The sequence below is a fragment of the bacterium genome (genome assembly GCA_028820935.1).
GTDB lineage: Bacteria > Actinomycetota > Acidimicrobiia > Spongiisociales > Spongiisociaceae > Spongiisocius.
On the sequence record JAPPHZ010000029.1, the window covers coordinates 288,358 to 343,902 of the forward strand.

Sequence of the window (55,545 nt, forward strand, 5' to 3'; positions counted from 1 at the left end):
GCCTCGGTCACCCAGCCCTTCTGTGCAACGTGCACCAGGGCCCGGATCTCGGCAGAGGGAATGCTCTACACGTGCCTGTTCGCCGTCAAGGGCACCGACTTCCGCCGGGTCCTGCGATCCGGCGCGGATGAGGAGGAGATAGTCCGCACCATCCACCGGATCTGGGAGGCCCGGGACGATCGCTACTCGGAGATCCGCTCCGAAGCCACCGTGGACCTACCAAAGATAGAAATGAGCTACATAGGCGGCTAGGCATCTGATGGATCCATCTCGATGTCACCAGCCCAAGGGTGTGCGCTCGATGAAGACCTTCCGGGATCTCGGGGTCGCTCGGAAGACAGGGCGGTTTATGCACCAACGCATGCGAGAGCGGTTTGTGATCAGTTGGTTGGTGGCTCTCAGCTCGGTAGCGCTTGTGGCATGTGGTGACAGGGGTGTCCGCGATGAGGCGCCTGGAGAGGTGGCCGGATCTGCCGGGACCGTGGATGGGATCGCCCCGGACGCGCCTCCGTTCTTTGTGGCGGTGGGGTCTGGAGTCGTGACGAGTGGCGACGGCATTAAGTGGACGGAGCGGGAGAACACCCTGGTTCTCACCAGCGTGGCCTACGGAGGTGGTAGGGCTGTCGCATTGGGACCCGAAGGTCACGCCGTTGTTACCACCGACGGCGCCGAATGGATGGTGGTCAATCCTGGCGACGGACTCCTCAAGGGTGCATATGACGTGGCGTACGGTGATGGTGTGTTTGTGGCTGTGGGGGAGGTATTTGATCCCGTTTCCGGCTTGGGGGCGGTAGTGGCGACGAGCCGCGATGGTGTGAAATGGTCTCCCGTAGACCGTAGGCCTCCGGGAGGATTACGAGCGATTACCTATGGCGATGGACGGTTCGTCGTCGCGGGAACCAATCTGGTCGCCACGAGCCGGGACGGTATTGGCTGGGAGCGTGGCCCGTTTGAGGCACCAAGGCAGTTGTTCGGTATTGGCTACGGTGATGGCTTGTTTGTGATTACCGGAGGGATCAGCTCCATATTCTCTAGTTCCGATGGTATTGAATGGACGTCAGCAGTATCCAATGCTCCTCGGCCGACCTTCTTGAGGGGAGTAGCCCACGGCAGTGGAGTGTTTGTTGCCGTCGGTGATAGATACAGCGCTGCGGAGAAAAGGAATCAAAGTTCGATCATCACGAGCCCGGATGGTGTCAACTGGACCCTTGCATACTCGGGTGAGGCTCAATCTCTGTCGGATGTCACGTATGGCAACGGGACCTTCGTCGTGGTCGGCCAGAGCGAGACATACCATGAGTACGGGGTGGATTACACGACAGCAATAGCCCTCACCAGCCAGGACGGGAACGAGTGGGAAATCATCGAGGTTGCCGGCGAAGGGAAGTGGCTCAGCGGTGTGACGTTCTGGCCGGCGACGGAGTAGAGCCACTGGTGACCGCTGTTTTCGCGACCCCGGCACGAGGTGGCCGATGAGGCTACGGGAGTTCGATCAGTAATGACCCGAGGGGACCGTTGGGCGATCGCCGGGTTCGTCTGTTCGGTATCCGTCTTGCTGGTGGAACTCCTGTTGATCCTCATCATGACGGTGCCGGCTCTGCTCAACACCGCCGGTGACATCGTCGTCCTCCTCCTGGTGGTCGGGGCGATACTCTGGGTCACGGGCCTGCTCCTGTCCATTCGGGCCGGAAAGAACGCGCCGAGACACCACAAGTTGGCCAGGGTCGGCACCATCGTTTCGGTGATCACGGCAGTGTTGTTCGCCGTGGGAGTGGCCGTCTGGCTCGTATTGGTAATCGTATGGTTCGTGACCGATCCCTTCGCGGTCGGTATGGAGAGTTGGGGCGGGACTCCAGCTAATTGAGGTAGTCCCCTTCGGTCGGTTTGCGAGCACCGGATCCGCCTGCTGGGCCGGCCATCTGTCGAACAACTGAGGTCGGTGCGTGGGTCCCGTCCGATCCATCTATCCTTGCCGGTCGGAATACCCCCGCCGAACCACCGGAGACTCCGCATGCCCGGGCTGCTCGCCTTCCATGCCCATCCAGACGATGAGGCCACTTCGACGGGAGGCGTCCTGGCGCGGTATGCGGAGGCAGGCGAGCATGTCGTGGTGGTCACAGCCACCGACGGGGCCGAGGGCGAGGTCCACAACCACGACAACCCGGAAGAGATACGTCCCCGGCTGGCCGAGGTCCGGGCGGAGGAGATGGCGGACTCGGCTTCGATCCTCGGCATCTCGGAGCACCACTTCCTCGGCTACCGGGACTCGGGCATGATGGGATCCGATTGCAACGAGCACCCGGATTGTTTCTGGCAGGCGGACTTCTTCGAGGCGACCGCCCGCCTCCTGAGGCTCGTTCGCCGGCACCGGCCGGAGGTGATGACCATCTACGACCCGTTCGGCGGTTACGGGCATCCGGATCACCTCCAGGTCCACCGGATAGGGATGGCCGCCTACTTCGGGGCCGAGAACGTACGCTGGTTCCCGCTCCAGGACGGTGAGGAACTCTGGACTCCGGCCAAGCTCTACATCAGCACGTGGCCGCGCTCGCGGCTGCGGACGATGACCCAGGCACGGTACGAGGCTGGCCTGATCACCGAGGAGGAGGCCAAGGAGTCCGAGGGTTGGGGCACCCCTGACGAGGACATCACCACCGTGGTGGACGTCAGGCCCTGGGTCGGCAAGAAGCTCGCCTCCCTGCGCGCCCACCGCACCCAGATTCCCGAGGACTGGTTCATGCTCCAAGTTCCGGACGAGGAAATTCCCGGCGTGCTCGGCGTGGAGACCTTTCAACGGGTCTTCTCGAGGGTGGAAGCACCGTTCCGGGAGACAGACCTCTTCGAAGGTCTCCGCTAAGCGGAGGTCGGATGACGGCCGGTAGCCTGGCCTGGTATGGCTTACCGGGCTGCCATGGTGGCTGCATTCGCCACCATCCTGATCTGGTCGTTCTCGTACCCGGTCGCCAGGGTGGGTCTACGCCACTTCGACCCGCTCCATCTTTCGGGGCTCCGCTTGGTGGCCGCCGCCTTGGCCCTGTCGGTCATCGCCCTGCCCCGCCGGGTCGGCCTTCCCGAGCGACGGGACCGGCTGCGGGTCGTCACCGCCGGGTTGATCGGCATGACCTTCTATCTGGCCATCCTCTACACCGGCCTCCAGGTTGTGGAGGCGGCCTCCGCCGCCATCCTGATCGCCCTGACCCCGATATTAGTAGCGGTGCTGTCGGGCCCGATGATCGGGGAACGCGTGACCGTTTGGGGATGGTTGGGCCTCCTGCTGGCTTCGGCGGGGGCGGCGCTGGTGATCCTCGGTCAGGCCGGCGGGCTTCACCTCGGCATCTCCAGCCTCCTGCTGCTGGTCGCCGCCCTCGCCCACGCGCTGTACAACGTTCTCGCCAAATCCCTGGTCGCCCGGTACAGCCCGCTCCAGGTGGCCTCCTGGTCGATGTGGGTAGGCGCCGTCACCTCGCTCCCGCTGCTGCTCAGCGCTCCGGGCCAGGTTGCCGGCGCCCCATGGGATGCGTTGTTCTCCTTCATCTTCCTGGGGGTGTGCGGCTCCGCGCTGGGCTTCGTCCTGTGGGCGCGGGCGATGGTGGGCGCTCCCGCCGCCGTCGTGTCGTCGGCCCTTTACGCCACGCCGCCCCTCTCCGCGTTCATCGGCTGGCTCTTGCTGGACGAGCGACCCACCATCTGGGTCGTGATCGGCGGGATGGTCGTCCTGGGCGCTGTGACGTTGGTGATCCGGCGCGGCGTGGTGCCGACCTCAGAGGGGTCGTGAACAAATGGAGAGGCTCAGCCCGGCGCGCTCCAGCCTGCTGCGGTCAACGAGCCTTCAGTTCGGCGGCCACCGCCTCGACCAGCCGCTCGAGATCCTCGATCGAGTTGTACTGCTGGGTGGAGACGCGCAGCAGGCTGGCGGACGGATCGGGCCAGCTCATCACCATCACCTCGATGTCCCAGCGATCTCGTAGGGTCATCATCAGGGGGTTGAAGATGGTTCCGCCCTGCGGCAGGGTGCGAGGAAGCGGTAAAGAAGCGATCGCTCCGATCATTCCGTCGGGGGCGGGCGGCTCGATGCCCAGCAGGTCGGCCAGCATGTCCCGCGCCGTCAGGCAAAGGTCCCGGTTGGCGCTCCTCACTCCCTCCCAACCGTCCGGATGGAGCTCGGCCATCGCCTCCAGCGCCACCGGTGTGGCCAGCCAGGCGGTCGGATCGTCGGTGCCGGTCCAGTCGAACTGGGTGTGGAGATGCCCGCCCTCCGCGGGCCAGCCCCCGTTGTAACCGTGGCTGATCACCGCCGGATAGATGCGGTCCCGGAGGTCCTCCCGCACGTACAGAATGGCGGAGCCCTTGGGGGCGCACATCCACTTGTGGCAGTTGCCGGTGACGTAGGAGGCGCCCAGCGCGGACACGTCGAAGTCGATCATGCCGGGCGCGTGCGCCGCATCCACCAATACCTGGACGTCCGGTTCGAGCGCCGCCACTATCTCCTCCAGCGGGAACACCAGGGCGGTGGGAGAGGTCACCGCGTCGACCATCAGCAGGCGGGTCCGTTCGGTGACCATCGCGAGGATGCTGTCGGTCACCTCCCGGGCTGAACCGAGCGGGAAGGGGATGGCGGCGGGGACTACCCGGGACCCGGTGCGGGCCGCCGTCACCAGCGCTGCGTTACGGCAGGCGTTGTACTCGTGGTCGGTCACCACGATCTCGTCGCCGGGCTTCAGGTCGGCCTCGAGCGACCGGAGCACCGAGTTCACTCCTTCGGTCGCGTTGTTGACGAACGCCAGCCCGGCCGGATCCGCTCCGACGAACTCGGCCACCTTCGATCGGGCTTCGTCCAGAGCAGGCTGGTAATCCGCCAGGAACCACCTGGTGGGATTGGACTCCATGGCGTCCCGGAGGCGCTGTTGCTCCGCCAGGGCCGGCGCGGGGGTGGCCCCGAAGGACCCGTGATTGAGGTGGATCACATCGGGATCCAGACGCCAGAAACTCATGATCGGCACGCTACCCGCCCCCTTGGGACGCCTCCAAGACGGCCACGTCCCGCACCGGAGCCCGGATACCGGTCCATACATCGCTCCGACCCCGATAGAGTTGGAGGAGCCGTGGACGGTGAAGGGAGCGTGAACGTTTGAAGATCGACGGGTTCTTCCGACAGCTGCCCGACATAGATCCGGAGGAGACCCAGGAGTGGATCGACTCCCTGGAAGCGGTGGTCGACTTCCGGGGCGAGGCCCGGGCCCGCTTCCTGGTTCGTGCCCTGCTCAGCCGTGCTCGGGCGATGGGGGTCGCATACCCGCCAACCGTCTCCACGCCCTACGTCAACACCATCCCGGCCGAGGAGCAGGCCTGGTTCCCCGGCGACGAGTATCTCGAGAAACGGATCAGGCGCTTCATCCGCTGGAACGCGGCGGTGATGGTGGTCAAGGCCAACAAGGCTGTCGAGGGGATAGGTGGGCACCTGTCCACCTTTGCATCGTCGGCGGCGCAGTACGAGGTGGGCTTCAACCATTTCTTCCGGGGCAAGGCGGAAGGGCAGCCGGGTGACCACGTATACATCCAAGGCCATGCCGCACCCGGCATCTACGCCCGCGCCTTCCTGGAGCGGCGTCTCGACGAGGAGCATCTGGACAACTTCCGCCGCGAGCTCGCGCCGAAAGGCCTGTCGTCCTATCCGCACCCCAGGCTCATGCCCGACTTCTGGGAGTACCCGACCGTCTCCATGGGTCTCGGACCGATCGCCTCCATCTACCAGGCCCGTTTCAACCGCTACCTCCACAACCGGGATCTCGACGACACCTCCGAGTCAAGGGTGTGGTGCTTCCTCGGCGACGGGGAATGCGACGAGCCCGAGACCCTCGGTTCCATCTCGCTGGCGGCCCGGGAGCAGTTGGACAACCTGATCTGGGTGGTCAACTGCAACCTGCAACGTCTCGACGGTCCGGTGCGCGGTAACGGCAAGATCATCCAGGAACTCGAGGCGGTGTTCCGCGGCGCGGGCTGGAACGTGATCAAGGTGATCTGGGGGTGGGGCTGGGACGGGCTCGTGGCCAACGACGTGGACGGAGTGCTGGTCGCGAAGATGAACGAGACCGTGGACGGCGCCTACCAGCGGCTGAAGTCGCTACCCGGCGCCAGCATCAGGGAGGAGTTCTTCGGGCCTGATCCCCGGTTGCGGCGCATGGTGGAGCACCTGACCGATCGCCAGCTCGAGAAGCTTCCCCGAGGCGGCCACGACTACAAGAAGCTCTACGCCGCCTACAAGGCCGCCACCGAGCAGACCGGCGCCCCCACCGTGATCCTCGCCAAGACCATCAAGGGTTGGACGCTGGGCCCGGACATCGAGGGGCGCAACGCCACCCATCAGATCAAGAAGATGTCCAACGAGCAGTTCCGCCGGCTCCGGGAGCGCATCAACCTCGAGGAGGACATCCCGGCGGAGCTGCTGGAGGACGGGCGAGACCTCCCGTACTGCCGGTTCGCCAAGGATGCTCCCGAGTACCAGTACATGATGGACCGGCGGAAGGCGCTCAACGGGATGCTGCCCTTCCGCACTGTGCGCGCCAGGCGGAAGATCGAACTGCCCGACCATTCCATCTACGACGAGTTCCATGCGGGCACGGGCGCCCACGAGGCTTCCACCACCATGGCCTTCGTGCGGTTGCTCAGGGGTCTCGCCAGGGACGAGGACTTCGGGGAGCGGGTGGTGCCCATCGTCCCCGACGAGGCCCGCACCTTCGGCATGGACGGGCTGTTCCGGGAGTTGAAGATCTACGCCTCGGGAGGCCAGAAGTACGAGCCGATCGACGCCGCGTTGCTCCTGTCCTACAAGGAGTCCCAGGACGGCCAGATCCTTGAGGAAGGCATCACCGAGGCGGGTTCGATGTGCAGCTTCATTGCTTCGGGCACGTCATACGCCGACCGCGGGGTGATGACCGTTCCCTTCTTCACCTTCTACTCGATGTTCGGCTTCCAGCGGGTGGGGGACCTCATCTGGCAGGCCGCCGATGCCCGGGCTCGAGGCTTCCTGATGGGCGGGACCGCCGGCCGGACCACCCTGGCGGGGGAGGGCCTCCAGCACCAGGACGGGCACAGCCTGATCCTTGCGTCCACCAACCCGGCTGTGGTCACCTACGACCCGGCGTTTGCCTACGAGCTAGCGGTCATCGTGGAGCATGGCCTCCACCGGATGTGCATCGATCAGGACGACGTCATCTTCTACCTCACCATCTACAACGAGAACTATGCCCAGCCGCCCATGCCCGACGGCGTGAAGGAGGGCATCGTCAACGGGATGTACCGGTTTGCCGGAGTGCCCGAAGGCGTGGAGCACCGGGCGACGGTCCTGTTCTCCGGGCCGAGCCACAGCGCCGCACGGTGGGCCCGCAAGGAACTGGCGGAACGCTACGGGGTGGGGGCGGAGCTGTGGAGCGTGACCTCCTACGGCCGGCTACGGGACGACGCCATCGCGGTGGAGCGATGGAACCGTCTCCATCCCGACCGATCGCCCCGAACCCCGCTGGTGACCGAGCGTCTCGGCGCTGTCGACGGCCCGGTGGTGGCGGTGACGGACTACATGCGGGCGGTTCCCGATCAGGTCTCCCGCTGGATTCCCGGTCCGTACACATCGCTCGGCACGGACGGTTTCGGACGCTCGGATGCCCGCGAGGATCTCCGCCGGTTCTACGAGGTGAACGGCCCGAACGTGGTGGTAGCGGTCCTTTCGCAGCTGGCAGGGGAGGGCGGGGTCGATCCGGCGACGGTGGTGGAAGCGATCGAACGCTATGGCGTCGACCCGGATGCCGTCGAGCCCTGGCGCGCAGACCACTAGAGACCCGCGCCCGTGGATCGTAGAACGCTCGAGTGGCATGACGGCGCGGCCGATGGGCTACTCCTGCTGGCCCACGCCACCGGATTCTGCAAGGAGATCTGGCGACCGGTGGTGTCGAGCCTCCGGGATCTAGGCGTTCACGCTCCTGCGCTGGCATGGGATATCCGCGGCCACGGACGGGCGCCGGAGCTGGAGTTGCCGGCGTCCTGGTGGACGTTCGGGAGGGATCTGGTCGAGCTGGTCGGCGACCTCGACCGCGCCGGACGGCTGCCGGAATCCGTGGTCGGAGTGGGCCATTCGATGGGCGGGACCGCGCTGGTCCTGGCGGAGCTCCTACGCCCCGGCACCTTCGCCGGGCTGGTGCTGGTCGAACCGGTCCTCATCCCGCCGCCCTTCGTGCGCAGCCCGGAACTGTCGCTGGCGCAGGGAGCGGCCCGGAGGCGCTCGGTCTTCGGCTCCCGGGACGAACTGGTCGAGAGCTACCTGGCCAAGCCGTTGTTCCAGCGTTGGCACCCGGAGGCGTTCCGGGCCTACGTGGACCACGGCTTCCGTGAAGTACCGGAGGGGATGGCGCTGCGCTGCCGCCGAGAGGTCGAGGCGGACGTGTTCGCCGCCGGCGCCGAGTGCGGGGCGTTCGCCCGCCTCGGCGAGCTGACCACTCCGGTGCAGCTCGTCGTCACCGACCCGGCCGGCGAGTTGGGACCCGCCATGGCGCTGCTGCCCGAGGCGCTTCCCCACGTAACCACCACCTACATGGCGGGCCAGAACCACCTCGGCCCGATGGAACGCCCCGACCTGGTCGCCTCCGAGATAGCAGACGCGCTCAAGGCCTTTGGATAGCCTCCGGGATCCAGTGTCGGTTGCTGGTGTGCTGAGAAGTTCGCGATCTACGGGACGATCTCGAAGTGGCTCCCATCCAACGGGCGCACAACTCCGAAGTGCTTGCGGTCCAGGGTGAGGATCGTGCGCGTGCGATAGCGATCGGCAAGTACCACCAGAGAAGCATCGGTGATCCCGATACCCAGGTTGCGGTAACGCTCCACGACCTGGCATGCCAGGGCCAAATCATCGGGGTTCATCATCGGCAACTCGTAGGCGCCGCCGGCCAGTTCCCGGATGACGGCCAACTCGGCTTCCACGCCCTTTCGCGTCGCGACCAGGTAGTCGATCTCGGCTATCACGAACGGTGAAACCACTATGACCGGATCGTTTGTCTCCAACCAGTCGACCACAGCCTCGTGATACCGGCCCGACTCGCTGAAAAAGGCGAGGAGGCCGCTGGTGTCAGCGATGATCACCGTTCGCCGAAACCAACCAGGTAGTCGTCGACCCGTTCAGCCCATGAGTCATCGCCGGGGATTATCCCTGGCTTCGGCACAGGACGCCCGACTGCATCCCGAATTGCTTGCCGGATTACTTCGGCTTCAGAGCAGGAGCGCTGCCTGGCGCGGCGTTCCACCTCGCGCTTGAGCGAGTCCGGTAGGTAGACAGTCGTTTTCCTCATGGCAGGTCTCCGTAGTGCCCATACATGCTACCACCCACGATGCCATACATGGTACCTGTCTCGGTCCGGTGAGGTGCTCGGAGACGTTCAGTTGCTTGACGGACCGGCAGCCGAGAATCAGCCTTATGGTTGTCGACAAAGCGCCTCGGTCGGATGGTGTGGCCGTGTTGGTTACCATTCCGGGTCGGCTGGGGAGGTCGTCCTCATCGACATCGATTACATACTCGAGCGCAACCGCGCCTGGGCGGAACGGCGGATCCAGGCAGACCCGGAGCTGTTCCGCCGCCTTGCCCGGGGGCAGCAACCGGAGATGCTGTGGATCGGGTGTTCGGACAGCCGGGTGTCCCCCAACCTGATCATGGACCTCTCGCCGGGGGACATGCTCGTTCACCGCAATGTCGCCAACCTGGTCATCCCTGCAGACCAGAGCCTTCTGTCCGTGCTGCAGTTCGCGGTGGAGGTCCTCAGCGTGCGACGCGTGGTGGTCTGTGGACACTACGGTTGCGCCGGAGTGGACGCTTATTTGAACGGGCATCCCGGTGGCCCTGCCGGGGATTGGCTCGATAATCTCTACCCGGTGACGCGTGCATACCGATCAGACCTGGCTGGCCTGCAGGGTGAGCCACTGGCACAGCGGTTGTGCGAGTTGAGCGTGATCGATCAGGTGCGCAAGGTCGCCGGCATCGACATCGTGCGCGCCGCCTGGCGCGCCGGTGCGGACCTGGAGATCCATGGCTTGGTCTACCGCATCGACAATGGTCGGCTGAGGCCGCTATGCCACCAGACCGCCGGCGGCCCCTTGCGACTCGACAGCGGGCAATGACAGTGAAGTACGACCTCGATACCCTCCGGGGGGACTTCTTCGGCGGTCTCACCTCTATGGTGGTGGCCCTGCCGGTTTCGCTGGGTTTCGGCATCGCCTCGGGCATGGGCGCTGCCGCCGGGCTCTACGGCGCCATTGCGGTGGGCTTCTTCGCCGCGGTCTTCGGGGGGACACCGTCCCAGATCTCCGGCCCGACCGCGCCCATGGCGGTGGCGATGGCGGTGGTGCTCACCACCCATGCCGACACCCTGCCTGAAGCGCTGACGGTGGTCCTGATGGCGGGCCTTTTCCAGATACTGCTGGGCCTGTCGAGGATCGGCCGGTTCGTCGCCTACACGCCCCATGTGGTGGTGTCGGGCTTCATGTCGGGCATCGGCATCATCGTCATCATCCTGCAGTTGATGCCGTTTCTCGGGGCGGACTCGGCTTCGGGCGGCGCCATCGGGGCGGTCCGGGCCCTTCCGGATGCACTTAGCAACGTCAACCCCAGCGCGGTGGTCATCGCGGTCGTGACTCTCGCGGTCGGGTTCCTCTGGCCAGGACGGCTGTCCCGGTACGCTCCCGGCCCCCTCGTTGCGCTGATCGTCGGCACCCTCATCGGCGTCCTGTGGCTCTCGGACGCGCCCGTGATAGGGGAGATCCCCACCGGACTGCCGGGTCTGGCGTGGGAGATGCCGGCGGCCGCATTCCTGGTGACCGCCCTCCAGCCGGCGCTGATCCTGGCCCTGCTGGGCTCGGTGGACAGCCTGCTGACATCGCTGGTGGCGGATTCCCTCACCGGCCGGAAGCACAACCCCGACCGGGAGATGATCGGCCAGGGGATCGGCAACATGGTGGCGGGGCTGTTCGGAGCGCTGCCCGGCGCCGGGGCCACCATGGGCACGGTCATCAACATCCGCTCCGGCGGGTCGACCCGGGTGTCCGGCGCGCTGAGGGCACTGCTCGTGCTGGCCGTGGTTCTCGGGCTGGGGCGGTTCGCCGAGCCCATCCCGCTGGCCGCCCTCGCGGGCGTGCTGGCAAAGGTCGGCTGGGACATCATGGACCGGCGGCTGCTGCTCCGGGTCCATCGCCTCCGTTCCCAGCACCTGGTGGTAATGCTGGTGACCCTGGTCCTCACGGTCTCGGTGGATCTGATCACGGCGGTGGCGATCGGATTGATCGCCGGCGGCCTGGCGCACGCCCGCCAACTGGAACGCCTGGAACTGGACAGCGTCATCTCGGTTCCGCTGCTCGACCGGACCTTCTTCGGAGAGGACAGCGATGTGGCGCGAACCTCCGATCGGTTCGAGGCTCGGGTCGGGATGGTGGCCCTAAGGGGCAGCTTCACCGTCTCCTCTGCCAACAAGCTGGTGAGCGTGATCGGATCCGAGATCGGGGACCATGAGGTGGTGATCTTCGACTTCTCGGAGACGACCTACATCGACGACAGTGCCGCCATGATGATCGCGCAGCTCATCGATGTTGCCTCCAGGTCCGACACTTCGTGCGTGATCATGGCGCAGCCCGACTCGGTGGCCAAGACGTTGGAGGCGCTGGACGTGTTGCGGGAAGTACCTGCCGATCGGATAGTCGCAACCCTGGACGAGGCGCGTAGCGTGGCCCGGGAGTGCCTGCTCGCCTGAATCCGGGTGCGCCGGGTCGATCAGCCGATCGCGGCGCCGGCGGCTAGACCGACTCCCAAGAAGAGATGGAGCCGGGCGGTCCCTTCGAGTACCCGGATGAGGGCGGGGCCGTCAGAGGCGGACCGGATGGTGCGGATCAACGGCACGGCCAGGGGAGCGGCCAGCAGCGCCAGGGCGGTCCACCGGGGGGTGAGCCCGAGTAGGGCCCCGACGGCTGCCACGGCGAAGGCGCCGGCCACCAGCGCCACGTAGAACGCCCGGGCGCGGCGCCGGCCCAGGATCACTGCCATGGTCCGCTTGCCGACCATCGAGTCGGTCTCGATGTCCCGGATGTTGTTGGCCACCAGGATGGCGGAACATGTGAAGCCGACTGGGACGGCCAGCCACCACGCCTCGGCGGGCAAGGTAGCGTCGTGTGCGTAACGGCTTCCTACCGTGGCGACCAGCCCGAAGAACACGAATACGGACACCTCCCCCATGCCCCGGTATCCGTAGGGGGAGGGACCACCCGTGTAGGTCACGGTGGCAACGAGGGCGACGACGCCCACCACTATTACCCCCCAACTGGTGATGGCGGCGATGTAGAGGCCGCACAGCGCGGCGATACCGAACATGACCGCCACGCCGGCCCAGACCCTGCGGACCGGGAGCAGTCCCGCACTCACCACCCGGGTCGGCCCGATCCGCGTCTCCGGATCCGCGCCCCGGCGGGCGTCGGAGGCGTCGTTCGCGAAGTTGGCGGCGATCTGGAGGGCGAGAGCACAGACGATGGTGGCCGCCAGGGCATCCGGGCGGAAGACCCGGTCTCCTAGGGCCAGCCCGCTACCCACCATCACCGGGGCCACGGCGGCCCAGAGGGTGCGGGGCCGGGCGGCCATCACCCAAGGTTTGGCAGGTAGGGCGTCCATGCGGTTAGTTTCGTTCAGCATGGCGGCTGAATCCAAACGTGACCTCCGGCTCCGGCGCGGTCCGGTCGTGCCGGCGCGCGAGCTGCGATGGGACTTCGGGCCCGCTTCGGGTCCGGGCGGCCAGCACGCCAACCGCTCGAATACCAGGGTCGGTCTCACCCTGTCCGTTACCGGATCCCCCTCCTTCACCGATGCGGAGAAACGGCGGATCGAGGGTCGGCTGGGGGCGAGGATGGTGTCGGGAACGCTCCGGGTCGTGGCGGATGACCACCGCTCGCAGTGGCGGAACCGCCAGGAGGCGCTGCGCCGGATGGCTGCGTTGCTCGACAGCGCCCTGGCGCCCGAGCCACCCGTCCGGCGAGCTACGAAGCCCGGCCGTTCAGCCCAACGAAAGCGCCTCGAGGCCAAGCGGCGCCGGTCCGCGACCAAACGGCTCAGACGTCCTCCTCGCGACGAGTAGTTGCTAGTTGCTAGTTGCTAGTTTATGTTGGATTACACTGCCCACTGACCACTTCTGGAACCCCTTGGGCAAGACCATCCAGACGGCAGCAGTTCCGGCCTACCCGGTAATTGGCTAGGGGGCCGGCTCGGCGGGTGGGCCGGGAACGGAGCCGGCGTCGAGCAACCTCCGGCCCGACGAGGTGAGAAGAGCGGCCGCCACCCCGACCACGGTGACGCCGCCGCCGAGCAGGTGGCTCAGGGTCATCATCTCTGCCAGGAACACCCACGCGATCGCACCGGCGAAGAACGGGATCGGCAGGTGGATGAGGGGAGGGATGTTGGCGGGGAGCCAGCGGAGGGACCAGGTCAGGAGCAAGGCGCTCGTGGTGCTTGGCAGGGCCACCACGCCGAGCACGCAAAGGAAGTCGGTACGGGTCATCTCACCGAAGTCGTGACCGGTGACCAGACCGAACATGGTCACGAAGACCGCGCCGGAGAAGACCGTGGCAACGTGCAGGGGGACGGTGTCGAGCGTCCTCCGGCCCACCTTGGTCACCACGAACTGCGTGGAGAGAAGCAGCACGGAGAGTACAGCCAGTGCCACGCCCACCGGGTGTCCGCTCGGTCCTGACGAGCCGCCCAGAACGACCACGGAGGCTCCGATCACGGCCACCAGCGTCCAGAGGCGGAACCGGATCCCGGGCCGCTCACCGAACAGGGGGATCGCCCAGAGCGCGATGAGCACCGGATTGAGCAGGAGGATGAGCGATGTGCCGGCCACCGATGTCAACTTGACGGCCTGGATGAAGGCCATCGTCGATGCGCCGTTCAGGCAGCCCGCCACCACGGGTGGCCACCACTCCCGCCCCTTGGGCCAGCGGAAGCTGAAACGCCGCAGCGCAGCCGACCCGGCCACGATGGCCAGGATCGTGAGCCAGCCCCGCCAGAACGCGAAGACCGGCGCAGCCGCGCCGGAAACCTGGACCAGCACGGGGCCGATGCTGTATCCCACGATGGATGCCGTGGCGGCGTAGAGCGGGCGACGGTCCACGGACCGTTCAGCCGGAGGTCGGGATCGGTGGGGAAGTCGGCTGCTCGAGGTCGGCGAGGCGCGTCCTGGCCAACTCCACATAGGCCGGATCGTTGTCGTAGCCGACACCGCGGCGGTTGGAGGCGGCTGCGGCCACCAGGGTGGTTCCCGAACCCATGAACGGGTCCAGTACCAGATCGTCCTCGTAGGTGTACAGCCGGATGAGGCGCGACGGGAGTTCCTCCGGGAACGGCGCCGGGTGGCCGACGCGGGTGGCGGACGCGGGCCGTATCTGCCAGACGTCCAGCGTCGCCTCCATGAACTGCTCGGGGGTGATCGTGGGTCGGTGGGGAAGGCCGGCGGCTTGCCGCCGGGCGAGGGATAGGGCACGGTCGAACCGGCCCTTGCTGGCCACCACCACCCGCTCGGTCAGATCCCGGAGTACCGGATTGGCGGGGCTGCACCACGAACCCCAAGCGCAGGATCCGCCCGCGCCCCTGGCCTTGGTCCAGATGATCTCGCCTCTCAGCAGGAGGCCCAGATCGTCCTGGAGGATGCCGGTCACGTCGGCGCTGAGGCTCCGGTAGGGCTTTCGTCCCAGGTTCGCCACGTTCACAGCGATCCGTCCCCCGGGTTCCAGGACCCGCACGCACTCGGTAAACACCTCCCTAAGGAGGCTCAGGTATTCCATGTACGACTCGGGTACCCGGCGACCGGCGACTGCCTGCTCGTACTCCTTCCCCACGAAGTAGGGAGGTGAGGTGACCACCAGGGCCACGCAGTTCTCGGGAAGGTGGTGCATGTCGCGGCTGTCGCCCAGGATGGCGCGGGGCTGGTCGAAGCCCGGCGCCGGCACCACCCGGTCGTCATCGGAGATGTCGGGCGCCGGGAAGCGATCGTAGAAAGCCGAGGAGTCGTGACCCTCGCGCCGACCCGAGCCGAAGGCCGAGGTCGCCGTGCCTCTTCGCGGTCGCTCCATCCTGCCTGACATTCCCCGGTTCCGTCCCCGGCGAGTGTACCGCTCGGCCTCTATCGTGCTTACCGGCATCGAAGCGCGGGATTCCGGACAAGGAGGTCCAGATGGAAGCATTGATACTGATCGGTCGGATCCTCTTCTCGCTGATCTTCATCGGGGCCGGCATCGGGCACCTGGCCGACGCGGAGGGTTCCTCCAGGTATGCGGAGTCGAGGGACGCACCCTCCAGCGGAATAGTCATCCGGCTCTCGGGTGTGCTGATCGCCGCGGGTGGGCTGGGCGTTATGTTCGGCGTCTGGATGGACCTGGCCGCGCTCGGGTTGGCCGTCTACTGCCTGCTCACCGCGTTGCTGGTCCACCACTTCTGGACGGACGAGGCGCGTGACCTGCAGCTCGAGATGTCCATGTTCATGAAGAACGTCTCGATGGCCGGCGCCGGCCTGATGATCTTCGCGCTGTCCGCGGGTGGCGTAGAAATGGGTTGGCAGCTCGGGCCATCCCTCTTCAGCCTGTAGAACGGTCCTCAGGCCGGATGGGAGCAACCGCGACGGAGACGATCTCGTCCTGACCCGCCTCGGCGGAGAGTAGGTGACGTCAGTCGTCGGGAGGCGGATGCTGGACTGCTGTGCATCCGATCACGATCTGGCCGAAGTCGACGGCCGCTCCGGTCATCATGCCCGACTCGTCGGACGCCAGGAACGCCACCGCCCTGGCCACCTCAGAGGTCTTTAGAAGCCTCCCGAAGGGCTGGTCGGCCTCGGCCTTCTCGAGCCATCGTTGGTCGTCGCCGTGGAAGCTGGTCCTGACGGCGTGCTCGCCGGGGGTGTCCGTCCAACCGATGTTGAGGACGTTGACCCGGATCCGATCCCAGAGCACCGAGTTGGCCACGTTCTTGGTGAGGGTCACCAGGGCGCCCTTGGTGGTGGAGTAGATGGTCAGTTGGGGACCACCGCCGTGGGCCGCCACCGAGGCGATGTTGACGATCGAGCCTTCGATGCCCTCGCGGCGCATGAGGCGGATGGCGCCCTGCATGAGCAGGAAGGGGGCCCGGACGTTGACCGCCATGAGGTGATCGAACAGCTCGACGGTGGTGTCCTCGACCGTGGCGCGTTGCGTGTCGCCGGCCGCGTTGACCAGAACGTCGATCCGCCCGAACTCCCGGTCGGTTATGTCGATCAGGTTGCCGACCGCGCCCGGATCGCCTAGGTCGGCGGGCGCGAACACCGTCCGGCACGCGGCATCGTTCAAGCGGGCGGCAACCGCATCGCCTCTCTCCTCGTTCCGCCCGGTCACCACCAGCCCGGACAGGCCCTCGTCCACCAGCCGGACGGCGATAGCCTCGCCCAGGCCCTGGGTACTGCCGGTTATCAGCGCGACCTTGCCGTCGAATCGTCCCATGACCCCTTCCTATCGTCGCTTCATCGGGCGCCGTCCAGGCGGGCGAGCACGCCGGGCCAGGCGTCCGGATTGAGGAGATGGGGCGGTTGCTGCCCGTCCAGCACCATGAGAGCCTGGCGGACGGCCGTACTGAACATGCGCTCCCGGGCCTCCGGCGTGGAGGAGGCCACATGGGGCGTCACAATCACGTCAGTGTGGTGGAGCAACGGATGATCGGGGCGGAGGGGCTCGGGATCGGTGACGTCCAGCCCGGCAGCCGACAGTTGCCCGCTGTCCAGGGCATCGATCAGGGCATCGTGGTCGACCAGGCCTCCCCGGGCGGCGTTCACGAGCAACGCCCCCTTCTTCATGGCGGCGAAGGCACCGGCGTTGAACATCCTGTAGTTGCCGGCGCTCATCGGGACATGGACCGAGACTGCATCGCTCCGGCCCAGTAGTTCCTCCAGCGTCCGGGCGCGCTCAACACCAGGCGGGAACGCCTCGTCAGGCAAGTAGGGGTCGTGGGCCAGGACCTCCATACCCAGAGCCGCTCCTACCGCGCCGACCCTCCGGGCGATCCGTCCGTATCCCACCAGGCCCAGGGTCTTGCCGTCCAGTTCTGTCGCTTCGTGCCTCAAGTAGTAGTTGCCCATACCCTCCCGAAGCCGCTCGCTCGACCGGACGAGTTGCTTGGCGGCGGCCAGGAGGAGGGCTACGGAGTGCTCGGCAGTGGGAACGGTCGGACCTTGAGGGACGTTGCACGCCGCGATCCCGCGGCGCGTGGCGGCTTCGAGATCGACGGTGTCGTAGCCGATACCGGTGCGGAACACGCCCAGCAGGTCGGGGGCGCGATCGAAGAGGGTGTCGTTGTAATCGAGCCGCGCCGCGATGGCGGCCTGGGCGGTCGAGATTCCGGCAGGAGGGTCGTCGTCCCGTCCCGGACCAAGCATGTCGACGGATGGGGGCACGAACGGCATGAGCTCGGGCGTCACCCTCCGCTCGAACCAGATCCGGTAACCCAAGTCCTCCTCCTAGACGTGCAGACACTTGTCTCGGATAGGAGCGGGGAGGATACCGCACCGCGTGCGCCCGGTTATCAGAAGGCGTTCCTCCACTTGGGCCGGCGCAGGAACACCACCAGCGGGGTGAGCGCCACCGCAGCCGCGGTTATCACGAAGAGAGATCTCGGTCCGGCGGCTTCGTAGATGGGCGCGGCGGCAAAGGCGCCGATCGCAGCCAGCACGAACCCGTACGCCTCCACGAGGCCCTGCGCTTCGGCCGCCTGGCTGGCAGGCGCGGCCCTGGCCACGGCGGCCTGACCGGGCAGGGTCACGAAGGCCCAGCAGCCGGCGTGCAGGGCGCCTACAACCAGGAGGGGAAGCACCGCCGACACCAACCCGTAGCCGGCCAGGAGGGGGAGCCCGATCACCGCCGCCACCAGGCCCAGCCGGATCGGGTTCACACGGTCCGACAACCGGCCGCTGACCGGCGTGAGCACGATGGCGGGCAGGGCTATCACCAGAAATCCGACGCCGGTCAGCCACGGGCGGGCCCCGAGATCGGTCATGTACCGGGACCAGATCGCATCGATGACGCCGACGTAGAGCCAGTTGGAGGCGGCCAGCAGCAGTCCGGACATGAAGCCCGGCAGGGCGGAGAGGCGGCGGCGGCTGAGCCTGATGGTCGGCCGCTCGTACTCTCCGGGCCGGACCGCCGGCAGGGCCAGCAGCACTACCACTCCGGCCGCGGCGGTTACCAGGAACGGGATGGCCAGGCCGAACTCGTTTAGCACCCCTCCGAGCACGGGCCCGACCAGGATCCCGCCGAGCATCGCCACCATCAGCGAGCTCAGAGCCTGTCCATGGCGGTCCGGGGACCAGCTCAGCATCACCCGGCGCGCCGCTCCCACCGAGACCCCCTCGGCGATGCCCATGAGCGCCCGGGCCGCAACCCACTGCCAGAGCTCCACCGCGAAGACCATCCAGAGCAGCGACATCACCAGCAGGACGCACCCTAGGGTGATCAGGCGCAGCTCCCAGCCCCGGTCGGCCAGCGGGGTCAGCCAGATGTTGCCGAACAAGGTCATCGCGAACGGTATGCCGGCGAGCAGGCCCAGGGACCAGGTGGGAAACCCGAACCGGTCCTGGATCACGGCCAGGAGCGAGAAGATGACGCCGATGCCCGTGGCCAGTGTGGCGATATAGGAGAGGAGGATTAACCGGGGGAGCCGGTAGGCGGAGGGGATGCGGGTGGACACGCGCCGACCATCCTAACGGTCGGCCCCCGGACCGGCCCGCGGGCAGCGACCCGACGGGGACTCGGTGGTGGAGTCGATCGCCTCGAGGAAGATGTCGATCTCGTGCGCTGCGGTGGCGTAGGTGATCTCATCGATCCGGTCGGTGGCGTAGACCACTCCGATCATCTCGTCGTGATGGTTGAGCAGCGGCCCACCCGAGTAGCCGGCCGCTGCGGGAGCGCGAACCCGGACGTTGTCCCGGCGTACGGAGGTCTCCTCGTCGTAGATGTTGCGACCCACGGCGACGATCAGATCGGCGTCGGCGAACGGAACCTCGGCCCGATCCTGGCCGCCGCGGAGCCGGATCAGGCGTCCACTTTCTCCGGCCACGGCTCGGGCCACGGTGAGGATGGGTCGGTCCACGGAGGGAGCTCGCAGCAGGGCCAGGTCTCGATCGAAGTCGATGCCGACCAGCGTGGCGGCATGCTCCGAGCCGTCCTCGAAGGTGACGGTCAGGCCGCCCTCCGAGCCGGCCACGTTGTGCGCCACCGTCACTAGGTAGTGCCGGTCGATGGAGACCGCCGAGCCGACCATGTCCTGACCGCAGACCCGACCCCGCAGCTGGGCGATCGCATCGAACGGATCGGTGGCGATGGCCGGTTCCGGCGATCCGCACGCGGCTACCAAGAGCGCCAGACCGAGCGCGAGCCGGCTCACGACCAGGAGGAGCACTCCGGTCGGAACCGGGCCGGCAGGGCGTGAAGGGGGCTGGGCGTTCGCTCGAGAAACTCCGAGCTGCGGTGCCGCGTGATGGTGCTGTCGGACCGGGTGGCGAATGGACGCTCTGGTACGGACCTTTCCAGCACCCTCCTAGAGTAGGAGGCGATGGATTCCTTGGAGGCGTCGCTCGATCCCAAGCCGAGTGTCGAGTACGCCATGTTGGCCGACGCTGTCCAGGCGGTGGGCGGCAAGCTCTACATCCTGGGCGGGGGCTGGGAGCTGCTCTACGTCGAGTCCTTCCCGGCTCGCCATCCCTCCATAGGCGTCGGAATCCGGCTGCGCGTCCCCTGGCCCTTCGCGGACTCCTTCAGGCTGTCGGTGGACCTGATGAATGAGGACGGCCGGAGCCTCCTCGGCAACACCCGGTTCACCCGGACGGTCCAGGTACGGCCACCGGTCAGGCGTCTCCCCGGAGCAGAAATGGGGATGACCCGGGCCTTCACCTTCAACAACCTGGTGTTCCCCGGGCCGGGCGGCTACTCCTTTGCGATCTACGTCGAGAATGACGAGGTGTTCCGGATTCCCTTCCGGGTCCTGGAGCGGGCCCGCCGGGCGCCCCGGGCCGGCGGCGGCTGAGATCCATCAGCGCCACAGGGTCAGAACTGCTCGATCCTGCCGGCGGTCCGGATTCGAGTGGTCCGGCCCGAGACCAGCAGCTCGTAGCCTTCACCGGCCACCACCAGCGGGCAACCCCGGTCCGGGTAGAGCTCCGATGCCACGATCAGCCCCACCACCAGGATCGGGTCGACCTGCTGTAGCACCAGCGCGGCGGGCGCGGTCCTGAGGCGCACCGACTCGGCCAGAACCGCGGAACCACCCGATGATCCCCTACCGCCCGGGAGGATGAGAACACGACCGGCGGTCGGCTGCCCGTGCTGGGGATGGTGGGCGTCGATGATGGTTCCGTCCAGGGGATCGATCCCTCCCCACCAGCTCAGAGGTTGGTCGAGAACCAGGCTCGGACCCTCGGCGATGCCCGGAACGATGGCGGTGGCGCCGATGCTCACCACGGCCGCCGCTCCCTGATCACCCGACCCCCTACCGCCGACTCCACGCAGTCGGAGGCTGAACCGAACACCACGTCGATACCGAGGTTGCCGGGTGCGTAGTAGGCCCACTTGGCGGAGTCGGTCATCGCTGCTCCGGAGCCGGCGGGAAGGATCGAGGTCACGTAGGTGCAGGTGTCCACCACGAACACCACCCCGGCCTCCTCCAGGCGCCTCACGACCTCGGAGGACGAAGCCAGGACGTCCCTTCCCGTGTTCACGTAGAGCGTCACGTCCGGGTGGATCGGGCGACCTGCCAGAAGGTCCTGGAGCCGGGCGATCTGGCGGGCCGAGTAGTGGGGCGTTCCCAGGTTCACCGTGCGCAGGTTCCCCGCGCCGGCATTCGACAGGTCCCGGTAGGCGCGCGTGATAGCGTCCGTGGTAACCCTCACCAGGCGCGGCTGGATACCTCCGGTGGCGCTCGCCAGGGTGGGGGCCTCGGGCGTGATCCCGACCACATGCATCATGCCGACCGCTCCCGACGTGGCCGCTCCCGCACCCAGGATCTTGAGCTGATCCTCCGTCGCCGATTCGATGCCGGTGATGGCGGGAACCTCGGATCCGGCCTCGCGTCCCACCAGGATTCCCAGCACGGCGAAGAACTCGTCGGTGAGCCGCGCCCTCTCCGCTATCCCCGAGACATCGATCCTGACACGGGCGCGGCGGTGCCCGTCCAGGTAGAGGCCGAACTCCGGCGCTCGGCCGGTGAGGGCGGCGGCCATGTCGGCGAAGTCGCCGAACCGGGGTGTCCGGGCGCCGAGCACCGAGTTGGCGAACACGATGGCGTTCGACTCCCCCCAGGCGACGCGATCGCCGAAGCCGGGACGCTCCTCCAACTGGTAGGGAGCGCAGGTCCAGGTCGGGGAGGCGCCCATGTCGAGGTAGGCCCGCGTCATGGCCAGGGCGGCATCCCGGGTCGCGTCGTCCCCGCGGAAGAGATCGGGATGGAGCAGATCCAGCGAGGAGACGTTGAGGGTGGTGGGCACGGCCACTCTGCCACCCTCGTCACGCAGCCGGGTGGCGAAGTCCAGGCTGGCCCGGCCGAGATACAGCGTGCCGTCGATGTGGGCGCCCGAGATGTCGATCATCCGGCGGGCGCCGGTGGCGCGCGCCATGCCCACCAGGATGCGCATGGCGAGGGCCTGTGCCTCGCTGCCCTCGCCGCGCAGCATGGCCTGATCCTCGTCGGCCAGGAAGGGGTTCATTCACGTCCTGTGTGGTCGGCGCCGGTCGCGGATTGTATTGGTCGGGTCGGCTCGGACTCGCCGGGCGTAGCTGGAGGCTCCGATCGCCACTACTCTCGGCGGTCAATGGCGCTTGCGCAGTCTTTTCTCGATCAGTTCGACGAGCCCTTCGGTTACATGGACTTCGCCTCGATCGGCGCCATGTCGATCCCTGCCCGCGCCGGCCTCCAGGAGATGGCCGACACCATGTCGGGCAGCCCCGGACGGCTGGTGCCGATCGTGATGGACCGGGTCGAGACGGCCCGCCGCCGGGGCGCCCGCTTGGTGGGTGTCCCTCCCGGGCAGGTGACCGTGGTGCCCAGCACATCCGCGGGCCTGTTCGCGGTCGCATTCGGCCTGGCCGGCGGGTCGGTGGTGGTGCCCGAGACCGAGTTCCCGGCCAACCTCTACCCCTGGGTGCGGGCCGCCGAGGCGGGACGCATCGACCTGAGGACGTTCCCGGTTCCGGGGGGCCGGCTGACGGCTGATCTGGTGGCGCGCGCGGTTGACGACGGCACCACGGCGGTGGCGCTCAGCCATGTCGATTACCGCACCGGCTTCCGGTGCGACCTGCCCGCCATCCGGGAGGCGGCCGGACGGGCGCTCCTGGTGGTCGACGCAGTCCAGGGCCTGGGCGCGCTCCGGTTCAGCATGGAGGGCGTGGATGTGATGGTGGCGGGCGGTCACAAGTGGCTCCGGGCCGGGGGAGGGGCCGGGCTGATCGCAGTATCCGAGCGGGCCCTGGAACGGCTCCGGCCTGCCATGACCGGGTGGCTCGGCGTCGTCGATCCGTTCGATACCGCCGCCCCGCTCCCGCATCCGCCCCTCGACGGCGCCGACCGGTTCGTCATGGGAAGCGCGGGCTTCCCCGCGGTCGCAGCCCTCGCCGAGTCGCTGCGGGTCCTGCAAACCGTCTCGATGGAAGACGTGGAGGCGGCGGTCATCGCCCGATCCACGGCCGTGGAAGAGGAAGCTCGCAAGGCAGGCGCCCGGGTACTGAGTCCGTGGCGCGGGGACGGCGAGCGCAGCGGCATCGTCAGCTTCACCCTCGCCCGGGATTCGTCCGCGGATGTGCACGCCCGTCTCACCGCGGAGGGTTTCACCCTGACCGAACGAAACGGAATGCTGCGGGTTGCCCCGCATGCCAGCACCCACCCCGACGCTCCGGCAGCCATGGGCGAAGTACTCGCCAAATAGTGCCCGTGGTTGTTGTTGCCGTTTGATCGTAGATGTTGGGCTGGGCTAATCATTGGATTCATGACTAGAGTAGGGATTGACTCGGTTAGGTCGCCGGCGGCGGTCGTGACAGAGTCAAGCAAGAGTGGCGGCACGCTGGTTCGGCAGAGCATCCCTCGGGTAGCTCACCAGCAGTGCCGCCGTTCTACATCCCATACGATATGTGATCAACAACTAGCAACTAACAACTAGCAACTAGATACTTCCGGCTTCCTCGAGTTCGCCCACGGCTCGGGCGGCATCCTCCAGATCGCCTTCGACGACCACGGTGGCCACCTCGCCGACGGACTCCGGATACGGGTCGTTCCGGGGTTCCGCCCCCACCCAGATCACCCGCCGTACCCCGGCGTTGCGGGCTGCCTCGGCCCATCCGTCCAGGACGTCATCCGGGTGTTCGGCGAAGGCTCGGTCGCGGTCGTCATAGGCCGCTTCGGTCACCAGAACCGCGCAGAAGCAATAGAGCGCCGCCGCTTCCACGTGCGAGCTGTCGGAAACGTCCCCTAGGGCGACCTTCACACCCCGTTCCTTGAGACGGTCGGCGGCCGTGTCACGGGTGATGAAGGCCCGGACCTCGGCCGCCGAACGGCAGACTGTCGAGATGATGGCATCGCCGATCGGTGTGTCGGCGCCCACGACTATCACTGGCATACCAACAAACTATCAGTTCGGGGGATTTTGGGCCGGGCCCGCACGGGTGTGTAGGCGGATGCCGGAAAGACGGGATGGGTCGGTCCGGCCCCTCTACTCTGGGGCTCGTTGCCGGCTTGCGGACCAACTGGACATTTCTCAGTACCCGCCTACCATGACGGATTCGGCCGCCCGCCCGAGGAGGCCGTCCCGGTTGGATTCGTGACCGACCAACACCCCTCCCGACGCTGCCGGAGGATTCGTAATAGGGATGCGATGGGGGAGAAGAAGTTGATGCCCGGTTTGTACCGGAGCCAATTCGAGCATGAGGCTTGCGGAGTCAACTTCGTCGCGGACCTGAAGGGGAAGCGCAGCCACCATCTCGTCATGCTGGCGATGGGGGCGGCGGAGAGCATGACGCATCGTGGTGCGACGGGGTCCGACCCCGAAACCGGAGACGGGGCCGGCATCCTGCTGCAGGTTCCCGATCGTTTCCTGAGGGCCGCCGTTCCTTTCGAGCTGCCGCCGATAGGTCGCTACGCCACGGGTATCGCCTTCTTCCCCGACCGCCATGATCTGACTGCGGAGGGAATCCGGAGGGTCGAGGAGATCGTGGCCGACGAGGGCCTCGAGGTGCTCGGCTGGCGGGAGGTGCAGACCGATCCGTCCGTGATAGGGAGCGATGCCCACAAGACGATGCCGGCCATGCGGCAGGTGTTCATCGACGGGAGGGGCGCTTCCGGGATGGCGCTGGAGCGACGAGCCTACGTGGTACGGAAGCGGATCGAGCACGAGGTGCGCCTGGGGACGGGCGACGGGGGTCCGCAAGAGGCGATCGGCGGGGCGCCCACGATGCACGAGGATGTCTACTTCGCGAGCCTGTCGGGCAGGACCCTCATCTACAAGGGCATGCTCACCGGGTTGCAGCTGCCCGACTTCTTCATCGACCTGCACGACGACCGGGTCGAGAGCGCGATCGCTCTCGTCCACGCCCGATTCTCCACCAACACCTTCCCGATGTGGCCGCTGGCCCATCCCTACCGGATGATCGCCCACAACGGCGAGATCAACACCATCCAGGGCAACCGTAACTTCATGAGATCCCGCGAGAGCCTCCTGGCCACCGACCTGATACCGGATCTCGAACAGGTATTCCCGGTCTGCACTCCCGGTGTTTCCGATACGGCCGGTTTCGACGAGGTGCTGGAACTGCTCTACATGGGCGGGTACTCGCTGCCCGAGGCGGTCCTGATGATGATCCCCGAGCCGTGGGAGAAGCACGAGAGCATGGACCCGGCGGTGCGGGACTTCTACCGCTATCACGCCTCCCTGATGGAGCCATGGGACGGTCCGGCGTCGATCGCCTTCACCGATGGGCGGCAGATCGGCGCGGTGCTCGATCGCAACGGGCTGCGTCCCTCCCGCTACTGGGTCAGCGATGACGACCTGGTGGTCATGGCCTCGGAGGTGGGCGTCACCGACGTTCCCCAGTCCCGCATCGTCGAGAAGGGCCGGCTCCGCCCCGGGAGGATGTTCCTGGTGGACACCGCCAGGGGCCGCATCGTTCGGGACGTGGAGATTAAGAGCGAGTTGGCGACGGCTCGGCCCTACACCGCCTGGCTGGGGGAGGGCCTGGTCCGGCTCGGGGAGCTTCCCGAGGTGACCGCGGATGAGCGAGGCGACCTTCCGGTGCAGGAGCGGCTCCGAGCCTTCGGCTACACCCACGAAGACCTGAAGATGCTGATCGCGCCCATGGCCGGCGGGGGCGAGGAAGCGCTCGGATCGATGGGCACCGACACGCCGCCGGCGGTGCTGTCCGAGCGCAGCCGGCTCCTCTTCGACTATTTCAAGCAGCTGTTCGCCCAGGTGACCAACCCGCCGCTGGACGCCATCCGGGAGGAGTTGGTTACCTCGATGCGGACCACCATCGGGCCGGAGTCCAACCTGTTCCGTCCGGGGCCCCGCTCCTGCAACATGATCGAGCTCGACAGTCCCGTGATCGACAACGGGCAACTCGCTTCCCTGCTCCGCATGGACGAGGTCCCCGCGGTGGGGGGTAAGGCCGCCGTGGTGAGCTGCCACTTCAGCCCCGACGGTGGGGGCGACTCCCTGCGCCGAGCCCTCGAACGGGTGTGCGCCGAGGTCGACGGGCTGATCGAGTCCGGGGCGTGGGCGATAGTGCTGTCCGACCGGGACGTGGGCCCGGACCGGGTTCCGATTCCCTCACTCCTCGCGACGGCCGCCGTTCACCACCACCTGATCCGCACCAGGAACCGCACCCGGATCGGCCTGATCGTCGAGACCGGGGACGCCCGGGAGGTCCATCACCTGTGCCTACTGCTGGGGTACGGCGCCACGGCCGTCAACCCCTACATGGCCTTCGCCGCCATCGACCACATGATCGAGAACGGCAGTCACGGGCTGGCCGGGATGGACCCCGCCAAGGCCCATGCCAACTACGCGAAAGCGGCCGGCAAGGGAATCCTGAAGGTGATGTCGAAGATGGGCATCTCGACCATCGCCTCCTACATCGGGGCACAGATCTTCGAGGCGGTGGGGATCGGCGCCGAGGTGATCGACCCCTACTTCACCGGGACCGTGAGCCGCATCGGGGGTGTCGGCCTCGACGTGATCGCGGCCGAGGCGGTCCACCGGCACCGCAGCGCGTTCGCGGACAACCCAGGCGAGACGGCCCACCGCGACCTGGACGGAGGGGGCGAGTACCAGTGGCGGCGGGAGGGGGAGTACCACCTGTTCAACCCGGAGGTGGTGTACAGGCTCCAGCACTCGACGCGGGCGGGCCGCTACGACCTGTTCAACGAGTATGCCCGTCTCGTGGACGAGCAGGCGGAACGGCTGGGCACCCTGCGGGGTCTCTTCCGGTTCAAGACAGGGGAACGCACCCCTGTGCCCATCGAAGAGGTGGAGCCGGCGTCGGAGATCATGAAGCGGTTCACCACCGGCGCCATGTCCTACGGGTCCATCTCGAAGGAGGCGCACGAGACTCTCGCCATCGCCATGAACAGGATCGGCGGCAAGTCCAACACCGGTGAGGGCGGTGAGGACCCGGTCCGCAACATCCCGGACCCCAACGGTGACCTGCGGCGCAGCGCGGTCAAGCAGGTGGCTTCCGGCCGGTTCGGCGTCACCTCCGAGTACCTGGTGAACGCCGACGATCTCCAGATCAAGATGGCCCAGGGCGCCAAGCCGGGGGAGGGAGGCCAGCTTCCCGGCTACAAGGTCTACCCCTGGATCGCCGAGACCCGGATGTCCACCCCGGGTGTGGGCCTGATATCCCCCCCGCCCCACCACGACATCTACTCGATCGAGGACATCAAGCAGCTCATCCACGACCTGAAGAACTCCAACCCGGAGGCGAGGATCCACGTCAAGCTGGTGGCCCAGATGGGTGTCGGAACCGTGGCGGCCGGGGTTGCCAAGGCGAAGGCCGACGTGGTTCTCATCTCCGGGCACGACGGTGGGACCGGGGCCTCGCCGCTGACGTCCATCAAGCATGCCGGCGGGCCTTGGGAGATCGGTCTGGCCGAGACGCAGCAGACGCTGCTGCTGAACGGTTTGAGGGATCGGATCGTGGTGCAGGCGGACGGGCAGCTGAAGACCGGCCGGGACGTGATGATCGCCGCGCTGCTGGGCGCCGACGAGTACGGGTTCGCCACCGCGCCGCTGGTGGTCTCGGGCTGCATCATGATGAGGGTCTGCCACCTCGACACGTGCCCGGTGGGGGTGGCGACCCAGAACCCGGACTTGCGCAAACGTTTCAACGGTAGGGCGCGCTTCATCGTCAACTTCATGCGTTTTGTCGCCGAGCAGGTGAGGGAACTGCTCGCCGAGCTGGGCTTCCGCAGCCTGGACGAGGCGATCGGCCATGCCGAGTTGCTCGACGTGCGCGACGCCGTGGACCACTGGAAGGGCGACGGTCTCGACCTCTCCCCGATCTTCCACGTGCCCGAACTGGCCCCCGGCCAGGCAAGGAGGCAGACCACCGAGCAGGACCACGGCCTCGCCCAGGCCCTCGACCAGACGCTCATCCAGCTCGCGGAAGGGGCCCTGGCCGGCGGTCCTCCCGTGACCCTGGACCTCCCGGTCCGTAACGTGAACCGCTCGGTGGGAACCCTGCTCGGTTACTACGTCACCAGCCGTCACGGAGCGGCCGGGCTCCCGGATGACTCCATCTCGGTGAACTTCACCGGCATGGGCGGCATGAGCTTCGGGGCTTTCCTACCCAGGGGCGTCACCCTGCGGCTTGTCGGGAGCGCCAACGACTATGTCGGCAAGGGCCTGTCGGGAGGTCGGATCGTGGTCACGCCCCCGCCGGAGGCCCCCTTGGTGGCCGAGGAGAACATCATCGCCGGGAACGTGATCCTCTACGGCGCCACCTCGGGAGAGATGTTCCTGAGGGGCGTGGTGGGGGAGCGCTTCTGCGTCCGCAACTCGGGCGCGGTGGCCGTGGTGGAAGGGGTCGGAGACCACGGTTGCGAGTACATGACCGGTGGGCGAGCGGTGATCCTGGGCCGTACAGGCCGCAACTTCGCCGCCGGAATGTCCGGCGGGATCGCATACGTCTACGACCGGGATGGCTCCTTCCCCGGCCAGGTCAACACCGAGATGGTGTCGCTCGACCCCCTCGACAAGGACGATCTCGCCTTCCTTCGTACCACGCTGGGCGCCCACCTCGCGGAGACGGGTTCAGCCGTGGCCGCCCGGATACTGGATCGATGGGACCGGGAGGTGCGCCGCTTCGTCAAGGTGATGCCGGACGACTACAAGCGGGTGCGTGAAGCGGTGCGGCAGGCCGAGGAGGCCGGCGAGCCGGTGCTCGACGCGATCATGGCGGCGGCCCATGGGTGATGTCCGGGGCTTCCTCACGCACGGGCGCCGGACCCCGGTGCGCCGCCCGGTGGGGCTCCGGGTGCTCGACTGGAGGGAGGTCTACGAGGACTTTCCGGTCACGCAGGTCCGGGATCAGGCCTCCCGGTGCATGGACTGCGGGATCCCCTTCTGCAGCGGGGGCTGCCCGCTCGGCAATCTGATTCCCGACTGGAACGACCTGGTGTACCGCGACAGCTGGCGCCAGGCCATGGATCGGCTGCATGCCACCAACAACTTCCCCGAGTTCACCGGACGGTTGTGCCCGGCGCCCTGCGAGGCGGCCTGCGTGCTCGGCATCAACTCCGACCCGGTGACCATCGAGCAGATCGAGCTGGAGATCGTCGAGAAGGCCTGGGCCGAGGGGTGGGTCACTCCGGTGATGCCCACCACGGTGACCGGCCGAAGCGTGGCGGTGGTCGGATCCGGACCGGCGGGGTTGGCGGCGGCGCAGCAGCTCACCCGGGCCGGCCACGCCGTCACTGTTTTCGAGCGGGATGACCGCATCGGCGGGCTGCTGCGCTACGGCATTCCCGACTTCAAGATGGAGAAGCAGTTCCTGGATCGACGCCTGGACCAGATGGAGGCCGAGGGCACCCGGTTCCGGGTTAACGCCGACGTCGGGGTCGACCCGCCCGCCGATCGGCTCCGGGACGAGTTCGACGCCGTGATACTGGCCGGCGGCGCCACCTTGGCTCGTGACCTGCCGATCCCCGGCCGGGACCTGGACGGCATCCACCAGGCGATGGAGTACCTGACGCCGTCCAACCGTTTGCAGGCGGGCGACCTGTCCACAACCCCGATCTCCGCCCGCGGCAAGCGCGTCATCATCATCGGCGGCGGCGACACCGGCGCGGACTGCCTCGGAACCGCCCACCGCCAGGACGCGGCATCGGTGCACCAGTTCGAGATCATGCCCCGGCCTCCGGATCAGCGGGCCGATTCGACGCCGTGGCCGGTCTGGCCCCTCATGTACCGCGTGTCGGCCGCCCACGAGGAGGGCGGGCAGCGCGAGTTCGCCATCAATACGGAGGAGTTCGTGGGCGACTCCGGCGGACATGTCACCGCGCTCCGGACCCACCGGGTCGACATGACCTTCCGTGACGGCCGGCCTGCCTTCGAGCGACTGGACGATTCCACCGAGGAGTATCCCGCCGACCTGGTGCTCCTGGCGCTGGGCTTCGCCGGCCCGGATCGATCACCCATGCTGGAGCAGCTGGGCGTGGTCATGACCGACCGGGGGAACGTGGCCCGCGACCATCGATGGGCCACGAACATAGAGGGTGTCTTCGTGGCAGGTGACATGGGCCGAGGCCAGTCGCTGATCGTATGGGCCATCGCCGAGGGCAGGAGCTGCGCGGCTGCGGCGGACCGCTATCTCATGGGCGACACCATGCTTCCGGACCCGGTCACCCCGACCGACACCCCCTGGCGCTAGGAGGGTACTGAAAAAGTGTCCAGTCGGCTCGTCATCCCGCAATGAAACCCCAGGTCAAGGCATCACGGGCCAACCTATCCCCGTCTTTTTCAGCACCCTCCTCACCCTGATCACCTTCCACTTCGACACACCGGGCCTATTTCAGGCGCTTCAGCCTCGTGCGTCGTGGGCCGGATCGGATTCCTCACCTCTGAGCCGGGCGGGCTCGACGGCGTGGCGACCGAAACGGACTCTCAGGTCGTCCACGGTCTCCGCCAGGTTCTCCCAGCGCTCCTCGTGGCCGGCCATCATCTGCCGGGGCGCGTCGCCGGGTTGCAGACCGCTGACCGCGACGCCGAGAAGCCGGACGGGCCGGTCGCCCACGCCCGTACGGTCCAGCAGGCGGCAACAGGACCGGTAAAGCACCGTGGACACATCGGTCGCGGACGGCAGGGTCTCGGCGCGGGTGATGGTCCTGAAGTCGGGAAACCGGAGTTTGAGAGACACCGTGCGTCCCGAAAGTCCCGCCCGACGTAGCCTCCACGCGACCTGATCGGCCTGTCGCAACAGTTGGGAACGCAGCGCCTCCGCACCCGAGATGTCATGCTCGAAGGTCTGCTCGACCGAGATCGACTTGGCGTCGCTGCGGGGTTCCACAACCCTCTCGTCGATCCCGTTGGCCAGGCGGTGGAGGTGAGACCCGGTCGCCTCTCCCAGGTGGCGGCGGAGGAGGGGAAGGGGCACGCCGGCCAGCTGACCTATCGTGCCTATTCCCATCGAGGCGAGCTTGCTCCCCGTGGACTTGCCGACCCCCCACAACTCGCGCACGTCCAGGTGTTCCAGGAACGCCTTCTCGCTTCCCTCGGTGACGATAAGGACGCCGTCCGGCTTCGCGTATCCGGATGCCATCTTGGCCAGGTACAGGGAGGTGGCCGCGCCCACCGAGGCCGGAAGGATCAGTTCGTCTCTGATCCGAGCCCGGATGGCCTCGGCCACCGCGCGGCTGTCCGGGTAATGGCGGCGCAGGCCGCGTACATCGAGGAAAGCCTCATCGACGGACAGCCCCTGCACGAGGGGAGTGAAGTCCCGGAATATCGAGAAGACCCGCTCCGAGATCTCTCCGTAACGTCGGTGGCGGGGTGGCACGATCACCAGTCCCGGGCTTGTCCGCCGGGCGGTGCTCATCGGCATAGCCGAGTGGACACCGGTAGCTCGGGCCTCGTAGGAAGCGGACGCGACCACTCCTCTCGGTCCCTCGCCACCGACGACCACAGGCTGTCCCACGAGCCCGGGGTTGTCGAGTCTCTCCACTTCCACGTAGAACGCATCCATGTCCACATGGAGAATGGGCTCGGCGATGCGCGGCTCGTCCATGTGCGGCCAACACTAGGTGATGAGTTGCTAGTCGCTAGTTGCTAGTCATTAGTTGTCTACGACAGCTTGTCTTAGATGAGATCGTTCTAGTGTTCGTAGGCTGTTCGAGTTACCCATCGCGCCCAGCCAAAAGCCGAGAGCTCGCGCTCTTGGTTTTCGTGCTCTGGTTCCGGCCTGGGCTTGGTATCATCAGGGCATATCCATCTGAACGACCGGGCCTTGTTTACCGGTGGCGGAGGCCTCACCATGACGACCACAGTTGATATCGACCTCGGCGCCTACAAGCTGGGCTGGAGCGACCCCGAGGACGAATACGTCTTCAAGCCCGAGAAGGGCCTCTCCGAGGACATCATCCGCGAGATGTCGTTCATCAAGGGCGAGCCGGACTGGATGCTCAACTTCCGCCTCAAGGCCTACCGCCGGTTCCAGGCGCGACCCATGCCCACGTGGGGCGGCGGCGGTCTGCTGGAGGAGATCGACTTCGACGACATCTACTACTACGTCAAGCCGGCCGAGGAGCAGGCCAAGGATTGGGACATGGTGCCCGAGTCCATCAAGGACACCTACGAGAAGTTGGGCATTCCCGAGGCGGAACGCAAGTTCCTGGCCGGTGTTACCGCCCAGTACGAGTCGGAGGTCGTCTACCACCGCAACCGGGAGGACCTGGAGGAGATGGGGGTCCTGTTCATGGACATGGACTCCGCGGTCCGGGACCATCCCGACATCGTCAAGGAACACTTCGGGACGGTGATCCCGCCCAACGACAACAAGTTCGCCGCCCTCAACTCGGCGGTCTGGTCGGGGGGCTCGTTCATCTACGTGCCTCCGGGAGTCCACGTGGACCAGCCTCTCCAGGCCTATTTCAGGATCAACTCGGAGAACATGGGCCAGTTCGAGCGGACGCTGATCATCGTGGACGAGGGCGCCTTCTGCCACTATGTCGAGGGGTGCTCGGCGCCGGTCTACACCACCGACTCCCTCCACTCGGCAGTGGTCGAGATCGTCGTCAAGCGGGGCGGGCGCTGCCGTTACACGACCATCCAGAACTGGTCGAACAACGTCTACAACCTGGTGACCAAGCGGGCGACCGCCTATGCCGACGCCACCATGGAATGGGTGGACGGAAACATCGGGTCCAAGCTGACGATGAAGTACCCGGCGGTGTGGCTCATGGAGCCCGGTGCCCATGGCGAGGTGCTGTCGATCGCCTTCGCCGGCGAGGACCAGCACCAGGACACCGGCGCCAAGATGGTCCATGTCGCTCCGAACACCACCTCCACCATCCTGTCCAAGTCCATCACCAGGGAGGGGGGCCGGGCCGGCTACCGGGGTCTGGTGAGGGTGGAACCCGGCGCCGAGAACGCCAAGTCGTTCGTCCGCTGCGACGCCTTGATCCTGGATGACGACAGCCGCTCCGACACCTACCCCTACATGGAGATCGAGGAGGCCGACACCGAGATCGGTCACGAGGCGACGGTGTCCAAGGTCGGTGAGGAGCAGCTCTTCTACCTGATGAGCCGGGGCCTGACCGAGGACGAAGCCACGTCGATGGTGGTGGCCGGATTCATCGAGCCGATCGTGAAGGAGCTCCCCATGGAGTACGCGGTGGAGATGAACCGGCTCATCGAGTTGAACATGGCCGCTGCCGGAGCCGTAGGCTAGATAGTGGTTTACAGTTACTAGCAACTAGCAACTAGCAACTAGCAACTAGCAACTAGCAACTAGCAACTAGCAACTAAAGATCTATCAGGCTCTTCAGCTCGTATCCGTTGCTGGGGTGCCGGAGCTTCGACAGGGCCCTGCGCTCGATCTGGCGGATGTGCTCCCGGGTGACGCCCAGCCTGGCGCCGATGTCGGTCAGGGTGAGCATCTGGTTTCCCGCCAACCCGTAGCGATTGACCACCACAGTGCGCTCTTCGGGGGTGAGCATGCGCAAAGCCTCTTCGATCTGGGTTCGCCTCACGGCTGCGGCGGCATGGGCGAACGGATCGGTGGCGGTCTTGTCCGGGACGAAATCCCCCAGCACCGCATCCCCGTCCTCGCCGACCGGACGATCTATCGAGATGGTGCTGGTGGGGGTGGCCAGCGCGGTTGTCACCCGGTCGATGTCGAGACCGCTGGCGGCGGCGATCTCCTCGCGGGTCGGCCGGCGCCGGAGCTCCTCGGTCAGCGTGTAGACCGTCTCGTTGACCGTTCTCACGATGTCGACCATGTGGACCGGGAGGCGGATGGTGCGAGCCTGGTTGCCGAGCCCCCGGGTGATGGCCTGGCGGATCCACCAGGTGGCGTAGGTGGAGAACTTGAAGCCCTTGCGCCAGTCGAACTTCTCCACAGCCCGAATCAGCCCGAGGTTGCCCTCTTGTATCATGTCGATCAGGTCCATGCCTCGGCCCGAATAGCGCTTGGCGATCGAGATCACGAGGCGGAGGTTCGACTGGATGAAGATCGCTTTGGCTCTCTCTCCCTCCCTGACCAGCCGGCGTAGCTTGAGGCGGGCGGGGGGTTCGAGGTCGGGCGCGGTGTCGAGCTGTTCGCAGGCCTGGCGACCCAGTTCGATCTGGAGGGCCAGGTCAACCTCGTCCTGCGCGGTCAGGAGGGGGTGCGCCGATACCTCGTCGAGGTACAGGTCAACTGCGTCGGTCGATAGCGGTGTCTCCCTCGCTGTCAAGACCACGCCTACTTACCCCCTCTCCACGGACACGACAAGGCAACGTATCACCCTGGCAGCGATTTGGCAATGTGTTCCTTTGATTGTGCGGTCCGCATGAGACAGATTCAACCCTCCGGACGGCCCGCGACGTCCTTCTGGCGGGTCGCGGCGGTGTCGCTGTTGCCCGTCCTGGGATCGGTCCTCCTGACCGCCTGCCTGGCGCAGTCGCCGGTTGTGGTGGGGGAAGCGCCGATCCCGCCGCCCTCGGAGGTCCCCACTGTGGCCATCCTGGTCAAGGACGATGCCGGGGCGCCGATCGCCGGGGCGACTGCCGACACGGAGTACGGCCAGGAGGTGACGGACGGAAACGGTGTATTCCGGGTGCGATGGGAGGGCGAGCCCACCTCGGCCTCCGTGCAAGCGCAGGGATTCTTCCCGGGCGCGGTGTTAGTCGACTCGTTCCAGGACGAACCCGTGGAGTTGGCCCTGCGGCCCGTTGTGCTGCGCGGCACGGTGGTGGACAGCCAGGGATTCGGGTTGCCGATCGCCTCGGTCTCGCTGGGCGACGTAAACGTGATGACCGACGATCAGGGTGGCTTCGAGATATCACGCGCCTCGCCCGGCACCATCACCGTCGAACGCCCCGGATGGGTGGCGGCCGAGTTCGACTGGGACGGGGAGGTGCTGGTCCGCGAGATCATCCTGGAGCCGTATCTGATCAGGGCGCTACATGTCGGCCATACCGTGTTCGTAGCCGAGGGCCAGTGGTCGGAGCTTCTCTCGATTGCAGAGGACACGGTGGTCAACGCCCTCGTGATCGATGTCAAGGATGAGTCGGGCCGGGTCCTATTCGACACGGACGTGAGCCTGGCCCGTGAGATCGGTGCGGTGGACGTCCTGTTCAACATCGACCGGGTGGTCAACCAGATGGACGTCAGGGGCCTGTACAAGATCGCGCGTCTCGTGACCTTCCAGGACCCCATCGCGGCCCGGGCCATCGTCGACATGGCGGTCTTCGACACCGCCACCGGAACCTCCTTCCGCAAACGCAACCAGTACTTCCTCGATCCCACCGATCAGCAAGCTCGGGAATACGCCTTGCGGCTGGCCGAGGAGGTCTGTGCTGCCGGGTTCGACGAGATCCAGTTCGACTACGTCCGGTTCCCGGACGGCTATCCCGACACGGCCGTCTTCGACCTGGGCGACTCGGAGGACATCCGCATAGGGACGATCACCACCTTCCTGGACCAGGCTGCCGAGCGCCTCCACCCGCTCGGCTGCGTGGTCGGGGCCGACATCTTCGGGTTCATCACCACCGTGATCGGGGATGGGGGGATCGGCCAGGAGTTCACCGCCCTCTCCACCACGGCCGACGTGCTGTCGCCGATGGTCTACCCGAGCCACTACTCGACCGGGTGGTTCGGCTTCGACACGCCCAACGACCACCCGGGCGAGGTGGTGGCCGGAGCGCTCGACGCGGGTCTGAAGCGGCTGGAGGGCCAGTCCATCATCCGCCCCTGGCTCCAGGACTTCTACTACACATCCGACCAGGTGAGGGAGCAGATCGATGCTGCCGAGGCGCGCTCGCTGGGTTGGATGTTGTGGAATGCGGCCAGCATCTTCAACGTGGAAGCCCTCGACCCGGAGACCCCGTGATCCGGACTCCCGACAACGGGGTGGAGAGCCGGCCTGCCGCTCCCACGCTTGCGTTCGACCGGCTCCAGGCCGAGTTGGTCGAGTGCCGGTTGTGCGCCCGTCTGGTGGCCTGGAGGGAGGAGTTGGCGGTGGTGAAGCGGGCCGCCTACGCCGACCATGACTACTGGGCGCGGCCGGTGCCGATGCTGGGTGGTCCCGAGGCCCGGTTGCTGATCATCGGCTTGGCCCCCGGCGCCCATGGATCGAACCGCACCGGGCAGATGTTCACCGGGGACCGATCCGGGGCGTGGCTGTTCCGGACCCTTCACCGGGCCGGCTTCGCCAACCGTCCGGTGGCCGACCACCGGGATGACGGCTTCCGCCTGATCGACGCCGCCATTACCGCGATCGTCAGGTGCGTCCCGCCCCAGAACCGGCCCACCGCGGCCGAGCGGGATGCCTGCGCCCCCTGGATCGAGCAGGAACTCGACCTGTGCCGGCGCGTGCGGGTGGTGGTGGCGCTGGGCGGCATGGCCTTCGACCAGACGCTGCGCATCGGCCGCCGCCGTGGCTGGGAGATCCCGATCCCTAAGCCGCGTTTCTCCCACGGCGTCGAGGTCCACCCCGGTGGGGGAGCCCCCTCGATCATCGGCTGCTACCACCCCTCCCAGCAGAACACCTTCACCGGGAAGCTGACCGAGGCCATGCTGGACGCGGTGTTCACTCGAGCGGCCCACCTGATCGATGGGTAGTTGTGTTGTTCAGATCGGGAGAAGAACGCGAAAATCGCGGCACGCGTGCGCCGCCCGCCGGGCCCTCCCCCTCCGCCACCACCTTGGTCGAGACGCGTTCCGTTAGGCCCCTTGACGGGTGGTCTCGAACGATATGATCCCTCGGCGCGGCCTGGTCGACGTCGGAGCCGGACCGCTGGTAATTACGGTTATCCAACAACATATAGCGGGGTTGTGACAGGTTCAACCCCCTTGTTCGGCTGGAAACAGCCATACCCGGAAGCCACGACCGGTCCGGATCGGGGCGATACGCCGTTATAGAGGTCATAAACCCGACCAACCGACGACTTGAGACACCAGGCGCTCTCTGAGGATCGCCATTGTCGCCGGTATCTTGGCGGTGCGTCCGCCTTGGCCGGTAGAGACCGGATAGATAGCATCGGTTGACCCGTTACCATCCGCCCGCCGGATTCCGGAAGAAGGACCTGTCTCCTTGCCCTCACCCCCGACAACCATGTCCATCGGCGACGAGCCTGCCTGGCTCGCCGGCCTGCGCGACCGTGGTCGCCAGGCCCTGGCGTCCGCCGCCATGCCCGGCCCCAAGGACGAGGACTGGAAGTACGTCGACATCGACTTCGTCCTCGACGACTTCCGTCCGGCCACCGCACCGTCCGGCGGACTGGGTCCCGACGAGTACCTCGAGGCGCTGGGAGAGGCGAGCGGACGCCTGACGATGGTGGACGGCACCGTGGTGGATGTCGAGCCCGGCGAGATCGAGGTTCATCGGACGGTTGACGTGCCGAACGGCCGGCCGGCAAGCCTCTACGGATCGATGGCATCCCCCGAGGTTGACGTGTTCGCGGCCGCCAACCACGCCATGGCGCCGCCCGGAGCGGTGCTGACGATCCCGGCAGGCAGGACGCTGGCGGCGCCGGTGGTCGTGGACGTGCAGGCCGTGACCGCGGGGGCGGTCAGTTTCCCGCACCTGACAGTGGTAGGGGAGCCCGACTCGGAGGCCTCGGTAGTGGTGCTGTACCGCTCGGCGCCGGGTGCCGAACTGCTGGTCTGCCCCATAGTGGAGGCGCTGGCGGATCGCGGCGCCCGCCTGTCCGTCTCGGTCGTCCAGAACCTGTCCGACCCGGCCCGCATGGTGGCGCATCATCAGTACGCAGCCGAACGGGACTCCACCCTGCGGATCGGGGAGGTGGGTCTCGGAGGGGTGTACGCCCGGCAGCGGCTGGGGATCTCCCTGGCCGGGGCGGGATCGTCGGTCCAGATGGGGGGCATCTACTTCGGCGACGGCTCGCAGGTCCTCGACTACCGCATCTACGTCACCCACCGGGGTCCCCGTACCACGTCCGACATCTTCCTCAAGGGCGCTGTCGCCGACAACGCCCGCGCCGTCTGGACCGGACTCATGAGAATCGAGAAAGGGGCCAGGGGAACTTCCGCCTTCGAGACCAACCGCAACCTGGTGCTCTCGGACGGCGCGAAGGTCAACTCGGTCCCGAACCTGGAGATACTCACCGACGACCTCCAGTGCGGCCACGGGTCCTCCTCGGGCCCGCTGGACGAGCAGCAACTCTACTACCTGATGAGCCGCGGGCTTCCCAGGAACCCGGCCGAGCGCCTGCTGGTGAGAGGCTTCTTCAACGAGATACTGTCGGGCTTCGCCGTGCCCGAGCTGGCCGCGCCGTCGCGGCGGGCGGTGGCCGCCAAGTTCGCCGGTGCCCAGCAGCGGGTTGCGTCCTGATGGCCTGGTTGGACGCCGGCGCCGCGGATGCGTTCCCCGAGGGCGGGTCCCGGGTGGACCTGGCCGGTCACGCCCTGGCCCTGTTCCGCATCGGGGACGACTTCTACGTGATCGGAGACATCTGTAGCCACGCCTTCGCATCCCTGTCCGAGGGTGAGCTCTGGGACTACGACGTGGAGTGCCCGCTCCACGGGGCGGAGTTCGACGTCCGGACCGGGATACCCCAGAGCCTGCCGGCCACCCGGCCGGTACCGACCTACGAGGTGAAGCTCGAGCAGGGCCGCGTGATGGTGAAGGTGGATGCGGGCGGGGTCACCGATGGGTAGGACGGCGCTCCGGGTGCGGGAGCTCCGTGCCTCCATCAGCGGGCTCGCCATCCTCAAGGGAGTCGATCTGGACGTTCCGTTCGGTGAGGTTCACGCCATCATGGGTCCCAACGGGTCGGGCAAGTCGACCCTCTGCCACGTCCTGGCCGGTAAGCCCGGCTACGAGGTGTCGGGGGCCGTTGCCGTGGATGGGACCTCGATCGCGGACCTCGACGTTCACGAACGGGCTCAGGCCGGTCTGTTCCAGGCCCTCCAGTATCCGGTGGGGATTCCCGGTCTCGACCTGGCCGTGCTGCTCGAAGAGGCGGCGGTGGCGTTGGGCACCGGTCCGGAGGAGGCCAGGGAGCGGATCGCCACCCAGGCCCGGCGTCTCCGGATGGAACGGTTCCTCGACCGGTCCGTGAACGGGGATCTGTCCGGAGGCGAGAAGAAGCGCTCCGAGGTCTTCCAGCTGGCCGTCCTGGAGCCGCGGGTGATGGTGCTGGACGAGATCGACTCCGGGCTGGACATCGACTCGGTCCGGGAGGTCGCCGCCGCTGTGGAGGAGATGCGGAGCGACGACGTGGCCATCCTGATGATCACCCACTACAGCCGGATCCTCAACTACGTCCGGCCCGACCGGGTGCACATCATGATGGACGGCGCCATCGTCGACTCCGGAGGGCCGGAGCTCGCGGACGAGCTGGAGGCCGGCGGCTACAGGGCGGTGCGGTCCCGCCTGGGCATCGCCGCTCCCAAGACCCCGAGCAGTACCCCCAAGGTGAGCGACTTCTTCACGGACACGCCATTTGATCTCTAGTTCCTGATTACTTGGGATAACACCGACATCCGACCTCCGACGGTCGAGGCGAAAATCCGCCGGCGCGCACCGATTCTCAGGATTCTCTAAGGCTCCTCTCAGGGAAGTCACAGGCCGGGCTTCCATATTTGCACCAGCAGATACGACAGGAAGGAGCCGGAATGCGATTAGCGGTACTCATAGGAGCGGCGGCGCTGGTGGTCGGCGCCGCCGCCGTAGCCCTGGCCCGGGCCGACCCGGCGCCGGCCGGGGAGCCCGGTGAGGACGGCAAGGACAGAACCGGGGAAGGGGCGCCGCCGGACTCCCTGCGACCCCTTCCCCGACAGTGACATCAAGCCGCCGAACCAGGGCAAACCTCAGTTCACCCTGCCTCCGGGCTCGCCTCCTCCCTCCGCCGGGGGCAGGGTGAACCCCACCTCAGCACCGCCATCGGCTGAGTTCCTTGCGAACACCTCTCCTCCGTGGGCGCCGATCAGATGGTCCACTATCGCCAGCCCCAGGCCGGATCCTGGCATCGAACGGGCCTCGACCGACCGGTAGAACCGCCGGAACACGTGGGGCAGATCGTCCTCGGGAATGCCGGGGCCGTCGTCCCGCACGGTGACCGTTCCGTTGTCGAGCACGATCTCCACCCGGCGCGCCGCCCATTTGACACCGTTGTCGACCAGGTTGCTCATGGCCCGCTCCAGCTGGGTCCGGCGTCCGGCCACCACCAGGCTCCCACCCGAGACGGTGACCTCCTTGCCGGGGAGCCGCGCGTAGCGGGAGCGGAGCTCGCGGGCCAGCGCTCCCAGGTCGACCTCCTGGATCGGTTCCGCGGCATGACGCACATCGGAGGTCAGGTCCACCATTTCGGCGGCCAGCTGGGCCAGCTCGTTGGACTCCCGGAGGGCCGCCTCGATCAACTCGTCCCGCTCCTCCTCCTCGAGCCGGTCGTCCTGTCGCCGGAGGACCTCCAGGTTGGTCTTAAGGGCGGTGATCGGCGTCCGGAATTCGTGCCCGGCGTCGGAGACCAGCCGTTGCTGTTCCTGGCGCGACACCCGCAGCGAGTTGAGCATCGACCGGAAGGCGGTCGCCAGGCGCCCGATCTCGGCCGGGGCCGAGATGTCGAGGCGCTCCGCGGCGTACAGGTCCTCGGTGGAGGCGACGTGCTCGGCTGCGTGGGTCAGATCGCTGATCGGGCGCACCGCTCTCGAGGCCATGATCCACCCGGTGATAGCCACCAGCAGGACCCCGATGGCGCCGATGGAGAGGAGTTGTCCGGTCAGGGCCGCCAGGTTGCTCTCCAGCTGGGACTGGTCGGACAGTATCTGGAACGCGACCACCGTGCCCGGATTGTTCTCCCGCAGCAGCACCCGGACCGTGATCATCCGGTACAGGGTGTCGCCGATGCGGATATCCCGGAGGAGCGCGGGCCTGGTGCCGGCGACCACCTCCAGGTCGGCGGCGTCGACAGGCGGACTGACGCCGGCCGGCCCCAACCGGAGCAGGACGGCGCCGGTCTCGTCGAAGGCCTGGACAGAGGCGTCGTTGACGATCCGGGGCAGTATTTCCTCGCGGCGCTCCTCGCCTTCCTCGAAGCCTCCGGTCAGCTCGTGGACCTGGGTGGCCCGCTCCCTCAGGTCCTCGTCCATGGCGCCGCGCAGCCGGCGCTCCACCGAGAGGATGGCCGCCAGGGTGAGGAGGCCGATGGCGAGGGCCGCCACCAGGCCCAGCCCCACCGCCCATCGCCAGCGCAGGCTCATGGCTCCCTTGCCACGTAGCCGACCCCGCGCACGGTGTGGATGAGGCGAGGCTCCCCATCGGCCTCGAGCTTGCGCCTCACGTAGCCGACATAGACCTCCAGGGGGTTCGAGGAGGTCTCGAAGGAGTAGCCCCAGATGCGGTCCATGATCACGTCCCGGGTCAGCACGATCCTGCGGTTGGCGAGGAGGAGTTCCAGCAGGTCGAACTCGGTCTTGGTCAGATGGACCTCGCGGTCCCCTCTGTGGACCTGCCGGGTGGCGGGATCGAGAGTGAGGTCTGCGAGTTGGAGGGCGTGGTCGCCGTCGGAAGCCCCGCTGCGGCGGAGCAGAGCCCTGATCCTGGCCAGCAACTCGTCCAGGGCGAACGGTTTGACCAGGTAGTCGTCGGCGCCGGCGTCCAGGCCTTCCACCCGGTTCGAGACGTCGTGGCGGGCGGTGAGCATCAGGATGGGTGTCCTGTCGCCGAGGGCCCGGAGGTGCCGAGCCATTCCCAGCCCGTCCAGGCGGGGCATCATGACGTCGAGAATGATGGCGTCGACGGGGTGGATGGCCAGTTGTTCGAGCCCCGCCATGCCGTCCCCGGCCGTGACGACCTCGTATCCCTCCAACCTGAGGGCCCGGCGCAGCGACCGGCGGACCTCCTGGTCGTCCTCGACTACGAGAAGCCTTCCACTGCTCACGAGTTCAGGTTAAACGCGCCCTGTGGCATGGCAGGGGTTCGTTTCAGGTGGCGAGCCGGTCGATCCGGGCGGCCAGATCGGTGTCCTTGCGGGTGAGGCCGCCCTCGTCATGGGTGGTCAGCGAGATGGTGACCCGCCGGTAGCGGATGTCGATGTCGGGATGGTGGAAGGCCCGCTCGGCCACCACCCCCACCGAGGCCACGAACCCGATAGCCGAGGCGAAGTCGGCGAGGACGAAGGTCCTGGAGATCGTCTCATCCTGTATCTCCCAGCCAGGATGGGACTCGAGGAAGGCCTGTCTCTCAGATCCGTCCAGAAGCGCCATGCACTCACCATAACCCCATATCCGGTGACGGGCGGGGTACCCTCGCCAGGGCACGCGCCCAGGCTGCGATCCGGGGAGAGGAATGTCGATCCGCCACGATCAGGGAATCGTCCTGCGCGGCTACCCGTTCGGCGAAGCCGACCGCGTAGTGGTCATCATCAGCCCCAATCGTGGCCAGGTGCGGGCGGTCGCCAAGGGGGTCCGGAGGACCAGGAGCCGGTTCGGGGGCCGGCTCGAGCCCCTCACCCACGTCGACCTGGTGCTGTACCAGGGTCGGAACCTGGCGACGATTACCCAGGCGGCGGTGATCGAGGCCTTTCCCAGGCTGCGCCAGGACCTCGACGCGGTGATGGTGGCAGGCACCATGGCGGAGGCGGTGGGCAAGGTGGTGGTCGAGGAGGAGCCCTCCCACCGGATCTTCCTGCTCCTCCTGCGGGGGCTGCGCGCCCTGGAGATGGGCGCCGGCGGCATGGACCTGCTGGCATCCTTCCTGCTCAAGCTGTCGGAGGCCATCGGCCAGGCTCCGGCCCTCGAGCACTGCGCGGCCTGCGGCGCCGCGAACCGCCTCGGCCGGTTCAGCATGGCGGGCGGGGGATTGATCTGCGAACGCTGCGACGCCGGGGGAACCTTCCGGTTGAGGGAAGGCCTGACCGAGCACCTGGCCCGTCTCTCGGCGGCCGACCTGTCCGGCTTCACCACCCCCGACAGCGACCTCGCTCCCGACGCGGTGGGTCTGGTGCGGAGGTTCGTGGAGTACCACATCGAGTCGGGGTTGGGCGGCCTCGCCTTCAGCGTCGGTCGGGGGCCCCGGTGAGCGGGGGATCGGCGGCGGGTTCGGTCGGCCTCGACCTGAGCGGTCTCGACCGGAGCCGGATCCCCGCCCACGTCGGCATCATCATGGATGGAAACGGACGCTGGGCGCTGGCCCGCAACCTGCCACGCACCGGCGGTCACGCAGCCGGCGAGACCGTGCTGTTCGAATGCGTGGAAGGGGCGCTGGAGATCGGCCTGAGCTGGCTCTCCGCCTACACGTTCTCCACCGAGAACTGGACCCGCCACCCGGACGAGGTCTCGTTCCTCATGTGGTTCAACGAGGACATCCTGCTGCGCCGGCTGGACTCCCTGGCGGACCTGGGGGTTCGGATCTGCTTCGCCGGTGACCTGGCCGATCCACGCATTCCCGATCGCAACCGGACGCTGATGCAGGATGCGGAGCAACGCACCGCCTCCAACCGTCGCCTGAGCCTCGTGCTGGCCTTCAACTACGGCGGACGGGCCGAGATCGCCCGAGCGGTCCGGGCGCTGGCGACCGAGGTGTCGGACGGGGAGCGGGAACCCGGCGAGATCACCGAGGACGACATCGCCGAGCGCCTTTACGTTCCCGGGATGCCCGATCCGGACCTGATAGTCCGCACCTCCGGCGAGATGCGGATGTCCAACTTCCTGCTCTGGGGCAGCGCCTATTCCGAGCTGGTCTTCACCGAAACGCTGTGGCCGGAGTTCGGCGCCCAGCACCTGGTGGATGCCGTGGTCGAGTATCAGCGCCGCCGCAGGCGCTTTGGCGGCGCCCTCCCGAACCAGTCTCCCTAGCCTGCCGAGCCGGGGTCTGTCCTCCGGTCCGTACCGCATTCGTCCCTCCCACCCGAGAGGCCCGTTCGGAACGAAGGTCTTGAAAGTGTCACACCTCCGATATACGTTGTCTATCGCCAAGCACCAATACCGGCTGATACGTCTACCGATCGGAACGGCCGGCCGGAGGGAATACGAAGAGGCTCCAATGGGGCGAACCCGCCGTAACCCGGCCCCGACCCGGGTATGGCGCAACACGCCCCAAGCCAAGGACAGGTGGTGGCGGGGGAGGGCCCGGTGCGGAGCACCGCTTTTCGCGAGTTTCGGAACTTGAGGCAGAGGACGCCATATATGACGCCCTGAGCCTCAAGTTCAGCGCCTGCACCATTCTCGATGCACAGGACGTCATCGGCGGTGCCCTGTTCCTCAGGCTCAGAGCGTCATGGGTGGTGCGGTGTTCCTCAGGTTCAGGGCACCGTGTGTGGCGTTCTGATCCTGATGTACGTCCGATGGCCGGAGCTGCCGGGTATGGAGCCGGGGCCGGGTACCATCGTCCCGGTCCCGTACCCTCCCCGGTTGAGTCCTGATGACCGCTCCCAGCTTCGAGACGATCGTGAACCTCGCCACCAAGCGCGGCTTCGTCTTCAGAGCATCGGAGATCTACGGCGGTCTCCGGTCGGCCTACGACTACGGGCCTCTCGGCGTGGCGCTGCTCCGCAACGTGAAGGAGGCGTGGTGGCGGTCGATGGTGCAGCTGCGCGACGACGTGGTCGGGCTCGATTCGGCGATCATCCAGTCGCCCCAGGTCTGGGAGGCCTCCGGGCACGTGGGCCAGTTCAACGACCCTCTCGTGGAGTGTGTCTCCTGCCATGCCCGCCACCGGTTCGACCGGCTGGAGAGCCCGGACCGGTGTCCCACCTGCGGCGCCCGCGACACCTTCACGGATGCCCGCGACTTCAACCTGATGTTCAGGACCCATATGGGCCCGGTCGCTTCCGACTCCAACCTCGTATACCTGCGTCCCGAGACCGCCCAGGGCATCTTCACCAACTTCGAGAACGTGCGGCGGGTATCCCGGCTCAAGCTCCCGTTCGGGATCGCCCAGGTCGGCAAGTCGTTTCGCAACGAGATCACGCCAGGACAGTTCGTCTTCCGCACCCGGGAGTTCGAGCAGATGGAGATGGAGTTCTTCACCCATCCCGATCACGCCGACGGCTGGTTCGAATACTGGGTGGAGGAGAGGCATCAGTGGTACCTGGACCTGGGCATGAAACCCGACAACATCAAGCTGCGCAGCCACACCGAGGACGAGTTGGCCCACTACGCGGTCGCCACCTACGACGTGGATTACCGGTTCCCATGGGGATGGGACGAGCTGGAGGGTATCGCCAACCGGACCGATTTCGATCTGCGCCAGCATACGAAGGCCTCGGGTAAGGACCTGCGCTACTTCGACCAGGCGGCCGGTGAGCGCTTCTTCCCGTACGTGATCGAGCCGGCGGCCGGCGCCACCCGCGCGGCCTTCGCCTTCCTGATCGACGCCTACCACCAGGAGACGGTGCGCGATGCCCCCCGCACGGTGCTGAGGCTCGACGCCCGCCTCGCTCCGATCAAGGTGGCGGTGCTGCCGCTCTCGAAGAAGCCCGACCTGGTGGAGGTGACGGAGCAGGTGGCCGGCGTTCTACGTCGCTCCTGGGATATCGAGGTCGATGTCACCCAGGCGATCGGGAGGCGCTACCGCCGCCAGGACGAGATCGGGACGCCCTACTGCGTTACGGTCGACTTCGACACGCTGGATGACGGAGCGGTTACGGTCCGGGACCGGGACACGATGGCACAGGACCGGGTCGGGATTGGGCAGCTCCACGGCTACCTGGACGAGCGCCTCGGCGCCGGATAGGAGGGGCAATGCGGATGGCTCGGCGGATCGGTCTCGCGCTGGCGGCGATAGTGGTGTTGGTTCTGGGCGCCGCGGCCTACGTGTGGTTCTCGGGCGGCAGCGGCGAGCCCAGCACCGAGGTGACGGCTCCCCCCATCACCTCTCCGCCTACGACCGCCCCCGCTACCACCGCCCCCTCCACCACAACGGCGACATCCGTCCCGGCGACCACCACCGTGGCCACTACGGCGGCCCCGGCGGATGCCGAGACCACCGAGCCGGCTGACGCCGCGGGCGCACCCGCCGTCCTCTACCGGATCGACAAGGCGGAGTCCTCGGTCAGCTTCGAGATCGACGAGATCCTCAACGGCAACCCGTTCCGGGTGGTGGGGGTCACCACCGAAGTGGCGGGCGAGGTCCTGATCGACTTCGACGAGCCGGCTGCCTCGCAGCTGGGGACGATCGTGATCAACGTCCGCACCCTGGCCACCGACTCCGGCTTCCGGGACAGGGCCATCCGGGGGCCAATCCTCGGATCCTCCCGCGACGAGAACGAGTTCGCCACGTTCGAGCCGACAGACATCGAGGGGCTCCCGGACAGCGTGACGGTGGGCGATCAGGTGCCGCTCCGCATCACGGGCACGTTCACCCTGAGCGGCGAGGCCCGGCCCGTGACCTTCGACACAGAAGTGACGGTGGTATCCGATGAAAGGGTCGAGGTGACCGGTACCGCCACGGTAATGCGATCCGACTTCGGCCTGACCATCCCGGACATTCCCAGCGTGAGCGACGTGGCGGACGAGATACTGCTCGTGATCGATCTGGTGGCCGTCGCGGCAGGCGTCTGAGCCCCGGGCGCCGGCTCGGAGACGTACACTCGCAACGTATGGCATCCGATCGCGACGACCTGGAGCGCATCCGCCAAGCGGTCAACCTGGTCGAGCTGTTCGAGGGAGTGACCACTGTCAGGAAGGTCCGGGGCAGCTTCAAGGCCCTGTGTCCCTTCCATTCGGAGAAGACCCCCTCATTGTCGATCGACCCGGCCCGCGGCCTCTACCACTGCTTCGGCTGCGGTGTGGGCGGAGACATCTTCACCTTCATCCAGGAGACCCAGGGGCTGTCGTTCGTGGAGGCGATGGAGATGCTGGCGGATCGGGCCGGCATCGTCATCCGGCGCGACCCCCGGGCGGTGGAGCGCCGCGAGAGCCGCTCCCGGCTGGTAGAAGCGGTGGCCGAGGCGGGCCGTTACTACCGGGACCGCCTCAGGTCCGCCCCAGATGCCGGGCACGCCCGGTCCTACGTGAGGGGACGCAACTACGGGATCGACGTGGTGGATCAGTTCGAGCTCGGCTACGCGCCCGACCAACCCGACGCCCTGATCTCCCACCTGCGCGGCCAGGGGCACAAGGACACCGACATCCTGGCGGCCGGCCTGGCGAGAAGGGTGGCGAGGGGCCGGCTCGTGGACCAGATGAGGGGCCGGCTGTTGTTCCCGATCCACAACGTGCGCGGGGAGATGGTCGGGTTCGGAGCCCGCCTCCTGCGCGGCGAGGGGCCCAAGTACCTGAACACCCCGGAAACCCCGCTCTACAAGAAGAGCGAGCTCCTGTACGGCCTGGACAAGGCCCGGTCGGCGATCAGCAGGGAGGACTTGGGGGTGGTGGTCGAGGGGTACACGGATGTCATCGCCTTCCACCTGGCCGATCTGCCCCTGGCGGTGGCGACCTGCGGGACGGCGCTCGGTGAGGCCCACTTCGACCTGCTCCGCCGCTTCTCGAGCCGCATCGTGCTGGCCTTCGACGCCGACGCGGCGGGCGCCGGCGCCGCCGTGCGCGGGGACGATCTGCGCATCACCTCCGAGCTGGGTCTCGACCTGCGGGTGGCAATGATGCCCGAGGGCCGGGACCCAGCCGACCTGGTGTTCGAGGACAAGGGGGACCTGCTCCGGGAAGCGGTCGACGGATCGGCGCCGATCACCGAGTTCCGGCTCAACCGGCTGCTCGCGCAGTACAACCTGGGGGAGAGAGAGGCGCGCACCCGGGCGATGAGGGAGGCGGCGGAGCTGATCGCCCGCCATCCTGACGAGGCGGCCCGCTACCAGCACGCCCTGTACGTGGCCGGGCGCACCCACATGAGCATCGATCTCGTCCAGGCGGAGATCCAGAGGAATGCCGCCACCGGCAGGGGAGGCCGGGCGCAGGGCCGTCCTAGAGCGGCCGGACGGCCCGCTGCGCCCCGGCCCGCCGCATCCCGTGCGATGGATCGGTCGGAGCGGGACCTGCTCCGCCACCTCATGGCGGGGACTGCGGAGCGCGACCGGGTCAGCCCCGACCTGTTTGAGCACGATCAGGCCGCCGTCCTGGCTCGCTGGTTGCTCGAGGAGGGAAGGCACCTTGACATGGGGGTTCCGGTGCCGCTGGACGGCCTCAAGGATCAGGCCATGTCGGCGATGGCCCGCCGGCTGGCGGTCATGGGCACGCCGCTGCTCCCGTTCCAGGATGTCATGTCACATCTCGAAGGACGGGCGGTGGGGCACCGTAAGGACGAGCTTCTGGTGATATTGGAAGGAATCGATCAAACAAGAGACCCGGAAGCCTATTCACAAGCCCTTGCAGAACTGATAGCGTTACAGGAAAGGGGATCCTGACGCGGCTTAAGGAGTAGGTTTGGGCTCGGACACGCAGCGGGCGATCGAGGAACTGCTGAAGCGGGGGAGGCGCAGGGGGTTCGTCACCTCCGCCGAGATACAGCGGGAACTCGAGGCGGCGGGGGCTCCCGCAGCTGCACTCGACCGGGCGCTGGCGGCCGTGCGCACGACCGGGATAGAGCTGGTCGACGATGATCCCGATCGCCTCCGGGACGATCCGGAGCCCGGAGATGCCGAGTTCCTGTCCGACCCGGTCGACCAGTACCTCAGGGAGATCGGTCGGGTCCCGCTCCTCACCCCCCGCCAGGAGGTCGAGCTGGGCATGGCGAAGGACGCCGGGCTCGAGGCCAGAGCCAAGCTGGCCGAACTGGAGGCCGCCGGAATGTCCCGCTCGGATGCCGAGTATCGCCGGCTGGCCGCCATAGCGCGTCGCGGAGAGCGGGCCGAGGAGCGGCTGGTGAGGGCCAACCTCCGGCTGGTCGTATCGGTGGCGAAGCGCTACGTCATTCCGGGTGTCTCGATCCTCGACCTCGTCCAGGAAGGCAACGTGGGCCTGATGAAAGCGGCCGCCAAGTTCGACTACCGCAAGGGCTACAAGTTCTCGACCTACGCGGTCTGGTGGATCCGCCAGACGGTCAGCCGGGCCCTGAACGAGCAGAAGAGGATCATCCGGGTCCCGGAGAACCTGGCGCAGCAGTTGGTACTGCTGGACAAGACGCGCAGGCGCCTCCACCAGGAGTCAGGCCGCGAGCCCACCACCGAGGAGCTGGCCGCCGAGATGGACCTTCCCGATGATCGGGTCCTGAAGCTGGCCGAGCTCTCCACCGGGATGCTGTCGCTGGACGCCAAGGTGGCCGACTCCGACGACCTGACCCTCGGACACTTCGTCCGGGATGAGGACGCCGAGGCGGCGCCGGCGGACGGGGCGACCCTCATGCTCATGCAGGAGAGCGTTGCCCTGGCAATGGAAGGCCTGGACGATCGGGAACGGAAGGTCATCACGATGAGGTTCGGGCTGGCCGACGGCCGGATCAGGACCCTCCAGGAGGTCAGCGACAGGATGGGAGTGACCAAGGAGCGGATCCGCCAGCTGGAGGTCCGAGCCCTACGCAAGATGCGCAGCCAGCCAGGTGGCCGCCGCATGGAGAGCTACCTCAGCGGCGCCTAAGCGGCCCAGGATTCCACCCACCTGCTGGTACCATGACGGGCCGATCCTTCCGGGGTAGCTCAATTCGGCAGAGCAGCGGACTGTTAATCCGTTGGTTGTGGGTTCAAGTCCCACCCCCGGAGCCATCTCACAGTGTTTCTCTCTGTTTCCCAGTGTTTCATGCTGTCACTAAAACCCCTGGTCAAGAGGTTGTATTACTCCTGTTGAGTGCTGCTATCCCCTCCGCTCGTTTCTTGACGTTCAAGCCCGTACCCTGTAGCATCATGTTGTTAGGGTACTAACTGAGGGACAAATCCAGTTGGGAGGCAAGCCTGTCGAAGGTCCGCCAGGGCCTCACGGCCCAATTCGTGAACTCAGTGAAGCAGCCGGGGAAATACTACGACGGCCGCGGCGACGGGCTCATCCTCCGGGTGGCTCCCGGTGGATCGAAGCAGTGGCTATGGAGGGGCATGGTGCAGGGCCGGAGACGTGACTACGGCCTCGGACCCGTCCGCTATACCCCCTTGGCTGAGGCACGAAGGATTGCGTTCGAGTATCGCCGGATCGCCTACCTAGGTGGTGATCCCAAGGGAACGCACCGAGCCATGATGAATCCGGCGCACTCGCGGCTGGCAGTGGTGGAGCACCTGGTTCCTCAGCCGGTCATGCCGCCAGTTACTCCTTCGGTCCCTACGTTCTCGGATGCCGCCGAGGTTGTGATTGGTCTGTACGCTGCTAAGTGGAAGCCCGGTAGCCGCTCGCCGGACCAGTGGCGGCAGTCACTCGGTGACTACGCTTTTCCGATAATCGGATCGAAACGGTTAGACCAGATCACCACCGCCGACGTGATGGCCGTCCTTACTCCGATCTGGTCAACGAAACCCACGACCGCGAAGCGAGTCCGGCAACGGATCGGCTCGATCATGGCCTGGGCTGTGGCCCAGGGCTACCGGACAGATGATCCGGCAGGGACCGCGATCACCAAGGCTCTACCGAAGAACAACGGCCCGAAGAAGCACTTGGCCGCGGTTTCTCACCGTGAGGTCGCTGCGGCGGTCCGCAAGGTCAGGGCATCCGGTGGGTATCACCCGGTCCGCTTGGCGGCCGAGTTCGCCGTCCTTACCGCGGCCCGGTCCAGTGAAGTGAGAGGAACTCAGTGGTCCGAGATCGACCGTGAGGCTGCCCTGTGGACCATTCCCGCGAGCCGAATGAAGGCAGGCCGTGAGCACCGGGTTCCCCTTGCCGCCGAGGCCCTCAGCGTCCTTGTCGAAGCCGCCGGTTACAGTGAGCCCTGGGACCCGTCAGCGTTCGTGTTCCCAAATAAGAAGGGCCGGGAACTCGGATCGTGGCAGTTGTCGAAGCTGGTCGCAGGTCTTGACATGGGTGGTACGTTGCACGGGTTCCGTAGCACGTTCAGGGACTGGTGCTCGTACCAGTCGGTTCCGCGGGAGATCGCAGAACTCTGCTTGGCTCATCGGGTCGGTTCCGCGGCCGAGCAAGCCTACGCTCGGTCTGACATCCTGGAACGGCGTCGTGAAGTGATGGAGGTATGGGGTAAACACATAGGAAGGTAGCATCCGGGCTCGAGGCGGGCGGAACGAGCCGACGGGGGCGGGTCTCTGCCCGAGACGCCACGGCCTGCTATGACTGTGATGAGAATGGTGGGGTCGTTGGGTCGGGTCTGACTCTTGTTACGACCGGCCACAGAGTGCCTTTGCGTTGATCTGTCGGCCCGGCTCAGCGGCTTGTTGAAGCTAGCCAGCCGTCCGGGAGGGCAGTGACCCAATAGGGGCCTGGTATTCGAAAACCGACTCGTCACAGTCTTGTCCGCCCACCCGGCCAGCTGGTGTTCCGCCACAGGGAGGAAACTCATGGCCAGTATCGTGTCCGACGGTTCTTTGAGCAAGGTGATTGTCGGGGTCGACACTCACAAGCACATCCATGTCGCGGTGGCGATCAACCAGCACGGAACCCGTCTGGGAGACCGCGCGGTGAGCGCTGACAGCGGCGGCTACGCCCAGCCGGGTGGCATGGGCGCAGGACCTGGGCCGGGTTGACCGGTTCGGGATCGAGGGAACCGGCAGCTACGGCGCTGGGCTCACCAGCTACCTGAGACGCTGCGGGCATCGGGTGGTTGAGCCGATTCCGGGGCGATCGCCGCTCGCGGCGCAGCAACAGCAGAACCTGACACTATCGACGCTGAAGCCGCCGCACGGTCGGTCCTGGCGGGGACCTCGACCGCGGTTCCGAAGACAGCGGATGGGCTGGTGGAGATGATCCGCCAGGTCAAGGTGGCCAGAGACACCGCTCGCAAGGGTCGAACTTCGGCGACTATCACCCTCAAGACACTGATCGTCAACGCTCCCGCCGAGCTGCGCGAATCCCTCGATGGGCTTGCTAATCGGGCGCTCATCAACCGCTGCGCACGCTTCCGCGTGTCAGCCATGAACAGTCCCACAGCCGCGGCGAAGCACTCACTGAAAGCGTTAGCACGCCGCTGGCTGGCTCTCGACACCGAGGTGCGCTCACACGACGCCGTGCTCGACGACCTCACCACCCAGGCGTCGCCGACACTACGAGATGCATATGGCATCGGAGCCGACCTCGGCGGCGGAGTTCCTCATCGTGTTCGGCGACAACCCCGAACGGATCCGCTCCGAGGCCGCGTTCGCGAAACTCTGCGGCGCCTGTCCCATCCCGGCCTCGTCAGGACAGACCAGCCGGCACCGTCTTTTACGGAGGCGGGCACCGACAAGCCAACGCGGCGCTCTACCGAATAGCCATCGTACGAATGCGCCACCAGCCCACCATCGACTACGTCGCTCGCCGCACCACAGAAGGCCTCACCAAAAAAGGACATCATCCGCTGCCTCAAACGTTTCTTGGCCCGCGAGGTCTACCAACGCGTCATGACCGATCACCGAACCCGGCAACGCCCTACCCCCACCCCCTAAGCCAATATTTGACTATAGGGGCATCAACGCCGCCGCCGAGTCGTTCCTCAGCACCCTCAAGAAGGAGCTCGTCCACCGCACCGACTACCACAGCCGACCCCAAGCCCGCCTGTCGATCCGCTGGTGGATCGAAGCCTGGTACAACCCCGCCGGCTTCACTCCACCATCGGACAGCAGCCGCCAAACGAATGGGAGGACAACTACTACCATCACACAGCCGCAAAAGCCGAGTGTCCAGCACACGGGGGACTCCAGTATGACAACCGACGACCATCCTGCGCATCCATGGAGGGTGTGCGCAGCCGTGGGGGATTTGTCGTTGACCGATGCGCGATGTTCGGGTTCGGTTAGTCGCCGCCGTTTCTTGGCGCTGGCGGGAGTGGGAGCAGCAGCAGGGATACTTCTACCCGGAGCGGTCCTCGCGCCCGCCGTTGCTCATGGCGATGGCCGACCTATTGGTGAGGATCATCGGATCCTGCCTCGGGACGTCTGGGGTGCTGACCTGCTGCCAAGGGGGGACATGTTGGAGGAAGCGCAGACGGATGTGCGGTTCTTGGTCGTGCACCACAGCGCTTCGCCCAATAACTACCAACCGGACGAGTCCATCGGGTACCTGCGTAGCTTCTACCGATACCACACGTCCCCCGAGAAGGGTTGGCCTGACATCGCCTACAACTTCTTGGTAGATCGTTACGGCCAGATATTCGAAGGAAGGCAGGGGAGCATCGCCTCGCCGGTGCGCGGTGACGCTACCGGCGGGAGTCAGGGGTTTGCCTTGCTGACGTGCTTTATCGGCGACCACAGCGATGTCGCACCCACCGAGGACGCACAGCTGGCGATGGTCGCGCTCCTCGCATGGTTGGCCGGCACTTACAAGATCGAAACCCGTCCCGGCGCGACTGCTAAGTTCGTGTCCCGGGGATCCGATCGTCACCCCGAAGGCAAGCTCGTGGATACCCCGACCATTACCGGCCACCGCACCATGTCAAGGACCACGTGCCCTGGCGACAGGGCATTCGACTTGGTGGAGAGCGCCTTCCCTGAGCGGGTAACTGCCGCGCTCGCAGGGGCCTATCTATCTCCCACGACTACGGCAACCGTGCCGCCCTCATCGGAAGCGCCGAGCGTGTCATCCACACAGGTTCAATCGGAGGCGGTGTCAACCACAGAAGCAGCATCAGAACAGATCATTGTCGTTGAGACGCAGACACAGGGCGTGGTCGGAACCTCGGATGGTCCGATCGCTACCTCGCTACCGCCGGGTCCGGTGACAAACGAGGTCGCCGATCCGGATGGGCCGATGACCACTCCCACGGTGCCCGATCGCAACGCGGGTAGTCCGTCAAGCGCCAGCGCGTTGGCCGACCAGGGCCAGGAAGCTGTCGCTAGCAGGTCCAACGGTATTCTCAACATTGTTGGCATTGCTATTTGTACTGTAGGTGCCGCAGTAGAATTCTGGCGGCGCCGTCGGAATTTCGAGTAGGCGGCCACGTGACGAACTGTCACGGTCCGCCGTTTCAGCCGTGCGGCTAGAAGTCGGATCCATCTGGTGAGGGGGGATAGACGACATCTAGATCTGAGGGGTCTTGCGATAGGCGTCTTCCGTAACAGAGAGCGCCGCTTCGCATGTTCAGGTCGAACCAACACGCGTTCTGAGCTTCCTCCGGGGAGTAGAAGGGCCCGACGTAGACAACCCAGTAACCTGGGTTGAGACTCGCATAATCATCACTGATCAGGATGCCGAGCGGGAGCCACCAGAAGCGGGCTTCTAGATCGTCCAGCGCTGACTCCACCGCAGTCCGGGAGCTCGCTGAGACCACCACCGAAATGAACGTGCCCTCGAGTCCACTGGGTACCGGTTCATCGTCACGCCGGGTGTTCGGCAACACAGGGTCCAGAGCCATCGCATCGACGAGAGCCGCATAGTCTGCGGCCGAGTAGGCCTCGGTGAGGCCTGACATACCACGGTCGACCACGACCCGCATTGTGACGCCAATCACGTTGCCCTGACCATCGACCATCGCTCCTCCGCTCTGTCCACCGACAGTAGGTGCGTCGGTCCTGAGAACGGTTAGCCCTGTTTCCCGTTCCTCGTAGGTTCTCGATAGCACGCCCTGGGCGATCGACGGTTCTGGGAAAGGCGCCACCTCGGCTGGATAGCCCACCAGAAAGACGGTGCTACCAGGCAGCATGTTCTCCCCGTCATTGAGACTCAAAGGAGGAGCCGTGACACTGACCGGGCCCAGTATTGCCAAGTCGGCCGAGGGAGCCGACCCAGCGACCGGTACGTTCCTGAGCTCGGTGCCGTCCGGAAAGACGATCCATAGGACATCTTGATACGGTTTGACTACGTGGTAGTTCGTGACTATGTATCCGCCATCGATCAATATCCCGCTGCCGGCTCCTGTATTGCCGCCGTTCACTATGTATGCGACAGAAGGAGCGATCTTTCGATATATCTCTTCGGCGGAAGGAACTCGGTCGGGAGTTGGGCTGGGGGAGGTGGTACCGGTAGTGCTGCCCGCGGGAGCGGGGGGATAGTGGAGTTCCCGATCAGCAGGGTCTTGAGAGACGCGCCGCCCCACACAGTTCGTGCCTGCCCTCCTGTTCAGGATGAACCGGCACGAGTCCTGTGCTTCAGAAGCCGTGTTGAAGGGTCCGGCATAGACAATCCAGGAGCCTGGGTCGAGGCTCTCGAACTCATCGCCCTGAAGGATCCCGAGTTCGGGCCAGATGATCCCTTCCAGCTCGGCGCTCTCCGCTGCGGCCTCTGCCAGTGAAGATACCGACGCGACGACTGAGATGAACATGCCATTCATGAGCGGTAGTTCATCGGGGATCGCGATAGAGGTAGTAGGCGCGGTGACAGCCGTAGTCACTGTCGCCGAACTCGCCGAGGCTGTCAATGGTGTACTCGAACCTGAGGCTCTATCGGGTTGGTCGGGTAGTGGCCGCAGGGTGGTGGAACCGGTGGCAACGGTGGAGGACGAGTTTGGGTCTTGGCCTGTACCCACCGCTTGGGCCGTTGCGGGTACCGGCGGGAAAGTGTCTTCGCTACTACCGCCGCAACTAGCGAGGACCACCGAAGCCAACACCAAGGGTACCCAGCGACTGATTCCCCGCAGGGGGCGAAGTCCTTCCTTCATGGTGCTTATGCTTACAGGTGATGAGGTGGTCCGGACAACTACGGTCCTCCGAAGAACCACCAGAATCGGTCTATGACCTGGGACGATACGGATTACTCAAACTACCGAGTAATCATACTCAGAACATTGAAGTCCTGAGGCTGAACTGCCCCGGGTTTGCCGGAGAGTGAGGTGATACCCCAGTTTTCCGGAGTCGGGATATTTGAATTGGTGGTGTGCTGACC

51 protein-coding genes and 1 tRNA gene (1 of these 52 only partly in view) are annotated in these 55,545 nt (G+C 66.6%); 33 read left to right on the forward strand and 19 right to left on the reverse strand.

The annotated features are described in order from the left end of the window. The 5 genes from moaA to OXM57_07435 form a co-directional block, all read left to right on the forward strand. Positions 1-252: the end of a GTP 3',8-cyclase MoaA gene (moaA, locus tag OXM57_07415; protein ID MDE0352506.1), read on the forward strand. The gene continues 756 nt to the left of window position 1, outside the view; the window shows 252 of its 1,008 coding nt (coding positions 757-1,008); its start codon lies beyond the left edge, outside the window; its stop codon occupies positions 250-252. 49 nt (positions 253-301) lie between these two features. Then, positions 302-1,426: a hypothetical protein gene (locus tag OXM57_07420; GenBank protein ID MDE0352507.1), complete on the forward strand. Its 1,125-nt coding sequence runs from the start codon at positions 302-304 to the stop codon at positions 1,424-1,426. 72 nt (positions 1,427-1,498) lie between these two features. Beyond that, a complete protein-coding gene (locus OXM57_07425) occupies positions 1,499-1,864 on the forward strand; it encodes a hypothetical protein (GenBank protein MDE0352508.1) in 366 nt (121 codons plus the stop codon). A gap of 147 nt (positions 1,865-2,011) precedes the next feature. Beyond that, positions 2,012-2,857 (forward strand): PIG-L family deacetylase, encoded by an 846-nt coding sequence (locus OXM57_07430; protein ID MDE0352509.1) that lies wholly within the window; start codon positions 2,012-2,014, stop codon positions 2,855-2,857. A gap of 36 nt (positions 2,858-2,893) precedes the next feature. Beyond that, the gene (locus tag OXM57_07435; protein MDE0352510.1) at positions 2,894-3,775 is read left to right on the forward strand and encodes a DMT family transporter; all 882 of its coding nucleotides are present in this window, start codon (positions 2,894-2,896) and stop codon (positions 3,773-3,775) included. Positions 3,776-3,818: 43 nt separating this feature from the next. Here OXM57_07435 and OXM57_07440 read toward each other — a convergent pair whose 3' ends face one another. Then, on the reverse strand, positions 3,819-4,991 hold the full coding sequence (locus OXM57_07440) for an aminotransferase class V-fold PLP-dependent enzyme (protein ID MDE0352511.1): 1,173 nt from the start codon (positions 4,989-4,991) through the stop codon (positions 3,819-3,821). Between the two features lie 137 nt (positions 4,992-5,128). On the opposite strand from OXM57_07440, the gene aceE reads away from it, so the two are divergent. Both aceE and OXM57_07450 read left to right on the forward strand, forming a co-directional pair. Continuing rightward, positions 5,129-7,828, forward strand: a complete 2,700-nt coding sequence (aceE, locus tag OXM57_07445) for a pyruvate dehydrogenase (acetyl-transferring), homodimeric type (protein ID MDE0352512.1) — start codon at positions 5,129-5,131, stop codon at positions 7,826-7,828. A 12-nt stretch (positions 7,829-7,840) separates the two neighbouring features. Then, entirely contained in the window at positions 7,841-8,668 is an 828-nt protein-coding gene (locus tag OXM57_07450) for an alpha/beta hydrolase (GenBank protein MDE0352513.1), read from the forward strand. A gap of 47 nt (positions 8,669-8,715) precedes the next feature. Here the strand turns inward: OXM57_07450 and OXM57_07455 are convergent, their stop codons facing one another. Together OXM57_07455 and OXM57_07460 are read right to left on the reverse strand one after the other, a co-directional pair. Further along, positions 8,716-9,126 (reverse strand): PIN domain-containing protein, encoded by a 411-nt coding sequence (locus OXM57_07455; protein MDE0352514.1) that lies wholly within the window; start codon positions 9,124-9,126, stop codon positions 8,716-8,718. Beyond that, entirely contained in the window at positions 9,123-9,332 is a 210-nt protein-coding gene (locus tag OXM57_07460) for a ribbon-helix-helix domain-containing protein (protein MDE0352515.1), read from the reverse strand. Before OXM57_07460 ends, OXM57_07455 begins: the two co-directional genes overlap by 4 nt. Positions 9,333-9,423: 91 nt before the next feature. Between OXM57_07460 and OXM57_07465 the strand changes: the two genes are divergently transcribed. Together OXM57_07465 and OXM57_07470 are read left to right on the forward strand one after the other, a co-directional pair. Then, complete coding sequence (locus OXM57_07465) at positions 9,424-10,155, forward strand: carbonic anhydrase (protein MDE0352516.1); 732 nt, start codon at positions 9,424-9,426, stop codon at positions 10,153-10,155. Continuing rightward, positions 10,152-11,777, forward strand: a complete 1,626-nt coding sequence (locus OXM57_07470; GenBank protein ID MDE0352517.1) for a SulP family inorganic anion transporter — start codon at positions 10,152-10,154, stop codon at positions 11,775-11,777. Before OXM57_07465 ends, OXM57_07470 begins: the two co-directional genes overlap by 4 nt. 20 nt (positions 11,778-11,797) lie before the next feature. Here OXM57_07470 and OXM57_07475 read toward each other — a convergent pair whose 3' ends face one another. Continuing rightward, a complete protein-coding gene (locus OXM57_07475; GenBank protein ID MDE0352518.1) occupies positions 11,798-12,706 on the reverse strand; it encodes a 1,4-dihydroxy-2-naphthoate polyprenyltransferase in 909 nt (302 codons plus the stop codon). Between OXM57_07475 and arfB the strand changes: the two genes are divergently transcribed. Then, on the forward strand, positions 12,705-13,145 hold the full coding sequence (gene arfB / locus OXM57_07480) for an alternative ribosome rescue aminoacyl-tRNA hydrolase ArfB (GenBank protein ID MDE0352519.1): 441 nt from the start codon (positions 12,705-12,707) through the stop codon (positions 13,143-13,145). The genes OXM57_07475 and arfB overlap by 2 nt on opposite strands. A 114-nt stretch (positions 13,146-13,259) precedes the next feature. Here arfB and OXM57_07485 read toward each other — a convergent pair whose 3' ends face one another. Next, the gene (locus OXM57_07485; GenBank protein MDE0352520.1) at positions 13,260-14,177 is read right to left on the reverse strand and encodes a DMT family transporter; all 918 of its coding nucleotides are present in this window, start codon (positions 14,175-14,177) and stop codon (positions 13,260-13,262) included. A gap of 7 nt (positions 14,178-14,184) precedes the next feature. Then, positions 14,185-15,147 (reverse strand): site-specific DNA-methyltransferase, encoded by a 963-nt coding sequence (locus OXM57_07490; GenBank protein ID MDE0352521.1) that lies wholly within the window; start codon positions 15,145-15,147, stop codon positions 14,185-14,187. 89 nt (positions 15,148-15,236) lie between these two features. Between OXM57_07490 and OXM57_07495 the strand changes: the two genes are divergently transcribed. Next, on the forward strand, positions 15,237-15,647 hold the full coding sequence (locus tag OXM57_07495) for a DoxX family protein (protein MDE0352522.1): 411 nt from the start codon (positions 15,237-15,239) through the stop codon (positions 15,645-15,647). A 79-nt stretch (positions 15,648-15,726) separates the two neighbouring features. Here the strand turns inward: OXM57_07495 and OXM57_07500 are convergent, their stop codons facing one another. From OXM57_07500 to OXM57_07515, 4 genes are all read right to left on the reverse strand, one after another. Further along, the gene (locus tag OXM57_07500; GenBank protein ID MDE0352523.1) at positions 15,727-16,530 is read right to left on the reverse strand and encodes an SDR family oxidoreductase; all 804 of its coding nucleotides are present in this window, start codon (positions 16,528-16,530) and stop codon (positions 15,727-15,729) included. A 20-nt stretch (positions 16,531-16,550) separates the two neighbouring features. Continuing rightward, positions 16,551-17,531: a hydroxyacid dehydrogenase gene (locus tag OXM57_07505; GenBank protein ID MDE0352524.1), complete on the reverse strand. Its 981-nt coding sequence runs from the start codon at positions 17,529-17,531 to the stop codon at positions 16,551-16,553. Between the two features lie 74 nt (positions 17,532-17,605). Continuing rightward, positions 17,606-18,766 carry an MFS transporter gene (locus OXM57_07510; protein ID MDE0352525.1) on the reverse strand — a complete coding sequence of 387 codons (1,161 nt, stop codon included), beginning with the start codon at positions 18,764-18,766 and terminating at the stop codon, positions 17,606-17,608. Positions 18,767-18,778: 12 nt separating this feature from the next. Then, the gene (locus OXM57_07515) at positions 18,779-19,477 is read right to left on the reverse strand and encodes a serine protease (protein ID MDE0352526.1); all 699 of its coding nucleotides are present in this window, start codon (positions 19,475-19,477) and stop codon (positions 18,779-18,781) included. 153 nt (positions 19,478-19,630) lie between these two features. Here OXM57_07515 and OXM57_07520 point away from each other — a divergent pair, with 153 nt between their 5' ends. Beyond that, positions 19,631-20,101, forward strand: coding sequence for a hypothetical protein (locus tag OXM57_07520; GenBank protein ID MDE0352527.1), 471 nt, complete (start codon positions 19,631-19,633; stop codon positions 20,099-20,101). A gap of 20 nt (positions 20,102-20,121) precedes the next feature. Here OXM57_07520 and OXM57_07525 read toward each other — a convergent pair whose 3' ends face one another. Next, entirely contained in the window at positions 20,122-20,535 is a 414-nt protein-coding gene (locus OXM57_07525) for a DUF126 domain-containing protein (protein ID MDE0352528.1), read from the reverse strand. Beyond that, positions 20,529-21,776, reverse strand: a complete 1,248-nt coding sequence (locus tag OXM57_07530; protein MDE0352529.1) for an aconitase X catalytic domain-containing protein — start codon at positions 21,774-21,776, stop codon at positions 20,529-20,531. The genes OXM57_07525 and OXM57_07530 overlap by 7 nt, the downstream gene beginning before the upstream one ends. A gap of 105 nt (positions 21,777-21,881) precedes the next feature. Between OXM57_07530 and OXM57_07535 the strand changes: the two genes are divergently transcribed. Beyond that, positions 21,882-22,991 carry an aminotransferase class V-fold PLP-dependent enzyme gene (locus OXM57_07535; protein ID MDE0352530.1) on the forward strand — a complete coding sequence of 370 codons (1,110 nt, stop codon included), beginning with the start codon at positions 21,882-21,884 and terminating at the stop codon, positions 22,989-22,991. A 234-nt stretch (positions 22,992-23,225) separates the two neighbouring features. On the opposite strand, the gene OXM57_07540 is transcribed toward OXM57_07535, so the two are convergent. Beyond that, entirely contained in the window at positions 23,226-23,678 is a 453-nt protein-coding gene (locus OXM57_07540; protein MDE0352531.1) for an NAD(P)H-binding protein, read from the reverse strand. A 273-nt stretch (positions 23,679-23,951) separates the two neighbouring features. Here OXM57_07540 and gltB point away from each other — a divergent pair, with 273 nt between their 5' ends. Next, positions 23,952-28,526, forward strand: a complete 4,575-nt coding sequence (gene gltB, locus OXM57_07545; GenBank protein ID MDE0352532.1) for a glutamate synthase large subunit — start codon at positions 23,952-23,954, stop codon at positions 28,524-28,526. Beyond that, complete coding sequence (locus OXM57_07550) at positions 28,519-29,982, forward strand: glutamate synthase subunit beta (protein ID MDE0352533.1); 1,464 nt, start codon at positions 28,519-28,521, stop codon at positions 29,980-29,982. The genes gltB and OXM57_07550 overlap by 8 nt, the downstream gene beginning before the upstream one ends. A 150-nt stretch (positions 29,983-30,132) precedes the next feature. Here OXM57_07550 and OXM57_07555 read toward each other — a convergent pair whose 3' ends face one another. Beyond that, positions 30,133-31,335, reverse strand: coding sequence for a DNA polymerase IV (locus OXM57_07555; GenBank protein MDE0352534.1), 1,203 nt, complete (start codon positions 31,333-31,335; stop codon positions 30,133-30,135). A 246-nt stretch (positions 31,336-31,581) separates the two neighbouring features. Here OXM57_07555 and sufB point away from each other — a divergent pair, with 246 nt between their 5' ends. Further along, positions 31,582-32,997 (forward strand): Fe-S cluster assembly protein SufB, encoded by a 1,416-nt coding sequence (sufB, locus tag OXM57_07560; GenBank protein MDE0352535.1) that lies wholly within the window; start codon positions 31,582-31,584, stop codon positions 32,995-32,997. 73 nt (positions 32,998-33,070) lie between these two features. Here sufB and OXM57_07565 read toward each other — a convergent pair whose 3' ends face one another. Then, positions 33,071-34,003, reverse strand: a complete 933-nt coding sequence (locus OXM57_07565) for a sigma-70 family RNA polymerase sigma factor (protein ID MDE0352536.1) — start codon at positions 34,001-34,003, stop codon at positions 33,071-33,073. A 96-nt stretch (positions 34,004-34,099) separates the two neighbouring features. On the opposite strand from OXM57_07565, the gene OXM57_07570 reads away from it, so the two are divergent. From OXM57_07570 to OXM57_07595, 6 genes are all read left to right on the forward strand, one after another. Then, the gene (locus tag OXM57_07570; protein MDE0352537.1) at positions 34,100-35,641 is read left to right on the forward strand and encodes a hypothetical protein; all 1,542 of its coding nucleotides are present in this window, start codon (positions 34,100-34,102) and stop codon (positions 35,639-35,641) included. Then, complete coding sequence (locus tag OXM57_07575) at positions 35,638-36,372, forward strand: uracil-DNA glycosylase (GenBank protein ID MDE0352538.1); 735 nt, start codon at positions 35,638-35,640, stop codon at positions 36,370-36,372. Before OXM57_07570 ends, OXM57_07575 begins: the two co-directional genes overlap by 4 nt. Positions 36,373-36,844: 472 nt before the next feature. Continuing rightward, positions 36,845-38,104, forward strand: a complete 1,260-nt coding sequence (gene sufD / locus OXM57_07580; protein ID MDE0352539.1) for a Fe-S cluster assembly protein SufD — start codon at positions 36,845-36,847, stop codon at positions 38,102-38,104. Continuing rightward, a complete protein-coding gene (locus OXM57_07585) occupies positions 38,104-38,430 on the forward strand; it encodes a non-heme iron oxygenase ferredoxin subunit (GenBank protein ID MDE0352540.1) in 327 nt (108 codons plus the stop codon). The genes sufD and OXM57_07585 overlap by 1 nt, the downstream gene beginning before the upstream one ends. Then, a complete protein-coding gene (gene sufC / locus OXM57_07590) occupies positions 38,423-39,229 on the forward strand; it encodes a Fe-S cluster assembly ATPase SufC (protein ID MDE0352541.1) in 807 nt (268 codons plus the stop codon). Before OXM57_07585 ends, sufC begins: the two co-directional genes overlap by 8 nt. A 161-nt stretch (positions 39,230-39,390) precedes the next feature. After that, a complete protein-coding gene (locus OXM57_07595) occupies positions 39,391-39,558 on the forward strand; it encodes a hypothetical protein (protein MDE0352542.1) in 168 nt (55 codons plus the stop codon). A 27-nt stretch (positions 39,559-39,585) separates the two neighbouring features. Here the strand turns inward: OXM57_07595 and OXM57_07600 are convergent, their stop codons facing one another. Genes OXM57_07600 through OXM57_07610 form a run of 3 tightly spaced genes read right to left on the reverse strand, consistent with a single transcriptional unit; the run spans position 39,586 to position 41,979 of the window. Next, positions 39,586-40,974: an ATP-binding protein gene (locus OXM57_07600; GenBank protein ID MDE0352543.1), complete on the reverse strand. Its 1,389-nt coding sequence runs from the start codon at positions 40,972-40,974 to the stop codon at positions 39,586-39,588. Further along, the gene (locus OXM57_07605; protein ID MDE0352544.1) at positions 40,971-41,654 is read right to left on the reverse strand and encodes a response regulator transcription factor; all 684 of its coding nucleotides are present in this window, start codon (positions 41,652-41,654) and stop codon (positions 40,971-40,973) included. Before OXM57_07605 ends, OXM57_07600 begins: the two co-directional genes overlap by 4 nt. Positions 41,655-41,697: 43 nt before the next feature. Next, positions 41,698-41,979 carry a 4a-hydroxytetrahydrobiopterin dehydratase gene (locus tag OXM57_07610; GenBank protein MDE0352545.1) on the reverse strand — a complete coding sequence of 94 codons (282 nt, stop codon included), beginning with the start codon at positions 41,977-41,979 and terminating at the stop codon, positions 41,698-41,700. A gap of 82 nt (positions 41,980-42,061) precedes the next feature. On the opposite strand from OXM57_07610, the gene recO reads away from it, so the two are divergent. The 11 genes from recO to OXM57_07665 all read left to right on the forward strand — a co-directional run bounded on the left by recO (position 42,062) and on the right by OXM57_07665 (position 53,658). Further along, positions 42,062-42,793 carry a DNA repair protein RecO gene (recO, locus tag OXM57_07615; GenBank protein ID MDE0352546.1) on the forward strand — a complete coding sequence of 244 codons (732 nt, stop codon included), beginning with the start codon at positions 42,062-42,064 and terminating at the stop codon, positions 42,791-42,793. Further along, positions 42,790-43,569 (forward strand): polyprenyl diphosphate synthase, encoded by a 780-nt coding sequence (gene uppS, locus OXM57_07620; GenBank protein MDE0352547.1) that lies wholly within the window; start codon positions 42,790-42,792, stop codon positions 43,567-43,569. The genes recO and uppS overlap by 4 nt, the downstream gene beginning before the upstream one ends. Before the next feature lie 565 nt (positions 43,570-44,134). After that, the gene (locus OXM57_07625) at positions 44,135-45,448 is read left to right on the forward strand and encodes a glycine--tRNA ligase (GenBank protein ID MDE0352548.1); all 1,314 of its coding nucleotides are present in this window, start codon (positions 44,135-44,137) and stop codon (positions 45,446-45,448) included. Between the two features lie 8 nt (positions 45,449-45,456). After that, positions 45,457-46,275, forward strand: a complete 819-nt coding sequence (locus tag OXM57_07630; GenBank protein ID MDE0352549.1) for a YceI family protein — start codon at positions 45,457-45,459, stop codon at positions 46,273-46,275. Between the two features lie 38 nt (positions 46,276-46,313). After that, on the forward strand, positions 46,314-48,074 hold the full coding sequence (gene dnaG, locus OXM57_07635) for a DNA primase (protein MDE0352550.1): 1,761 nt from the start codon (positions 46,314-46,316) through the stop codon (positions 48,072-48,074). A 19-nt stretch (positions 48,075-48,093) separates the two neighbouring features. Beyond that, positions 48,094-49,242 carry a sigma-70 family RNA polymerase sigma factor gene (locus OXM57_07640; GenBank protein MDE0352551.1) on the forward strand — a complete coding sequence of 383 codons (1,149 nt, stop codon included), beginning with the start codon at positions 48,094-48,096 and terminating at the stop codon, positions 49,240-49,242. A 48-nt stretch (positions 49,243-49,290) separates the two neighbouring features. Beyond that, positions 49,291-49,367: transfer RNA gene (locus OXM57_07645), tRNA-Asn, on the forward strand. A 186-nt stretch (positions 49,368-49,553) separates the two neighbouring features. Further along, positions 49,554-50,795, forward strand: a complete 1,242-nt coding sequence (locus tag OXM57_07650; GenBank protein MDE0352552.1) for a tyrosine-type recombinase/integrase — start codon at positions 49,554-49,556, stop codon at positions 50,793-50,795. 297 nt (positions 50,796-51,092) lie between these two features. Then, positions 51,093-51,278: a hypothetical protein gene (locus OXM57_07655; GenBank protein MDE0352553.1), complete on the forward strand. Its 186-nt coding sequence runs from the start codon at positions 51,093-51,095 to the stop codon at positions 51,276-51,278. Positions 51,279-51,807: 529 nt separating this feature from the next. Next, positions 51,808-52,134 (forward strand): transposase, encoded by a 327-nt coding sequence (locus OXM57_07660; GenBank protein ID MDE0352554.1) that lies wholly within the window; start codon positions 51,808-51,810, stop codon positions 52,132-52,134. Positions 52,135-52,695: 561 nt separating this feature from the next. Beyond that, positions 52,696-53,658 carry an N-acetylmuramoyl-L-alanine amidase gene (locus tag OXM57_07665; protein MDE0352555.1) on the forward strand — a complete coding sequence of 321 codons (963 nt, stop codon included), beginning with the start codon at positions 52,696-52,698 and terminating at the stop codon, positions 53,656-53,658. 46 nt (positions 53,659-53,704) lie between these two features. Here the strand turns inward: OXM57_07665 and OXM57_07670 are convergent, their stop codons facing one another. Further along, positions 53,705-54,994 carry a serine protease gene (locus tag OXM57_07670; GenBank protein MDE0352556.1) on the reverse strand — a complete coding sequence of 430 codons (1,290 nt, stop codon included), beginning with the start codon at positions 54,992-54,994 and terminating at the stop codon, positions 53,705-53,707. Positions 54,995-55,545 lie beyond the last annotated feature (551 nt).

Excerpts from the sequence above, each read along its gene's own strand:
- OXM57_07435 (MDE0352510.1), top strand. The coding sequence starts at position 2,894 with ATGGCTTACCGGGCTGCCATGGTGGCTGCATTCGCCACCATCCTGATC.
- OXM57_07490 (MDE0352521.1), bottom strand. The coding sequence starts at position 15,147 with ATGTCAGGCAGGATGGAGCGACCGCGAAGAGGCACGGCGACCTCGGCC.
- OXM57_07585 (MDE0352540.1), top strand. The coding sequence starts at position 38,104 with ATGGCCTGGTTGGACGCCGGCGCCGCGGATGCGTTCCCCGAGGGCGGG.
- OXM57_07475 (MDE0352518.1), bottom strand. The coding sequence starts at position 12,706 with ATGCTGAACGAAACTAACCGCATGGACGCCCTACCTGCCAAACCTTGG.
- recO (MDE0352546.1), top strand. The coding sequence starts at position 42,062 with ATGTCGATCCGCCACGATCAGGGAATCGTCCTGCGCGGCTACCCGTTC.
- arfB (MDE0352519.1), top strand. The coding sequence starts at position 12,705 with ATGGCGGCTGAATCCAAACGTGACCTCCGGCTCCGGCGCGGTCCGGTC.
- OXM57_07655 (MDE0352553.1), top strand. The coding sequence starts at position 51,093 with ATGGCCAGTATCGTGTCCGACGGTTCTTTGAGCAAGGTGATTGTCGGG.
- sufC (MDE0352541.1), top strand. The coding sequence starts at position 38,423 with ATGGGTAGGACGGCGCTCCGGGTGCGGGAGCTCCGTGCCTCCATCAGC.
- OXM57_07660 (MDE0352554.1), top strand. The coding sequence starts at position 51,808 with ATGGCATCGGAGCCGACCTCGGCGGCGGAGTTCCTCATCGTGTTCGGC.
- OXM57_07470 (MDE0352517.1), top strand. The coding sequence starts at position 10,152 with ATGACAGTGAAGTACGACCTCGATACCCTCCGGGGGGACTTCTTCGGC.
- sufB (MDE0352535.1), top strand. The coding sequence starts at position 31,582 with ATGACGACCACAGTTGATATCGACCTCGGCGCCTACAAGCTGGGCTGG.
- OXM57_07570 (MDE0352537.1), top strand. The coding sequence starts at position 34,100 with ATGAGACAGATTCAACCCTCCGGACGGCCCGCGACGTCCTTCTGGCGG.
- OXM57_07500 (MDE0352523.1), bottom strand. The coding sequence starts at position 16,530 with ATGGGACGATTCGACGGCAAGGTCGCGCTGATAACCGGCAGTACCCAG.
- OXM57_07550 (MDE0352533.1), top strand. The coding sequence starts at position 28,519 with ATGGGTGATGTCCGGGGCTTCCTCACGCACGGGCGCCGGACCCCGGTG.
- OXM57_07425 (MDE0352508.1), top strand. The coding sequence starts at position 1,499 with ATGACCCGAGGGGACCGTTGGGCGATCGCCGGGTTCGTCTGTTCGGTA.
- OXM57_07630 (MDE0352549.1), top strand. The coding sequence starts at position 45,457 with ATGCGGATGGCTCGGCGGATCGGTCTCGCGCTGGCGGCGATAGTGGTG.
- OXM57_07670 (MDE0352556.1), bottom strand. The coding sequence starts at position 54,994 with ATGAATGGCATGTTCATCTCAGTCGTCGCGTCGGTATCTTCACTGGCA.
- OXM57_07530 (MDE0352529.1), bottom strand. The coding sequence starts at position 21,776 with ATGAACCCCTTCCTGGCCGACGAGGATCAGGCCATGCTGCGCGGCGAG.
- OXM57_07440 (MDE0352511.1), bottom strand. The coding sequence starts at position 4,991 with ATGAGTTTCTGGCGTCTGGATCCCGATGTGATCCACCTCAATCACGGG.
- OXM57_07555 (MDE0352534.1), bottom strand. The coding sequence starts at position 31,335 with ATGGACGAGCCGCGCATCGCCGAGCCCATTCTCCATGTGGACATGGAT.
- OXM57_07595 (MDE0352542.1), top strand. The coding sequence starts at position 39,391 with ATGCGATTAGCGGTACTCATAGGAGCGGCGGCGCTGGTGGTCGGCGCC.
- OXM57_07495 (MDE0352522.1), top strand. The coding sequence starts at position 15,237 with ATGGAAGCATTGATACTGATCGGTCGGATCCTCTTCTCGCTGATCTTC.
- OXM57_07665 (MDE0352555.1), top strand. The coding sequence starts at position 52,696 with ATGTTGGAGGAAGCGCAGACGGATGTGCGGTTCTTGGTCGTGCACCAC.
- OXM57_07535 (MDE0352530.1), top strand. The coding sequence starts at position 21,882 with ATGGCGCTTGCGCAGTCTTTTCTCGATCAGTTCGACGAGCCCTTCGGT.
- OXM57_07520 (MDE0352527.1), top strand. The coding sequence starts at position 19,631 with ATGGATTCCTTGGAGGCGTCGCTCGATCCCAAGCCGAGTGTCGAGTAC.
- OXM57_07540 (MDE0352531.1), bottom strand. The coding sequence starts at position 23,678 with ATGCCAGTGATAGTCGTGGGCGCCGACACACCGATCGGCGATGCCATC.
- OXM57_07600 (MDE0352543.1), bottom strand. The coding sequence starts at position 40,974 with ATGAGCCTGCGCTGGCGATGGGCGGTGGGGCTGGGCCTGGTGGCGGCC.
- OXM57_07625 (MDE0352548.1), top strand. The coding sequence starts at position 44,135 with ATGACCGCTCCCAGCTTCGAGACGATCGTGAACCTCGCCACCAAGCGC.
- OXM57_07460 (MDE0352515.1), bottom strand. The coding sequence starts at position 9,332 with ATGAGGAAAACGACTGTCTACCTACCGGACTCGCTCAAGCGCGAGGTG.
- OXM57_07420 (MDE0352507.1), top strand. The coding sequence starts at position 302 with ATGAAGACCTTCCGGGATCTCGGGGTCGCTCGGAAGACAGGGCGGTTT.
- gltB (MDE0352532.1), top strand. The coding sequence starts at position 23,952 with ATGCCCGGTTTGTACCGGAGCCAATTCGAGCATGAGGCTTGCGGAGTC.
- OXM57_07430 (MDE0352509.1), top strand. The coding sequence starts at position 2,012 with ATGCCCGGGCTGCTCGCCTTCCATGCCCATCCAGACGATGAGGCCACT.
- dnaG (MDE0352550.1), top strand. The coding sequence starts at position 46,314 with ATGGCATCCGATCGCGACGACCTGGAGCGCATCCGCCAAGCGGTCAAC.
- OXM57_07610 (MDE0352545.1), bottom strand. The coding sequence starts at position 41,979 with ATGGCGCTTCTGGACGGATCTGAGAGACAGGCCTTCCTCGAGTCCCAT.